Below are 57,671 nucleotides of genomic sequence, written 5' to 3'. Positions count from 1 at the left end.
CCAGGTCTTGGTCATGGGGCCAGTACCGTTATTTAACTGGATGCCATTCCAGTTGGCGACCGGTATTACCTTATTAAGCCTGTTTGTACTGAGTTTGGGTGTTTATGGCCTTCTGGTTCCGATGCAGCGTAAGCTGCGTGAAGTGAGCTATGCCTTAAACAAGATGAAGACGGGGAATATGTCATTGCGTCTTCCGGTGGATGGTAGTGATGAGATGTCTACACTGGCTTCCAGTTATAACAATATGTCAGACCATATCCAGCGCTTGATCGAAGCGCAGCGGGAGTTGATGCGTGCGGTTTCGCATGAATTGCGTACACCGGTGGCACGGATCCGTTTTGGTGTGGAAATGATGGCAGATGAAGATGACTACGAGTATCGTCTGCAACAGGTTGAGCAGATTGATAAGGATATTGAAGCGCTGAATACCTTGATTGATGAGATCATGACCTATGCCAAACTGGAACAGGGTATGCCATCGATTGAGTTTGAGCAGATTGATCTGTATGACGTGCTGAATCAGGTGATGGTGGAAACCCAAGCACTGAAAACCCATAAAATTATTGAATTACACCCAATGCCTGTGGCTGTGGTAGTCGAGGCGGAGCGTCGTTATCTGCATCGCGTGATTCAGAATCTGGTAGGGAATGCCATCCGTTATTGTGATAATAAGGTATTAATCAGCGGTGGTCTGGATCAGGACGGCCAAGCCTATGTGTGTGTGGAAGATGATGGTCCCGGAATTCCGGAAGTAGATCGTGCCCGTATTTTTGAAGCCTTCGCCCGTTTGGATGATAGCCGCACCCGAGCTTCAGGTGGTTATGGCTTGGGTCTATCCATTGTCAGCCGGATTGCCTACTGGTTTGGTGGTTCCATTCAGGTGGATCAAAGTCCAACCTTGGGCGGTGCGCGTTTTATCATGACCTGGCCGGCACAGCGTTATGTGAAAAAGAATAAACGCAAGTTGCTGGAAAAAAAGACTGAGGAAAGCAGTGATCATTCAGTTTAATACGATGTAAATAATGTATTGCCCATAAAAAACGATGCTGATGCATCGTTTTTTATAAGTAGTAATTTACTCTTGGATGGTGGCATCTGGTTCAATGAGTGGCTTTCCATCTCTTAAGCTTTGTAATGCTTCAGGGTTGCAATCGATCAGCAGTTGGGCATTTTTCACATCGACGTTATAGTGCTGAATCAATTTCTGGTCGCCTGATAGGGTTTCGACTTTATATTCATCAGCGATATTCATAATCCCATCCAGATTGACGCTGACAGACGCAAAATCATCCTGAAATAGTGCATTAATCTCATTTAATTCAAAAACAAGCTGGCTGGTGTTCTGGTTTTTCTGGACGTAATTTTGGATATGTCGAACGATTAATTGAGCATATAAAAAATAATTTGGTTTATGGGCATAATGCAGAGACATGCAGGGACTCCTTTATTGTTACTTTATAAAGTCATTGGGAACTAAGAAATACAAATAACATATTCTGAATCAGTCTGTTGAGTGTGTTGCAAAAAGACACAAATGCTTGTTTAACATTACGATAGAGCAGATGAACGTTAAATAGATGTTAAACCTGCATATTCAGCTAAAGAGCCTGTAAGAGAGTTAAAGCTTGGTCGGGATTTTGGAACCCTGTAATAAGTTTTAATCAGATTGGACTTGGATTTGGTTGATAAAAGGACTATATCTAAACAAATGGCTAGGAGTGCTGCAAATCGGAATGCGAGTGGTTTTGCATCCCCTTTTATAGAAAAATAAATAAAAATTTAAAATTTTATTCAATAAAACGATAAAAGCGGGTTCTGGGTGATGAAAGTGAAATTAAATGCTGAAATGCTTAAAAAATCATCCCAAAGACTAAGGCTTATAAACTAGCAAGTGAAATCATAAATCAGGTACAATTGGCGGGATTAATTTTGTGTATGGTGTATTTGAAGGCCAATACATACATTCTTTGTTAACAAATAGGCCTGCCAGGAGTTATCCCCGCATGAGTGCTATTACTCCATACGAATGGGCAATTATTGCCTTCGTGATCGGCGTTACATTTTTATGCGTCTTTATGCTGACTGTCCCGTTACTCCTTGGGGGTAAATCATGGGGCCGTGCCAAGCAGGAGCAGTTTGAGTCAGGTGTAGTTAGTGCAGGTGGAGCTCGTATCCGCTTGTCTGCAAAATTCTATTTAGTTGCAATATTCTTCGTAGTGTTTGATTTGGAAGCACTTTATCTATATGCATGGGCAGTTTCTGTTCGTGAAGTGGGTTGGATTGGTTTTGCAACTGCAGCTATCTTTATTTTAGTTTTACTTGTTGGTTTGATTTACGAATTATCGACAGGCGCACTCAATTGGGCACCTTCGGACAGACGTAAGGCAGCAGGAATTAAAGCTAAGATTGGTTCGCCAAATATGGATCTTGCAGAAATTACGCGTTTCAACTCGGTTGAAGAATTGGTGATGGATCCTACGGGTCAAATCCCGGCTCAATCATCTGGTTTTGTGAAAAAATCACAAGCTCAATTATCTGATAAGGAGTAATACGGGATGAAATATACATTAACCCGTGCGAATCCGAATGCTGATCAATATCCACTTCAGGAACGCATTGTTGTAGAAGATCCGTTGCTAGAAGAAGAAGTGAATAAAAATGTATTCATGACTCGCTTAGAGGATGTAGTACATACAGCAGTCAACTGGGGGCGTAAAAACTCAGTTTGGCCATTTAACTTTGGTACATCTTGCTGCTACGTAGAGTATGCGACGACTTTAACAGGCGTACATGACCTGTCACGTTTCGGTGCAGAGGTTATTCGTGCTTCACCGCGTCAGGCCGATTTGATGATCGTTGCCGGTACCTGCTTCGTAAAAATGGCACCAGTAATTCAACGTTTGTATGAACAAATGCTTGAGCCGAAATGGGTTATTTCTATGGGTGCATGTGCCAACTCAGGTGGTATGTACGACATCTATTCGGTTGTACAAGGTGTGGATAAAATCATCCCTGTGGATGTGTATGTTCCAGGCTGCCCACCACGTCCTGAAGCTTTAATTCAGGCATTGATGCTGTTGCAAGACCAGATTCAACTAGAGCGACGTCCGCTTTCTGCGGTAATCGGTGATGATCTTAAGCCAGTGTATAAGCCAAAGATGATGCCGGAACGTGACCGTAAGAAAGACCAGCGTGTTGCTGTGAAAAACTTACGCTCTATGGATGAAATTAAATAATTTAAACGACAGGTTTTTTTGTTGTGCACCCGCTATGGGTGTAGTTGTCGTTTAGGTTGACTGAATTTGTATTAAATAGGAAGCCAAGCCAATGGCTGAAACTGACATTGCTATGCCAGAATCAACGCCTGTTGATTCACGCCCAGCATTTGCGATCATTGAAGAGCTCAAAACCAAATTTGGTGAGAACTTCTTTGTGCAAACGACTTTCGAGGATTTTCCGACAGTCTGGGTTGAGCGCGCACGTGTACAAGAAGTTTTAATGTTCTTGCGTACAGTGTCACGTCCTTACGTGATGTTGTTCGACCTGTCAGCGGTAGATGAGCGTCTGCGTACGCACCGCGACGGTTTACCTGCGTCTGACTTCACCGTGTTCTATCACCTGTTGTCGCTCGAGCGTAATACTGACATTCGTATTAAAGTTGCCTTAGCAGAAAGCGATTTGAATCTTCCAACGGCAACCAATATCTGGCCAAATGCCAACTGGTACGAACGTGAAGCTTACGATATGTTCGGGATCAATTTCGAAGGGCATCCAATGCTCCGTCGTATCTTGTTGCCAACCTATTGGGAAGGTCATCCGCTACGTAAAGAATATTCTGCGCGTGCGACTGAATATACGCCGTATCTGCAAGATAAAGCCAAACAGGACTACGAACAGGAACATCTTCGTTTCGTTCCTGAAGATTGGGGTATGAAGCGCGGCAATGCTGACGAAGACTTCATGTTCCTGAACCTGGGTCCGAACCATCCATCTGCGCATGGTGCTTTCCGTGTGATCTTGCAGCTGGACGGTGAAGAAGTTAAAGACTGTGTGCCTGACATCGGTTATCACCACCGTGGTGTGGAAAAGATGGCTGAACGTCAAACCTGGCATTCATTCATTCCATATACAGACCGTGTCGACTACCTCGGTGGCTGTGCACAGAACATGCCTTATGTGATGGGCGTGGAACAAATGGCGGGTATTACTGTACCTGACCGTGCCCAGTGTATCCGTGTCATGTTGTCGGAGTTGTTCCGTATCAATAACCACTTGCTGTTTATTGGTACCGCGATTCAGGATGCCGGCGGTATGACGCCAGTGTTCTACATGTTCGCCGACCGTCAGAAAGTCTACGATATCGTAGAAGCGATTACGGGTTATCGTATGCACCCGGCATGGTTCCGTATTGGCGGTACTGCCCACGACCTGCCAAATGGTTGGGACAAGCTGGTTCGAGATTTACTTGACTGGATGCCAAAACGTATGAATGAATACTACAAGGCTGCTTTACGCAACTCGGTATTTATGGGGCGTACCCAGGGTGTGGCGCAATACGATGCGAAATCGGCATTGGCTTGGGGTGTAACGGGTACAGGTCTGCGTGCTACAGGTATTGATTTCGACGTTCGTAAATACCGTCCATATAGCGGCTATGAAAACTACGACTTCGAAGTGCCTTTAGAGTACGAAGGCGATGCCTATGCACGTGTTATGGTGCATTTCCGTGAAATCGAAGAATCACTGAAAATTGTCAAGCAATGCTTAGACAACATGCCGTCTGGTGCATATAAAGCAGACCATCCACTGGCTGTTCCACCACCAAAAGACAAGACATTACAAGATATTGAAACCTTGATTACGCACTTCCTGAGCGTGTCTTGGGGTCCTGTAATGCCGGCAGGTGAAGCATCTGTGATGGCAGAAGTGGTAAAAGGCGCGTCGAACTACTACTTGACTTCAGACAAGTCAACCATGAGTTACCGTACCCGTATCCGTACACCAACCTTCACGCATTTACAGCAAATGCCTTCTGTGATTAACGGCAGCCTAATGTCTGACTTAATCATTTATTTAGCGACCATTGACGTCGTAATGGCTGACGTGGATCGCTAAGGGGTAAACGCATTATGATGATTTTGACTGATAAAAAGCCACGTGTGAATGTTGAAGGAATTTTGACTGCGGACGAAATTCACGATATTGAACATCACATGGGGCACTATCCATACCCACGTGCAGCGTGTCTGGATGCGCTGAAGTGTGTACAACGCCGTAATGGCTGGGTAGATGATGCGCAAATGAATGCCATCGCACAAATGCTGAGCATGAGCGTTGCAGATCTGGAAGGTGTAGCGACGTTCTATAACCGTATTTACCGTCAGCCGGTCGGTCGTCACGTAATTTTGTTATGTGACTCGATTGCGTGTTTCCTGATGGGTGCGGAAACTTTGGCAGAAGCATTCCAGCGCGAATTAGGCATTCAGTTTGGTCAAACGACTGCAGATGGTCGTTTCACTTTGTTGCCAATTTGTTGTCTGGGCAACTGTGACAAAGGTCCAACCTTAATGATTGATGAAGACACGCACGGTCTGGTTGAAGTGACTTCGGTGAAACAGCTGTTGGAGAAGTATGTATGAATACTGAACCAAAACCAATTTATGGTGACGGTAACCCGGAAACTCATCCGCTTACCTGGCGTTTAAGCAAGCAGGCCAACGTTCGTAATGCTGATGATTACGAAGCGCTGGAAGGTTATGCAGGCTTTAAAAAAGCCCTGTCTATGTCGCCTAAAGATGTATTGGAAGTGGTTAAGGCAGCGACTGTAAAAGGTCGTGGTGGTGCAGGCTTCCCGGCAGGCATCAAATGGTCATTGATGGCGCCAAATGACAACTCGGGTCCACGTTACCTGATTTGTAATGCCGATGAGATGGAACCAGGTACCTTCAAAGACCGTTTGCTGATGGAAGATCTTCCTCATCAATTGATCGAAGGTATGCTGATTGCAGGCTATACGCTGGAAGCGACCCATGGTTATATCTTTATCCGTGGCGAGTACATCGAAGCTGCAAAATACTTAAATGAAGCACTTGAGCAAGTTCGTGCCAAAGGCTACTTAGGGGACAACATCCTCGGTACTGGCTGGAACTTCGAGTTGCATGTGCATACCGGTGCGGGCCGTTATATCTGTGGTGAAGAAACTGCATTGATTAACTCGCTTGAGGGCCGCCGTGCCAACCCGCGTACTAAACCGCCATTTCCACAGGTTGCAGGTGCTTGGGGTCGTCCTACGATTGTCAACAACGTAGAGACCTACAATAACTTGCCAGCTATTATGCTGCGCGGTCCTGAATGGTATATCAACCTGTCTGCGGGTAAGTCGAAAGATCCGGGCACCAAGATTTATGGTGCATCAGGTAAGGTGAAATTCCCGGGTTTATGGGAACTGCCATTTGGTACAACAGCGCGTGAAGTGATTGAAGAACACGCTGGTGGTATGCGCGACGGTTTGAAACTGAAAGCATGGTTACCAGGCGGTGCATCAACTGACTTCCTGGCTGCCGAGCATATTGATCTTCCTATGGATGCGGAAAGCATCATGAAAGCAGGTTCACGTTTAGGTACCTGTCTGCTCATGGTGGTTGATGAAACCCAGTGTATGGTTTCAGCGACACGTAACCTCGAAGAATTCTTTGCACGTGAATCATGTGGTTTCTGTACACCTTGTCGTGATGGCTTGCCTTGGGCTGTGAAAGCACTAAAAGCACTCGAAGATGGCACAGGTAAGAAAGAAGATATCGATCACTTACAAGAACTGACTCGTAAGCTTTGGATTGGTAAAACTTTCTGTGCGCATGCTCCTGGTGCAATGGAGCCGCTTATGGGTGCACTCAAACATTTCCGTGGTGAATTTGAAGCGAAGGTCATCAATGCCGCCGCTCAAGTTAGCTCCGTAGAACAAGCTTAAGGAATTCGACTATGGCTACAATTCATGTCGATGGCAAATCGTATGAAGTCAACGGCTCGGAAAACTTGCTACAAGCATGTTTGAGTCTTGGCATTGATATCCCATACTTTTGTTGGCATCCATCCTTAGGTTCTGTCGGCTCTTGCCGTCAATGTGCCGTGACCCAGTACGCGAATCCAGAAGATACGCGTGGTCGTTTGGTCATGTCATGTATGACACCTGCAGCAGACAATACCTACATCTCGATTGAAGACAAAGAAGCCAAGGATTTCCGCGCTTCGATTGTTGAATTCTTGATGACCAACCACCCGCACGACTGTCCCGTCTGTGAAGAGGGTGGTCACTGTCATTTACAAGATATGACTGTAATGACACAGCATGACCGTCGTCGCTACCGTTTCACCAAACGTACGCATTACAACCAGGAACTTGGTTCGTTTATTGCGCACGAGATGAACCGTTGTATTGCATGCTACCGTTGTGTGCGTTACTACAAAGACTACGCAGGTGGTACCGACTTTGGCGTGTATGCCAACGCATCACGCGTGTACTTCGGTCGTCCAGAATCAGGCACCTTAGAGTCTGAATTCTCGGGTAACCTGACTGAAGTGTGTCCGACTGGTGTATTCACAGATAAGACTCACTCTGAACGCTACAACCGTAAGTGGGACATGCAGTATGCACCAAGCGTATGCCAGGGCTGTTCTTCAGGCTGTAACATCTCTCCGGGTGAACGTTATGGCGAACTTCGTCGTGTAGAAAACCGTTTTAACGGTGAAGTGAACCAATACTTCCTATGCGACAAAGGCCGTTTCGGTACTGGTTATGTGAACCGTGCAGACCGTCCACGTCAGCCACAATTCCGTAATGGTGCTACTGTTGAAACTGTTTCAGTTGATGCAGCACTCGATACGGTTATTGCAAATATCCAAGGCAAAAAAGTACTGGGTATTGGTTCGCCGCGAGCGTCTCTTGAATCGAACTACGCACTTCTTGAGCTGGTTGGTCAAGATCGCTTCTCAACCGGTCTGTCTCAAAAAGAGCACAACCTGGTTGAACTGGCTGCTTCTATCATGCAAACCGAGGGTGTATACAACCCTAACATGCGTGAAATTGAGAGCTATGATGCGGTACTGATTCTGGGTGAAGACCTGACTCAAACTGCACCTCGTATGGCTTTATCTGTTCGCCAGGCTGCGAAAAATAAAGGCAAAGAGATGGCAGCAGAGCGCCGTACCCAAGAATGGTTAGCTGAACCGGTACAACGTATTGCGCAAGATGCCAAATCTCCGATTTACATTCTGGCTGCGACTCAAACCCGTTTGTCTGATGTTGCTGAAGGGGAAGTGGTTGCGTCTCCAAACGACATCGCGCGTTTAGGTTTTGCGATTGCGGCAGGCGTGAAAGGTGAGAGCATTCTTGGTTTAGACGATGACGCGAAAGCATTTGCACAAACGATTGCAGACACTTTAAAAGCTGCCAAGAAACCACTGATCATTTCGGGTACAAGCCTGCAAGATCCTGCCATTATGGAAGCTGCGGCACAAGTTGCACAGAATCTGGGTAATGCCGGTTTGACCTTGACGGTTCCTGAAGTGAACTCGATGGGTATGGCAATCTTTGGTGGTCAAAGCCTGGAGCAAGCATTTGCACAAGATTACGATACTGTCATCGTAGTTGAAAATGACCTTTACCGTCGTCTTCCTGCTGCACAGGTCGATGCTGCACTTGCAGGTAAAGAAGTGATCGTACTGGATCACTCTGAAACTGAAACAGTGAAAAAAGCCGACATTGTGCTTTCTGCTGCAAGCTTCGCGGAAGGTGATGGTACGGTTGTATCGCAAGAAGGCCGTGCACAACGTTTCTACCAAGTGTATGACCCAAGCTACTACAATCCTGAGCTGGCGATTAAAGAATCTTGGCGCTGGTTACACGCTCTGGAAACAGGCGTGAAAGGCAAAGCGATTTCTTGGACTTTGCTGGATGACGTGATCGAGTCAGTGGCAAAAAACATTCCAGCGCTGGAAGGCATTCTGGATGTTGCACCTGATGCGGGCTTCCGTGTACATGGTCTGAAAGTGGCACGTGAACCACGTCGTTACTCAGGCCGTACTTCGATGCGTGCGCCATTGTCTGTCCACGAGCCGAAACAGCCAACCGATATCGATTCTGCATTAACATTCTCTATGGAAGGTTATGTGGGTAATGAAACACCATCTCCACTGATTCCATTTGCCTGGTCTGCAGGCTGGAACTCTCCACAAGCTTGGAACAAGTACCAGAATGAAGTGGGTGGTCACTTGAAAGGTGGTGATTCAGGTGTTCGTCTATTCGACCGTTTACCAAAACGTCCAGCGCGCAGTTTTGTTGCACCGGCACCTGTTTTGGTGAATGCTGAGAGCTTCCGTTTGGTACCAATGCACCATATCTTTGGTTCAGGTGAATTCACCGTAAAAACACCAGCGATGGAAACCCGTATTCCTGAACCGGTATTTGCAGTAGGTGAACAGGATGCTGCTCGCTTGAATGTTCAAGATGGTCAGCGGATTACAGTTAAAGCAGGTGAAACGTCGATTGTTCTTCCTGTACAAGTAATCGAATACTTACCAACAGGTTATATTGGTTACCCAATCGGTCTTGCACCGACGGTATCTCTTGCAGAGCCTGTTTCAGTCGCGGTAGGAGCGTAATTCATGGAACAAGAATTAATCCGTCAAACGCCGCTGTGGGCTGAAAACTGGCCAATCGCCTATTCAGTCATTCAAGCGATCGTGATCTTGCTGGTTGTGGTACTGATCGCTGCGTTGATGTCTTTTATTGAACGTCGTTTACTCGGCTTGTGGCAAGACCGTTACGGTCCGAACCGTGTTGGTCCGGGCGGTATGTTCCAGATTGTTGCCGACATGCTGAAAATCATGTTCAAGGAAGACTGGACCCCCAAATTTGCTGACAAATTGACTTTCCGGATGGCGCCAGCAGTTGCGATGGCAACTGCGGTGCTGTCGTTCATGGTTATTCCTGTTTCACCGTATTTGGGTGTTGCAGACATGAACATCGGCCTGTTGTTCTTTATGGCAATGGCAGGGATTGCAGTCTATGCAGTCCTGTTCGGTGGCTGGTCATCCAACAACAAATATGCCTTACTGGGCGGTTTGCGTTCTGCAGCTCAAACTATTTCGTACGAAGTGTTCCTAGGTATCTCACTCATGGGTGTGGTGGCAATTGCCGGCTCATTCAACATGCGTGAAATCGTTGAAGCACAAAAAGACGTCTGGTTTGTGATTCCTCAGTTCCTTGGCTTCCTGATTTTTGTGGTTGCGGGTGTGGCGGTAACGCATCGTCATCCATTTGACCAACCAGAAGCGGAACAGGAACTGGCGGAAGGTTACCATGTCGAATATGGCGGTATGAAATGGGGGATGTTCTTCGTTGCGGAATACGTTAACGTGGTACTGATCTCTGCATTGATCGTGACTCTATTCTTTGGTGGCTGGCTTGCGCCATTCAACCTTGATATTCCGTTCCTTCCAGCAGCATTCTGGTTCATTATCAAAACAGCTTTCTTTGTAATGATGTTTGTACTGGCGCGTGGTTCATTAATGCGTCCACGTTATGACCAGGTAATGAACTTTGGTTGGAAAATTTGCTTGCCATTAGCTCTAGTTAACCTGTTGGTAACTGGCGCGGTTATCTTGTGGTAAGGGCAGGGAGAACAAAATGTTTAAATTTCTAGCCGGGTTTGGATCGATTGTTCGTTCGCTTTGGATGGTGTTCAGCCATGCAACGCGTAAACGTGACACTATTCTTTACCCAGAAGTACCAGCCGAAGAAATCGTGCCACCACGTTTTCGTGGTCGTATCGTATTGACACGCGACCCTGATGGCGAAGAACGCTGCGTGGCATGTAACCTGTGTGCGGTTGCCTGTCCGGTAGGCTGTATTTCATTACAAAAAGCAGAACGTGAAGACGGTCGTTGGTATCCGGAATTTTTCCGTATCAACTTCTCGCGCTGTATTTTCTGCGGTATGTGTGAAGAAGCGTGTCCAACCACTGCAATTCAAATGACGCCTGACTTCGAGCTTGGCGAATATGTTCGTCAGGACTTGGTTTATGAAAAAGAACACCTGCTGATTTCTGGTCCTGGTAAATATCCTGACTATAACTTCTACCGTGTAGCCGGTATGGCAATTGCAGGCAAGGACAAAGGTCAGGCACAGCGTGAAAGTGCACCTGTTGATGTACGGAGTCTATTACCATGATGTGGCCATTTTATTTAATGGCCCTTGTGGCCATTGTCTCTACGGTTCGCGTGGTCACTAACGCGAATCCGGTACATGCTTTATTAAGCCTGATCGTATCCCTGCTTGCAGTCGCAGGCATGTTCCTGATTGTCGGTGCGCCTTTTGCGGGTGCACTGGAAGTCATCGTTTATGCGGGCGCGATCATGGTATTGTTCGTATTCGTCGTAATGATGCTGAACCTGGGTGAGCAGACTGTTGAACAAGAACGTAAATGGTTGACTTCATCAGCCTGGGCTTATCCTGCGTTGATGAGCTTCCTGATCGGTCTGGTGCTGGTGTGGGTATTAAGTTCTGACTACACGCAAGCTTCACTGGTGATGGGTACAGAAATGGTGGGCCCGAAAGCAGTGGGTCAAGCACTCTTTACGCAGTACTTGTTGTTGGTTGAAGTTGCCGCGATGTTATTGCTTGCTGCATTAGTAGCTGCATTCCATTTAGGTAAACGTGAACCAGATGCAGAAGAGGAAAAAGAATAATGGGCAACATCCCTTTAGAGCATGGTTTGATCGTTGCATCTATTCTCTTTGCACTGGGTTTTTACGGTGTAATGGTGCGACGCAACCTACTATTTATTTTAATGAGCCTTGAAATCATGATGAATGCTGCTGCTCTGGCGTTCGTCTTGGCAGGCAGTGCATGGGCACAGCCAGACGGTCAGATCATGTTTATCCTGATTTTGACACTTGCTGCGGCAGAGGCTTGTATTGGTCTTGCGATCGTCCTTCAGTTCTATCATCGCTTCCATCACCTGGATGTGGATGCTGCTAGTGAGATGCGCGGATGAGTTATTTATATCTAACAATTTTATTTCCGCTCATTGGTTTTGTCCTGTTAGCGGCGGGGCGCAACAAGCTTCCGGAATCTGTTGCAGCCATTATTGGTGTTGGTGCCGTCGGTTTATCTGCGCTGTTCGCATTGATTGCAGGTATGGACTTTGTTAACAATGGTTCAACTGCAGTAGTACAACATCTCTGGACCTGGTTCAGTGTTGGTGGTTTTGCACCGGGCATCAGCTTGCAACTGGATGGTCTATCTTTATTGATGCTGGGTATGGTGACAGGTGTGGGTTTCTTGATTCACATCTTTGCATCATGGTACATGCGCGGTGAAGAAGACTTTGCACGTTTCTTCTCTTACTTCAACCTGTTCGTTGCTAGCATGTTGTTGCTGGTATTGGGTGACAACCTGGCGTTGTTATTCCTGGGTTGGGAAGGCGTAGGTCTGTGTTCATACCTGCTGATCGGTTATTATTACCAGAACCCGGCAAACGGTCTGGCGGCAATCAAGGCATTTACCGTGACCCGTATCGGTGACGTATTCCTGCTGATTGCCATGTTCCTGATCTTCCAACAATTTGGTACCTTGAACATTCAGTACATCGTTGAAAATGCAGCGACTGTAATGACCCAAAGTTCATCTTTGACCATCTGGACAGCATTGTTATTGTTCTTGGGTGCGGCGGGTAAATCTGCACAGATCCCGTTACAAACATGGTTAGCCGATGCGATGGCAGGTCCGACACCTGTTTCTGCATTGATCCATGCTGCGACCATGGTAACCGCAGGTGTTTACCTGTGCTGCCGTATGTTCGCAGTATTTGAACTTGCACCAGAAGTGATGGTATTTATTTCGATCACAGGTGCGGTGACATTGCTTGTAGCTGGTTTTGCTGCACTGGTTCAAACCGACATCAAACGTATTCTGGCTTACTCAACTATGAGTCAGCTGGGTTATATGTTTATGGCTGTAGGTGCTGAAGCGTATCAGGCAGGCCTATTCCACATGCTGACACACGCATTCTTCAAGGCACTCTTGTTCTTGTCGTCTGGTGCGGTGATTCTGGCTTACCATCACGAACAAAACATCTTCAAGATGGGCGGTCTGTTCTACAAGAACAAATTCCTGTTTGCATGTTTCGCGATTGGTGGCGGTGCATTGGCAGCGATCCCATTCCTGACCATTGGTTTCTTCTCAAAAGACGCGATTCTTGCTGCAGTCTGGACGCAAAGTCATGTTGCCGGTTTGCCGGTATATAACACGCTGTACTGGGTTGGTGTTGCAGGTGCATTCTTAACGTCTATTTATACATTCCGCTTAATCTGGGTTGTATTCTTCGGCAAAGAAAACACGCCTTATCACGAAATCAAAGGTGCAACATACTGGGCGCCATTGGCGATTCTTGCTGTACTTTCTACAGGTCTTGCGATCGTTCTGAAAGCACCGGTAATGAGCATTCTTGATGCTGCACGCATTCCAGCCTTTATTATTCCTGAAGCGCTTGAAGCAGGTGCACATGGTGCTGAATACATCGCAATCGCTGTTGCTTTGACAGGACTGGTAGTCGGTGTAGTACTGTTCGCTTTTGCTTACAGTGCAGTAAAACGTTTTGCAGCTACTTCTGTGGGTGCTGGTCTGGTCAATATCTGCCGTAATGCATTAGGTTTCGATACGCTTTATGACATCATTTTCGTGAAGCCATACTTATTGTTCGCGAAGATCTTTGGTCGTGATCCGATTGATGGCCTGTGGCTGGTACTTCCTGCACTTGTTAAAGGTGGTAACAGCTTTACAAGTTCACGTCAAACCGGTTTAGTGCGTGAATATGCATCTAGTATGGGGCTCGGTGTCGTTGTCCTACTGATGATCTTGATCGTGATTCAGGTTGTGGGGAAATAAAATGGAAGCTCCAAACAATATTATTTTGCCGGCTCTGATCCTCATTCCGTTCATTGCAGGTTTCATATGCTGGTTGGTCGATAAACTCGACCAGCACTTGCCGCGTTATATCGCGTTGATCGGTATGCTGGTGACGTTGGTCTTGACTATCGTCCTTTGGCAGACTGGTACTTATAACTATGAATTAGGCGGTGCTACACCTTCGTGGGCTGCCGAATTCAAACTGCCTTGGATTCAAACTCTGGGCATTAACATTCACCTTGCAGTGGATGGTTTATCACTTCTTATGGTTGGTTTGACTGCACTTCTAGGTGTTTTGGCAGTCGGCTGTTCATGGGGTGAGATTCAAAAGAATGTGGGTTTCTTCCACCTCAACCTGTTATGGTCTTTGGGTGGTGTAATTGGTGTATTCCTCGCGATTGACCTGTTCCTGTTCTTCTTCTTCTGGGAGATGATGCTGGTGCCAATCTACTTCCTGATTGCCCTTTGGGGTCATAAAGGGGCAGCAGGCAAGTCACGCGTATATGCAGCAACCAAGTTCTTCATCTACACGCAGGTCGCAGGTCTGGTGATGCTGATTGGTATCCTGGGTCTGGTCACAGTAGGCTACACCCTGACTGGCGAAATCCGTTTCGACTACAACTATTTATTAGGTGTGGCGAATACGCTTGATGCTCAGGCTCCAGCAGTTGCTTATGCATTCATGATCTGTTTATTCATCGGTTTTGCGGTAAAACTTCCAGTTTTCCCATTACACGGCTGGTTGCCAGATGCACATGCACAAGCACCAACAGCGGGTTCTGTCGATCTTGCAGGTATCTTGATTAAGACAGCTGCATACGGCCTGCTTCGTTTTGTGATTCCATTCTTCCCGGCAGCATCTGCACAGTTTGCAGACTTCGCGATCATCCTGGGTTTAATTGGTATCTTCTACGGTGCTTGGTGTGCTTTCCAGCAAACAGACATGAAACGCCTGTTGGCTTATACCTCTATTTCACACATGGGCTTTGTTTTACTTGCGATTTACGCAGGTAACATCCTGACCTTCCAGGGTCTGATGATCATGATGTTGGCACATGGTATTTCATCTGCTGCACTGTTCATTATGTGTGGTCAGGTATACGAGCGTGTGCATACGCGTGATATGCGTTTGATGGGTGGTATGCGTGGTCAGTTCCCGTATCTTGCATTCTTCCTGATGTTCTTCGTTGCGGCATTGGTGGGTATTCCAGGTCTAGGTAACTTCATTGGCGAGTTCCTGATCCTAATGGGTGCTTATGCACAATTCCCGGCGTTTACCATTCTTGCTGCGATCAGCTTGGTGTTTGCGGGTCTGTACGGTTTGATCCTGATTCACAAAGCCCTGTTTGGTGTACCAAGTGAAGCACAAAAGCAGCACTATACAAATCCGTTAAAAGATCTAAATGCACGTGAAACTGTATTATTGCTGATCTGTGCGTTTGGTCTACTTTGGCTTGGTCTATATCCACAAAGCTTCCTTGATATTTCAAACTCAAGCATGGCGTGGTTAGCGAATAGCTACATTCCAGTTCAAGAAGTGGTTGAAGTTACTAATCAAGTAACGACTCAACTTGAAAATGTGGAGATCCAATAAGCCATGAACTTCACAATGTCTTTTTCTGAGCTTATGCCTCTAGCACCTGTGATGATCGTGTCGTTAACTGCGATCGTCGTGATGTTGCTGACCGCAATCAAGCGTAACCATAATCTGGTGGCTACAACCACAGTGATTGGTTTAAACCTTGCTGCGATTTATATCATTTTCGTTTTGTTGGCGGGCGTATTTGCACCTGCCAATGTGATGAATCTGTTCCTCGTAGATCCGTTTACGATGCTGTACCAGTTTGTGATCCTGATTGCTGCACTTGCATGTAGCACTCTGTCACATGCCTACATCGAAACTTATAAAGATAACCGTGAAGAGCTGTATATCTTGATGCTGATATCCGTTGCGGGTGCCATGCTGATGGTAGCAAGCTCGCACTACGCATCATTCTTTATCAGCCTTGAATTGATGTCGATTCCTGTATACGGCTTGTTGGCATATACACATCAACGTTCTCAATCGCTTGAAGCAGGTGTGAAATATCTGGTGCTTTCAGCAACGGCATCTGCAATGCTGTTGATGGGTATGGCCTATGTTTATGCTTATACCGGCAGCTTAAGTTTCGTTGCAGAACCGGGCAAGCTGTTTACGGCATTCAGCCAACCGGCTGTCGTGATTGGTCTGGCATTAATTGTATTTGCTGTGGCATTTAAATTATCGCTGGCACCATTCCACAAATGGACACCAGACGTATACGCGGGTGCGCCAGCGCCAATCGCGACTTTCCTTGCGACAGTAGCGAAAGTGGCAATGATTGGTCTGTTTGTTCGTTATGCATTGTCTTCAGGCCTAATCCTGGCGGACAGCTTCGTCACTATTATTTCGATTATTGCGGTTCTGTCTATCCTTGCAGGTAACTTGCTGGCGGTTCGTCAGGTGAACTTGAAACGTATCCTGGCATACTCTTCAATTGCACACTTTGGTTATTTGCTGGTTGCCATCGTTACTTCGCGTAATACCGATTTCTTGCAGGTTCAAGGTTTTGCGACTTTTGAAAGTGTAAACGTCTACGTAATTACTTATGTATTAACCACGATCGGTGCGTTCGGTGTCGTGACTCTGATGTCTAGTCCGTATAACAATACGGATGAAGCGGGTAGTCTGGCTGAATACCGTGGTCTGTTCTGGCGCCGTCCGGTATTGACTGCTGTATTAACCGTCATGATGTTGTCTCTTGCAGGTATTCCTTTAACTGCCGGTTTTATCGGTAAATTCCTGGTGATTAAAACTGCAGTTGCAGGCGAAGCATGGTTCCTGAGTGCAATGGTTATCCTGGGCTCTGGTATCGGTTTGTATTATTATCTGCGTGTAATGGTTGTACTTTATATGACACCGCCTGAAACACCACGTCTAGATGCGGTGAATCATTGGGGTCAAAAAGTTGGCGGTATTATGGTGCTTCTTGCTGCGCTTGCGGTACTTGTGATTGGTGTCTACCCAGATCCAGTGATTGCAGTATCTAAGTATGCGTTCTTTGCAATGTCACCTGAATTACAGCAGTTCATTTTTACTCTGGTACAAAGTGGTTTTAACTAATATCTGCAAAGATTAATGTTATTACAAAAAAAGCCTCCATGATTGGGGGCTTTTTTATTTATACAAACGAATAAATGCCTTTATAATAGCGGAAATTTATCTTTAACCTTTTAGGTGTTCTCCCGTGGCAATCCATGAAATCCGTCATCCGCTCATCCGACATAAACTTGGTTTACTCCGTCGTGCAGATATCAGTACCAAGAACTTCCGTGAGTTAGCTCAAGAAGTGACGATGCTTCTGACTTATGAAGCGACCAAAGACCTGCCAATGGTTGAACACGACATTAACGGCTGGAATGGGGCTGTAACGGTTGATCGTATTGCCGGTAAAAAAATCACGGTTGTGCCGATTCTACGGGCCGGTATTGGCATGCTCGATGGTTTCCTTAACCTGATCCCAAGCGCAAAAGTATCTGTACTTGGTTTAGAGCGTGATGAAGAAACTCTGGAAGCACGTACTTACTATAAAAAACTGGTTCCAGACGTACAAAACCGTATCGCAATGATCATTGATCCAATGTTGGCGACAGGTTCTTCTCTTGTAGCGGCAATTGACGTGCTGAAAGCCAGCGGTTGTAAAGACATTCGTGTGATGGTTCTGGTGGCTGCGCCGGAAGGGATTAAACGTGTAGAAGCTGCACACCCGGATGTCATTATGTTTACTGCATCCATTGACAGCGGTTTAAATGAAAATGGTTATATCGTTCCGGGTCTTGGCGATGCTGGCGATAAAATCTTCGGTTCAGTTCAAAAAGACTAATTTTTGAATAGAATGAAAAAAGGGGCTACTACAGCCTCTTTTTTATATAATGTAGAAAAGGCATTTTCAGAATAGGACAACAGCATGAAAGATGAATTGTATCAGGGCAAAATCAAGAAGTATGATTCTGCCAAAGGTTTCGGTTTTATTGGCTGCACTGAAGGAGATGTCTTCTTCCATATTTCAGACTTCCCTGCAGCAGAAGGGGAACCAAAACGCAATGAACGCGTGAAATTTAATGTGGTTGAAAATGGCGACAAATATAAAGCGATCAAGATTGAACGTGTCGAAGACAAATCAAAGAAAGCTAAAAAATCTAAGGTTGCTGCACATAACCAGTCAATTACTTCTGCATTATTATCAAACCTTAAGCGCTAGTCTGCGATGGGTAGGGCTAAATAAAGAGGCATTCGTGCCTCTTTATTTATATAAGAATTTGTCAGTGGTAGGTTTAAAGCAGGCTTTGTAACCTAAAGCCTGCTTTTCTTTACGCAAACAATAAAATTTCCACCAAAGCTCTACAATCCTCCCTATTTCTCCTCAATTAAAATACATTTGTTGATTAATAGAGATAAATGTCATGTTTAAGGATGGAAAAATTAAAGCTTATGATTGCGAAGGTGCTTTAGGTATTCTGGAGATCACAGGAGAAGCTAAAGAATTAGGTTTTAAGCTACAGGATTTACCTTCGCCTGAAATTGAACCACAAATCGGAGAGCGACTTAAATTTAGAGTCATTGTCGACCAAGGTCAGATGAAACTGGACAATATGGTGCGCCTTGATATTAAAGTGCAGGATGAGTTTGTGCCAGATATTGTTGCCTTACAGTCCTTGGCACCAACAGTGTCTGTTCCGCTACGCAATTCAATTTTCTTTAGTCCAACATTATGGCTGGCATTGGTATCAGCTGTTGGTTTTATGATTTTTGGTGAAGTTTAAAGTTACGCTAGAGAGTGCCTATTTTCTATTTTTAACTTGGAATTTATCTATTCTTCAATTTTAACAGGCACCTTGCGGTGCTTTTTTGTTTCAGCATCAAAAAAATCAAGAAAGCTTTATAGTCTCTTTTTCATTACAATTATTAAAAATATTAAAGATAAGAGTGAATTATGTTTCAAGAGGGGAAAATTAAAACTTTTCACGAAGAGCGTGGTTTTGGTTTTATTCAGATCGAAGGGCAATCTAAAGATTTATTTTTTCATGTCGCAGACTTTCCTAATAAAAATATTCCACCAAGAATTGGGGAAAAATTAAAGTTTCTGATTGTAGAAGATAATGGAAAGTTTAAGGCAGACCATATTGCTCGACTGGATATTAAATCAAAGGTAGCTGTTGAGCAGAATGATGATCAGTATGAAGATCCTGAAATACATACTTCCCCACATTATGAAAAGGCAAAATCATCGACTACATCAAAAATAATTACACTATCAGGGCTGTTTGTTATTTTGACCCTTGCTGGTCTTGTTTATAACCAATACCAAAGCTACCAAATTCAAAAACAGCAAAAGCTGGAAGAATTGATATTAGAGCAGCAACGAATTGTCGCTGAGCAGCGAGCAGCGCAAGGCGATCTGCCAATACAAGGATTATCGGAGCAGGGCCGGAAGAACTTGGAAAATCACGGGACTGATCTACGAAGTCAAGTCAACTCCGTCAATCTGAAAACTTCAGAAATGACTTCGCCATCTGTTTCTCAATTTAAATGCGATGGTCGAGAACACTGTAGTCAGATGAGTTCTTATGAGGAAGCATTATTTTTTATTCGTAACTGCGCAAATACTAAAATGGATGGCGACGGCGATGGTATTCCATGTGAAAGTCAGTTTTAATGAGTCATAAAAAAAAGCACCTTCAGGTGCTTTTTTTATTGTTAGCTTTCACAAAAATTCATAAAGGCTTTTAGCCCTGGGCCCTGATATTTCTGGCGATGCACCAGCATGAACAGCGGACGAGTCAACGACCAGAACGGGGTATCCAGAATCACCAATTGACCTTTTTCACGTAATGGTTCAATCGCAAGTTTGGAAATACAGGACATGCCGATTCCACCTGCTACAATTTTCAAGATGGCTTCATTATGACCGAGAGTGAGACGAATGCTGGCATCCGGCACATCTTTTAAAATGGCATTGTCAAACACTTCACGGGTACCTGAACCTTCTTCACGCAAAATCCATTCCACAGATTTGAAGTCTTCAGCGGTCAGCTCACGGTTCAATTGTGCAAGGGGATGATCCGGTGCACAGCATACAGCCAGCTCATCATCACGCCAATGGATACATTGTAACTGCGGAAGATGACAGGAGCCTTCGATCAGGGCAAGATCCAGCTGGAACTGATTTACCGCTTCAATCATTTGACGGGTATTGCCAACCTGAAGCTGTAAATGGGTTTGCGGCTGAATTTTCAGGAAATCGGCCATCAGGTCAGGAATCAGATAATCTGAAATCGTCAGAGTTGCGCCTAAACGTAAATCGATACTTTGCAGCTCGCCTTTGGCGACTTGTTCAAACGATTCACAACGACCTAAAATTTCCAGGGCTTGAGGGAGAAGAAAGCGCCCTAGATCATTCAGCTGTAAGCGTTTGCCCAGACGGTCAAATAGTGGAGCACCCAGACCATCTTCCAGATCTGCTAACGCCATACTAGCCGCACTTTGTGTAAGCTTGACGGCATCGCTAGCCTTCGTTACGGTACCCTCTTGTGCCACTGCTACAAAAACAGCCAATTGGCGTAAAGTCATGCGCATGAGTAGAGCCTTAACATTTAAAAAATATTAATAAATTATGCTGCCATGCTACCATGAGCACAGTCTTTCATGCCACGTTGAAATCATGTCAATTGAAAAATTTACCCAAGAAAAAGTTTTATCTGTACATCGTTGGACCAATACATTATTTAGTTTTACGATGACGCGCCCGGCACATTTCAAGTTTACGGCCGGACAGTTTGCGCGTATTGGCCTGCAGGTGGGAGATGAACTGGTCGTTCGTGCCTATTCAGTGGTTTCATCACCTTTTGATGAAATCCTGGAGTTTTTCTCGGTAGTCGTACCCGAAGGTAAATTTACTTCCAATTTACAGCATCTCAAAGTCGGGGATGAGCTGTTTCTGGAAAAAATTTCTTATGGCTATCTGACTCTGGCACGTTATCAGTTGCCTTTACCGAAAGACCTGTGGCTAATGGGTACTGGGACGGGTCTGGCACCATTTATCTGCATGTTGCAAGACTTTGAAACCTGGAGCAAATACGAAAAGATCAATCTGGTTTATAGTGTACGCACCCGGGATGAACTTGCTTATATAGAGCGGATTCAGGAAATTGCCCAGACCTTTGGCGAAGGGCATAGCGGTTTTAAATTTATCCCGGTGATTACCCGTGAACCTGATGCACCTTTGCACGACCGTTTGCCGGTCCTGATTGCCAATGGTGAACTGGAAAAGGTAGCGGGTTTAACGTTTAATCCGGAAACGACCCATGTCATGCTTTGCGGTAATCCGGAGATGGTGAACGACACCAAAGAAGCTTTAAAGGCCCGTGGCCTAACCATGAACCGCCGTGGTGAAGGAAATATTGCAGTAGAAAATTACTGGTAAGCAAAAAGCTTAGACTCAAAGCTCCTTCTGAAAATTGAAGGAGCTTTGAGATGAAAGATGACGAATAAAGCTTAATGCAGAATCTTGTTCAGGAATTGCTGGGCACGCTCACCACGCGGTGTATTGAAGAAGTCGTCTTTACTGCAATCTTCCACAATTTTTCCCTGATCCATAAAGATCACCCGATTGGCGACTTGTCGTGCAAAGCCCATTTCATGCGTGACACACATCATGGTCATACCTTCTTGGGCCAGTCCGACCATGACATCGAGCACTTCATTAATCATCTCAGGATCAAGTGCAGAAGTCGGTTCATCAAATAACATGGCAATCGGATCCATACTCAATGCACGGGCAATCGCAACACGTTGCTGCTGTCCTCCAGAAAGTTGTGCCGGATATTTATTGGCTTGCGCACTTAGGCCGACACGATCCAAATAGGCAAGACCTTTCTGTTTGGCTTCGGCTTCAGAACGGCCCAATACCTTGATCTGGGCAATGCTCAGGTTCTCGGTAATGCTGAGATGCGGGAACAATTCAAAATGTTGGAAGACCATGCCGACGCGACTGCGTAATTTATTCAAATTGGTTTTCGGATCATTAATTTTAATCCCATCGACCAGAATATTGCCTTGCTGGATAGGTTCTAGGCCATTGACGGTTTTAATCAGGGTGGATTTTCCTGAGCCTGAAGGACCGCAGACAACGACAACTTCACCTTGCCGGATCTGCGTCGTGCAGTCAGTCAGTACTTGAAAATCTTTATACCATTTACTGACATGCTGGAGGTCAATCATGACTTTGGCTTCGTTCATACAGTTAACCTCCGCTGTAATTTTTTCACGATATACGTGGCAATCAGGCTAACGGTGAAATACACCAAGCCGGCAAAAAGAATATATTGGGTCAGTAAAGACATCAGGTCCCCCCGGACATAGCTGGTACGGAAAAAGTCCAGCAGGCCAATGGCATAGACCATGGTCGAGTCCTGAAACAGAATAATAGTCTGTTGTAATAACAGCGGTGTCATCTTGCGAAAGGCTTGAGGCAGAACAATCAGTCGCATGGACTGGCCATAACTCATCCCCAGTGCAGAGGCAGCATCGGTTTGACCCTTCGGAATGGACTGAATCCCGGCACGGACAATTTCCGAAAAATAGGCGGCTTCAAACAGCATAAAGGCGACAATACTGGATACCAGGGCTGTATCCATAGTCAGGTATTTGCCAGTCAGCCCGGTATAGATAAAGGGCACAGCAAAATAGAACCACATCAGCACCAGCAGCAGGGGAATGGAGCGAAACAGATTCACATAGCCTTTGGCAAGCCATTTCAATACCCGGATTGATGACAGCCGCATCAAAGCAAGCAAGGTACCAATCAGAATCCCGCCAACCGTGGCAAAACATACAACTTTTAAAGTGATACTGAAACCATGCCAGAGTGCTGGTGCGGAAAGCTGTAAATCCTGAAAAAATGCAGTGAACCCTTCCATTATTTCACTCCTGCAATTAGTCCAGGTACCTGAAAGCGCTTTTCCAGAAAATTCATGAAACTGATTAAGCAGACATTAATCAGGATAAAAATCAGGGTGACGTAGGTGTAAATCTCGATGGTATTCTGGGTGTATTCACTGATGGTTTTCATCTGGGAAATGATTTCTGCAACCCCGACCAATGAAGCCACCGAGGTATTCTTGACGCAGTTGGTCAGTTCAGAACTGAGCGGTGGCAAAATCAAACGGAAAGACTGCGGTAAGATCACATAGCGATATAATTGTGCAGTGCTAAAACCCATGGCATAGCCGGCATTGACCTGTCCGCTTGGAATAGCTTCAATCCCGGTACGTACCTGTTCGCAAACCCGCGCTGCGGTAAACAGCCCCAAGCCGATACTGGCAGAAATTAGTGCCGTGGTATTGGCGCCTAAATCATTGATCCACCAGTTATGAATATAGCTGGGCAGAAAGTTGGGCACCACATAAAACCAGATAAATAACTGGATCAGTAAAGGCACATTACGGAAAATGGTCACATAGGCCGTTCCAATAGCCCGAGCTGTAGGACTGGGTAAGGTCCGCATGATGCCTAAGAGGCTACCCAGCAGCATAGCAATTGACCAGGCGACAATCGCAATCACAGCCAACCAACCGATACCCGTCATGATCCAGTTCAGATAGGTGGTATCCCCAATCCCGGTCGGTTGCAATAAGACACCCCAATTCCAGCTATAATTCATCGCAACTCCAACAAAGATCCCTAAACCTATTAGGCTTAAGTAAGGTGGATAAGATTCAACGCTTATTGATCACGGTCATGCGGATTGCTGATCAAATTTTTTAACGCATCGGACATGGCATAGTTCAAGTTGATATTCTTAGGTGGGATAGGCGACTGGAACCATTTTTTATACATATTGTTGATTTCACCGGAGCTATACGTGGCTTTAATAGCATCATCCACAACCTGCTTAAACTCGGGGTCACCCTTACGCATCATACAGCCATAAATCTCATGAATCGGTGCAGTGCCAACAATGTGCCACTTCTCCGGATTTTTGGCCTTGGATTTTTCTCCGGCCAGCAGAATGTCATCCATCATGAAGGCTGCAGCACGGCCATTTTGCAGCATCAAAAAGGATTCTGCATGATCTTTGGCAGAAATAATTTCACCAATACCCAGTTCTTTTTCGTGCTGGCGGATATAACGTTCAGATGTGGTGCCGGCAGTGGTGACGACCTTTTTACCTTTAAGATCGCTAAAGTCCTTGATTCCGGAATCGGTTGCGGTTAACAGGCGGGAACCCACTTCAAAGAAGCCGACTGAGAAATCGACCTGTTGCTGACGTTCTTTGTTGTTAGTTGTCGATCCACATTCCAGATCAACCGTACCATTGGAAACCAGAGGAATCCGATTCTGGCTGGTTACCAGGTTATAACGGATTTTTAGATCAGGCATGTTCAGCTTCTGTTTGACGGCTTCGACCACTTTTAGTTGCAGATCATGCGCATAGCCGACGGGTTGATTCGGGTTGTCGGCAATATAGGAAAATGGAATCGAGGAGTCGCGATAACCTAAAACAATGGTGCCGGACTGTTTGATTTTATTGAGTGTGCCGGAAGCCTTCTCGCCGCTTTGCTGAGTATTTGGCGCCTGATTATCACTACAGGCACTCAGTCCCAAGATCAGCGGGGTGGCACACAGCAAGGTAGCCAATTGAGATTTTAATTTCATCGTGAAACTCCATTTTTCCATTATTATGATCGAGCCTATTTTTGTGCTAAGACTGTATTAAGATTATTGCTATAAAGTCTAAATGCTCGTTTATATTCATCTTAGTGGATAATTCCAGCAGGACTCAAGCTGAATTTATTGCTGAAATGTTACTGACTTAAAAAGAAAACCTGGTGGATCAGGGACAAGATGCAAATAGGGATGAGGCTGAGTTTCAAAAGACGAAAAAACAATAAGTCATAAAAAACCTCCATTGCGGAGGTTTTTTGTTTCAAGCTTAATGTACAAACATATCCATGGATTCACGGATTTCCTGAATGGCGGTTTCGACATCGGAGCTGAGCCAGGTCGGTTCAAAGAATCCTGCATAGTGCTCAATACGGTCTGCAGGCACGACCAGACGCACTGGACAGTCTTCTTCCAGTAAGCGCCACGGAATAATTGGCACTTCATTATCCAGCCATGCCGTTACATCTCGAATATCGATAATCATTGCATTGACACAGTCCGGAAAAGGCATCACGGAAAATTCCTCGGTACGACGACGGAAATATTCCAGATCCTGCCAGCGAAGCAGGAAGCTTGGCTTGCTGAATTCAATAATTCCAATCAGATGCTGATCGCGGCTGTAGTGCAGCATGCATTGATGTGTGACGTCAGTATCAAGATCAAGCGATACACTTTGTTGACGATACGCCATATAACTCGGGTGTATAAATGAAAAGGTGGATAATTATAACGCATTTCATCGCTGAAAGGCAGCGTTCCGGATGTCTTCGCTGTAGCTCCCGTAACTGGTACGACTTATGCATATTTTCAGGGAACAACGATAAAAATAACGAGGTTGCTATGTCAGAATCAAAAAGTGTGATTGATACCGGTGTGACTGAAACAGCAGTACAGGAAGATTATTTTGCCTTGCGACAGCTCAAGAAAGGTGCTGTAGGCTGGTTGCTTCTTGTTGGTCTGGGGGTCGCGTATGTGATTTCCGGTGATTTTGCCGGCTGGAATTTCGGTCTGGCACAGGCGGGCTGGGGAGGTATGTTTATTGCGACCATTGTAGTGGCATTCATGTATCTGTGTATGTGCTTGGCCATGTCTGAAATGTCCACCATGCTGCCTACCGCCGGTGGGGGATACAGTTTTGCCCGGACTGCTTTTGGTCCCTTTGGCGGCTATCTGACCGGAAGTGCCATCCTGATTGAGTATGCCATCGCTCCGGCAGCAATTGCCTGTTTTATTGGCGCCTATTGCGAGGCCTTGTTTGGTATTGGCGGCTGGATCATTTATCTGGTGAGCTATCTGGTTTTTATGGGCTTGCATCTGAAAGGTGCAGGTGAAGCACTCAAAATCATGTTTGTGATCACCGCCATTGCCGCGATTGCCTTGATGGTGTTTATCTTTGGCATGTTGCCCTATTTTGATAGTGCAAACCTGTTTGATATTGCAGTCAGTACGAAAGCAGTTGGTGCAAGCAGTTTCCTGCCATTGGGTTATCTGGGTATCTGGGCAGCAGTGCCTTATGCGATCTGGTTTTTTCTGGCAGTTGAAGGGGTGCCACTGGCAGCCGAGGAGGCCAAAGAGCCAGCCAAATCTTTGCCGCGTGGCCTGATTGGTTCCATGCTGATTCTGGCATTCTTTGCCCTGAGTATTTTGCTGCTCGGTCCTGGCGCAGCAGGTGCAGATACGCTGAAAGATTCTGGTGCACCACTGGTGGATGCCTTGGTTGCAGTGTATGGCGCCAATACCTGGATGGCAAGTTTCGTGAATTTTGTCGGGCTGGCGGGTCTGATCGCCAGTTTCTTCTCGATTATCTATGCCTATTCCCGTCAAATTTTTGCACTCTCACGTGCCGGTTATTTACCGAAAAAACTGTCCTTGACCAACAGCAATCATGCACCTTATTTGGCCATCATTATTCCGGGGATTATTGGCTTCCTGTTGTCCCTTTCGGGTGAAGGTGATCTGCTGATTCTGATGGCAGTCTTTGGTGCCACTATTTCCTATGTGCTGATGATGATGGCTTATATCAAACTTAAACTGTCCCGGCCGAATCTGGCACGTCCTTATCAGGCACCAGGTGGTATTGTCACGGCATCGATTGCTTTAGTGCTTGCAGCCATTGCAGTGGTCGCAGGCTTTCTGGTTGATCCAAAAGTCTGGTTAATGGCAGCTGCCATTTACGTGGCACTGATTCTCTATTTCCTGCTGTATAGCCGTCATCATCTAGTGGCAGGTACACCGGAAGAAGAATTTGCCCGTATCGAGGCAGCAGAAAAGGAATTGAAATAAATTATCTAGCATGGAGAACACGCTTATGCTGTATCAGATCAATGTGGCCAGTCAGTATTATGTTTTTGAGGATTTAAAAACCCTGTTGGCCAAGGCTACGCCTGAACGTTCTGGTGATCAGCTGGCAGGGATTGCGGCCACTGATGCAACCGAGCGGGTCGCTGCACAAATGTGTCTGGCAGAAGTGCCGTTACAGCAGTTTTTGCAAGAAGCAGTGGTTCCTTATGAAAAGGACGAGGTCACCCGCCTGATCATGGATGAACATGATGCTGATGCCTTTTATCCGATCTCGCATTTTACTGTTGGAGATTTTCGTAACTGGCTGCTCAGTGCAGATGCCACCACAGAAAAACTTGCTGCTTTAAAAATGGGTCTGATTCCGGAAATGGTCGCGGCAGTGAGCAAGATTATGCGCAATCAGGATCTGATTCTAGTGGCAAAAAAATGTCGTGTAATCACACGTTTTAGAAATACCATTGGTCTGAAAGGGCATCTTTCCACCCGCTTGCAGCCGAACCATCCGACTGATGATTTGATGGGAATCTCAGCTTCGATTCTGGATGGACTGATGTATGGCAATGGAGATGCGGTCATCGGAATCAACCCGGCGACAGATAATCTGCAGAATTTGACTGAGCTGCTCAAACTGCTCGATCATATTATCCAGGAATATAAGATTCCGACCCAGTCTTGTGTTTTGACCCATATCACGTCCGGCATTCAGCTGGCAAATAAAAATGTTCCGATTGATTTAATGTTCCAGTCCATTGCGGGAACCGAAAAAGCCAATACCGGTTTCGGCATCAATCTGGCGCTGTTGCAGGAAGGTTATGAGGCGACCTTAAGCCTGCAACGCGGCACCGTGGGCCAAAATGTCATGTATTTTGAAACCGGACAGGGCAGTGCCTTGTCTAGCAATGGCCATCATGGCGTGGATCAACAGACTGTGGAAGCGCGTGCCTACGCCGTGGCACGTAAGTTTAATCCCTTGCTGGTCAATACTGTAGTCGGCTTTATCGGGCCGGAATATCTGTATAACGGCAAGCAGATTATCCGGGCCGGACTGGAAGACCATTTTTGTGGCAAGCTGCTCGGTGTGCCAATGGGCTGCGATATTTGCTACACCAACCATGCCGATGCCGATCAGGATGATATGGATGTACTGCTGACCTTGCTTGCCAATGCCGGACTGAATTTTATCATGGGTATTCCCGGTTCAGATGATGTGATGCTGAATTATCAGACGACCTCCTTTCATGATGCGCTCTACATCCGGCAATTACTGGGATTAAAAGCGGCCCCCGAATTTGACCACTGGCTGGAGCAGCAGGGAATTTTGGCGCAACAGTCCAATCAGCTGCACTGGCCGACCGAGCTACCGAAGCAATTTTCACGTCTAATCCTGTCTTGAGGAAGTACTATGAAACTGATTGCCGATGTGAAATTTGAGTCCCAATTACAGGATAATCCCTGGCAGAAATTGAAAGCTTTTACTGATGCACGGATTGCCTTAGGCCGAACTGGTGGCAGCTTGCCGACTCGACCAAGTCTGGAATTTCAGCTAGCGCATGCCCAGGCCAAAGATGCCGTACTGAAGCCACTTGATGTTGAATCGTTAAAAGCGGGTTTGAGTAAAACAGGACTAGCCATTCTGGAAATTGACAGTCAGGCGGTAGAGAAAGATCTTTATCTTAAACGTCCCGATCTCGGGCGTGTGCTTTCACAACAATCCAAAACGATGTTGCAGCAATACCGGGCCGAACATCAGCAACATTGGGATGTAGCCATTGTGCTGGGAGATGGGCTGTCGGCGCGTGCTATTGAGGAAAATGCACCTTATTTTGTTCCAGCCTTGATAGACGCTTGCAAGGAGGGAGGCTGGAAGGTTGCGCCCATGGTAATTGCACAAGGCAGTCGGGTCGCTTTAGGGGATGAAGTCGCAGAAATCCTGAAAGCCAAAATGCTGGTTATGCTGATTGGTGAGCGGCCAGGCTTAAGCTCACCAGACAGTATGGGTATTTACTATACTTATAATGCTTTTAAAGGCTGTCATGATGCCTTGCGTAACTGTATTTCCAATGTGCGGCCTGCAGGTCTGGCATATCCAATTGCCATTCAGCGACTGGTGGCATTGATGCGTAAATCCTGCGAACTTAAGCTTTCAGGGGTGCAGTTGAAAGATGAACACCAAACCCCAGTCGATATGCAACATACCTCAGTAAAACGGCTATTTTAACCAAGGCATCAATGAGAGAATTCTGAGGGATTAGTGACTTACATCTCGTCACCATCTCACCATGTTTTGTCACAGAAGCCTTATTCACAGCTTGTTATTCTAAAAATCTACTTATGAATAACAAAGAGTGAGGATGGTTATGGTCGATGATTTCAATAAAAAACCACCTTTGAATCATCAGGCAGACGTGACGCAGAAAAAGCGTATCCCTGTTTATATCTTGATTTTGGTCGGTATTTTTTTACTTGCCCTACTGTTTTATATGTTTTCTGACATGAAGCCAGATGCAAGTGATGCGCCTGCTGGGCATCCAAATCCAAATGTGCAGCCTGCTACCCCAAATAATTCGACCCCAGTCGGTGAGCCTACACAAGGCACTGCTACCACGAATAATGGAACTGAAGCAACTGCAACTGATGGTACAGAAGCAACTGCAACCGCGACTGATGGGCAGGCCACCCAATAACTAAAAATACCTGAAAAGCTCTAGTGAACCACTGGGGCTTTTTTGCAATGGAGCATGATGTTTGAAGGTAGTGCCATCTACCTGGTGTAAGTCTGAAAACATCAAATCCAAATATGAATCCGGAAGAAGAAGGGGCTGATTGCTTCAGGGACATGCCCCGATTTCAGATAAATAGCTTAATAACAATGAGGGTAGAACAACATGAATGATTATATGAGAAGCCCGCGTGGTGGCTTCGATGCAATGTACTATTGGGATCAGTTTTATCCCATTCTTAGTGCAATTGCCATCTTAGTAATTGGCTGGATCATTGCGTTACTGGTTTCGGCAGCTGTTAAAAAGCTCTTGCAGAAACTGGGGACCAATACACACTTAAATACGGCGACAGGCCATCACTCTAATGTAGAAAGTATTGTTGCCCGTGTCGTATTCTGGATTATTCTGATTATTGCCGTGATTGGTGCACTGAATGTACTGAATCTTACTGGTGTCAGTGGTCCATTCAGTAATATGATCGAGCAGTTCCTGTTATTTATCCCGCAGTTACTAGGTGCAATTGCAATTGGATTCATAGGCTGGATTGTAGCCAATCTGGTCAAGATGGGATTGCAGAAGGTACTTGACCGAACGCAACTGGATGAAAAACTCAGTGCGGAAGTAGGTGTCAGTCCGATCAGCCAAAACATCAGTCAAATTGTTTACTGGTTAATCCTGTTGCTATTTTTGCCAATCGTACTCTCGATTCTAGGTCTCAACGGTCTGTTGTTACCGGTTGAAAATATGCTGACTGATGTCGTAAGTTATTTACCAAATATCTTTATTGCTGCAGTGATCATTTTTGTCGGTTATATCCTGGCTAAAATTTTACGTGGTATCGTGGAAGGACTGGTAAATAGTTTTAATTTACAACAGCATGCTGAAAAAGTAGGAATTTTTAAAAACTCGAATGTCGCCCAGGTAATTGGTACATTCATCTTCGCCGTGGTCATTATTACTGCGCTCATCGTTGCATTTGAAGCACTGGGTATCGAGGCAATTTCTCAGCCTGCTACAGCCATGCTGTATGAAATCATGAATGCCATTCCAAATATCATCGCTGCTGCGTTGATTCTGATACTGGCTTATGTGGTGTCTAAACTGGTTGCTGCTCTGGTAGTTGAAGTAATCGCCGGTACAGGTGTTGATGAAGTTCCTGCCAAACTGGACCTCCAGCGCTTTTTAGGAACGACTAAACTTTCAAGTGTAGTCGGTTACCTGATCGTTTTCTTCACCATGCTATTTGCAGTGTCCGAAGCAGCGAATCGCCTTGGCTTTGAACAGATCAGTGGCCTGATTGCGATGTTCATCTACTTTGGTGCCAACATCCTGCTAGGTGCGGTAATTCTGGTTATCGGTTTCTGGTTGGCCAATATCGTCGCCAATATCGTACAGCGCGGCGAATACAAGAGTTCACACTGGTTAGGGAATCTGGTTCGTGTTCTGATCATGGGTCTGGTTGTAGCAATGGGTCTGCGTGCCATGGGTATTGCCGATTCAATTGTTAACCTGGCATTCGGTTTAACTCTAGGTGCTGTAGCAGTGGCATTTGCCTTGGCATTTGGTCTGGGCGGCCGTCAACCTGCTGAGCGTGTACTTACAGATCTGATTGATAAAGCCAAACGAGAAGCTAAACATCCAAATCCGGTCAAAGACAAAGCTGAAAACAGTATATTCTCTGGCTTAGGTGGCAAAAACCGTACTACCGGAACAGGTACTAATGATTCTTCAATCACAACTCCAGGAGCAGGTATCGTGCCAAATCAAGACTCAGATAATACCCCTATAGATGACGATTTATCTCATACGACACCAGCAATCCTTACGACTGCACCACAGGATGATGAGTCTTTGGGGATTGATCCAGTCTCGGACGAGGATCAAGCTGTACCGGATTCAGTAAAAGTCGATCCGACTCATCCGCCAGCCAATAATCCATTTGGTTCAACCGGAGAAAAAGAGCCGAATGTTGATATTGACCGTTCTACCCAAAACAAAGATGACCTGAAATAACCTGTTATTTCTAAGAGAAATCGACCACGCTTATGTGGTCGATTTTTTTCAGTCCTAAGGAAAATTGCATGAATACCAAGAAACCCAACAAGGTCCTGGCGCCTTTAGTCATCGCAGGAATTACCATTGGTTTTTTTACTGCTGCCTACCGATTTATTTTTGTGAAGAGCAAACAGGACGAACAGTCTGAGCAAGAGCTGGAAAAGGAACTTCCTGAAACTGATGAATTTAACTAAAAGTGAAATCCAGCTTCGTACTTAAAAATAGAATATGGTCTTTAAAATATATATAATATTCAAGTGAATACTAAAATGATTTTGGTATTCTTCTTGCATTAAAAATATAAGGACAAGGAGATCAACAATATGTGGAAAGCACTACAGCATACATTCATTGCATCTACAGCAGATGAACTGCCATTACATCTGCGAGAAGCAACGCGAAAAATGCAGCTTGCGATTAACCGTTTAGAAAGTACGGCCAATCTCAACCTGTTTAAAACAGATTATCTGGAATGAATAAAGTATTAATCCAGATCATCTATTGATTAAACATATTCCGATGCGGCATGCGCAGATGACCATGCCCATTGGAAGTTATAGCCACCTAAATGTCCGGTGACATCCAGAACTTCACCAATAAAATACAAGCCTTTCTGCTTTTTACTTTCCATGGTTTTTGAGGATATTTCAGTGGTATCTACACCACCCAAAGTCACTTCAGCAGTCCGGTAACCTTCAGTTCCGGAGGGTTTCACTTCAAAACCATGCAGACGCGCCGTAATCTGTTCCAGCTTATCATCACTGATGTTACCGATTGAAGTTTCTGCAACATCCACCCAGATCAAATTCTGCAATTCCAGAACCACACTTTTCGGTAAATATTCATTCAGTAGCGTACGTAGCACGACTTTCGGCTGGCTTTGTTTTTTGGATTTGAAAAAATCCAACAGATCAACACTTGGAAGGAAATCTACCTTAAAACTCTGACCAACATCCCAATAGTTGGAAAGCTGCAGGGAACTTGGTCCACTTAAGCCGCGATGGGTAAATAGCAGCGCTTCGGTAAAACTATTAAGCTCATTAGAAAGCGTTGCTTCTACCGCATTACCACTCAAACGCGTGGTAACTTCTTTAAATCCATCAGAGAAAGTAAAGGGGACCAGTCCGGCACGGGTTGGATAGACATGATGTCCAAACTGTTTTGCGATTTCATAGCCAATTCCTGAACCGCCTAAAGTAGGAATCGATAAACCGCCAGATGCCACCACGACCGACTCAACTTCAAAATACCCCAAAGACGTTGCAACCTGGAAACCTTGATCATCTACCGCATTGACTGCTTTGACTTCACAACTGGTTTTAATTTCGACCAGACCGGTTTTATCGCATTCTGCCAATAGCATTGACAGGATATCTTTGGCACCATTTAAGGTAAACAACTGTCCATGTTTGCGTTCCTCATATTCGATGCCATATTCGCACACTAGTCCAATAAAATCCCAGTTGGTATAGCGAGTCAGGGCTGAAATGACAAAATGCGGGTTGTGTGAAATGTAATTTTCAGGTTCGACATACAGATTCGTAAAATTACATTTTCCGCCACCTGACATCAGGATTTTTTTGCCTACTTTATTGGCTTTTTCTACCACTACGACTCTACGCCCACGTTGCGCAGCCATATACGCTGTCATTAAACCTGAGGCACCGGCGCCTATGACGAGAACATCATATTGCTTGGAAGACATCACACACTCATGGGAGAACAAAAGGAGAGCATTATAGACAATTTTATTTCAGCTTTCTCTATTCCAGAAAAAACAGTCCCTGGATTGCAGATGTGCACCCGATTTTAAACATAAAATATTTGAAAGCTGCTTAAAACTCATGCATAGTTTTTTTACCAACTCCATAAAAAGCATAATAAGAAGGAAAAAGCGAATGGCAAGTGCAGATGATTTAAAACAATATAATCTGATTACTTATATCCTGTATATTTTAGGATTTATTATTGGTGTTACACCATTTATCGCGATTGTGATGAATTATATCAAGCGTGATGAAATGCGCGGAACCTGGCTGGAAAGTCATGTCGATTGGCAGATTAAAACCTTCTGGATCAGTTTGCTAGGCTATATCATCGGAGGCTTGTTGACCATGATTCTGATTGGTTTCCTGATCGTGTTTGTAGTCTTTATCTGGCATATTTACCGCTTGGTCAAAGGGTTAATTGCCTTGAATAATAATCAGCCGGTTCAGGCCTGACTCGGAGCAAAGGGAACATTACGGCCTTGCAGACCACCGCTATGAATCACCAGCAGTCTTGATCCAATCGGAAAATAATTTTTATCGATCAAATCTAAAATCCCCATCAGCATTTTGGCGGTATAGACCTGCTCCAGTGGAATTGAAAACCGGGATTCAAAGTTCTGAATAAACAGCATCAGTTCTGGTGAGGTTTTAGCATAACCCCCACAACAGTAGTCATCGAGAATATTCCAGTTGGTTTTGCTGGTGAGTCGGGCGACTTCATCTTTTAAGAATGAACCTTTGAGTGCTGAAAATCCCAAAACCTGCTGATGGGCCTGACTGGCTTCAATCAAACCTGTAATCGTTCCGCCAGTTCCTGCCGCACAGCAAATGACATCAAATTGAGTATCATCTTCTTTTAGAATTTCCTGACAACCTTGAATGGCCAATGCATTGGTTCCACCTTCAGGAATGACAAAATGCCTAGGAAATTTTTGTCCCAATTCCAATAAATAATCAGCCTCATGCTTACGTCGATATTGTTCACGACTGACAAAATGCAGTTGCATCCCGAATTTTTGGGCGGTGGCTAATGTTGGATTCAATGGTCGATCAGCCAGTTCTTCCCCTCGAATAATTCCGACAGATTTAAAGCCAAAGTGCTGCGCAGAAAATGCAGTTGCCGCAATATGATTGGAGTAAGCGCCTCCAAAACTCAGGATATGCTGATAACCTTGTCTTTGCGCTTCAAGAAAATTATATTTTAATTTAAAGAACTTATTTCCCGAGATCTGGGGATGCACCAGATCCAGACGCCGTATGGTCACAGAAATATCTCTAATAAAAATCTGTTGATCGGGGATATTTTGAGCAATCGTTTCAAACATAAAAATCAAGACAGTAGGTTGTTTTACCCGTATGACGAAGGTAATAAAAGAATTAGAGGCTTAGGATAGGTTATTTCTTATAGCTAGACATCGGTTTTGATGCAGAATGTCACAAATATTTTGCTGATTATTTGAGCAGGAATGTTAATCTAGAAATAGGAACTCCCTTGAGGAGGGTAGAATAATGAAAATATTATCCTATGCTGTTCTAGCCGGTGTACTGCTTGGTTTATCGGGCTGTGATGATGCGATGAATAAGCCTAAAACCGAAAGCCGCACAATGATCATCGGTGGTGTGCCTGTCCATGATCGGGATTATAAGATGATAGACTCCTCGGTGACCGCACGAGATCAACTGAAACAATAAGATGACCTCATGAAATATTAAGAGATTTGTGTAGAAATATTAAAGCAAAATTAATTATTTTTACTTAAAATAACGCATTCATTTTTAAGCTGGGATAGTCACGTGGAATCATTCTGGATTTTAGGTTCTATTGCTTTCGCCCTGATGTTAGGTGCGATGAGTCCAGGGCCGACTTCTATATATGTGGCAAAAAATTCAATTGCGATTTCACGTAAGCATGGCTTATTCACCGCTTTAGGTACGGGGACTGGGGCTGCCATTTTTGGTCTGTTGGCAGTGCTGGGCTTACAGGCATTTTTACTGGCTGTACCTTCCGCCTATCTGGCCTTAAAAATTTGTGGTGGTTTATATCTGCTCTGGCTGGCTTTTAAAATTATTAGACATGCCAAAGATCCGATTGAGGCAGATGCTGCCATTACCAAGCAGATGTCGTTACGCCGTGCGTTTACCACCGGTTTGATTACACAATTGTCCAATCCCAAAATTGCCATTGTATTAGCCAGTATTTTTACTGCGCTATTACCTAAAGAGATTCCAACCCATTTTTATTTTGTTTTACCCATCTTGTGTTTTTTTATTGATGCAGGCTGGTGTTCTCTGGTGGCAGTGGCATTGTCTGCAGAAAAGCCGCGTCGTGTTTATTTGAAATTTAAGGCCATCTTTGACCGCGCAGCAGGAGCAGTGATGACCGTATTAGGTTTGAAGCTGATTTTTGGGATGAAGTAATTATTTCTTATAAGTTCAGCTTATAGATATAAAAAAAGCCCCTATTGTTGGGGCTATTTTAATTTGGTCGTTAAAAAATATTATCGTCGGAGTTGGCAGAAATCCGGTGAATAGACAAGTCTGCACCCATAAATTCATCTTCCTGACTCAGACGAATACCGATGCAAAATTTAAGCAAACCATAAACCAAGAAGCCACCTGCCAAAGCAGTAATAATCGCCAGAGCTGTACCAAATAGTTGTGAAAGAATAGAAACACCTCCGATGCCGCCTAGCCATTGCTGACCGAAAATACCAACTGCAAGACCCCCAAAAGCACCACATACCCCATGCAAAGGCCAGACTCCTAATACGTCATCGATCTTGAGTTTATTTTGGGTATAGGTAAAGAGTTTCACAAAAATTATGCCGGCACTGATGCCGATGAAAAGAGCACCAAGCGGATGTACCACATCAGAGCCTGCACAGATCGCTACTAGTCCGGCCAATGGTCCATTATGCAGAAAGCCCGGGTCATCTTTACCTGCTATTTTGGCAGCAATAGTTCCCCCTACCATTGCCATTAAGGAATTAATCGCAACCAGTCCGGAAATAGCATCGAGGCGTTGTGCGCTCATGACATTAAAACCAAACCAGCCGACAATCAGAATCCATGAACCCAAGGCCAAAAAAGGAATTGAAGAGGGCGGATGTGCAGTAATCCGGCCATCATTTTTATAGCGGCCATGACGTGCACCGAGCAGAATTACTGCAGCCAATGCGATCCAGCCGCCCATGGCATGCACCACCACTGAACCTGCAAAATCATGAAAGCTGGCACCGAATGTATGAGCCAACCAGTCCTGAAAGCCTAAATTACCATTCCAGATCATGCCCTCAAAAAATGGATAGATCAGTGCAACCAGAAATAATGTCGCTAAAGCTTGAGCACGCATGTTGGCACGTTCTGCAATTCCTCCTGAAATGATCGCTGGAATGGCAGCAGCAAAGGTGAGCAGGAAGAAACAGTGCATCAGGTTATAGCCATGATCGGCTGCCAGCGTATGGGCATCGTGGAAGAAATGCTGACCATAGGCAATATAGTAACCCACTAAAAAATAAGCGATGGCGGAGATGGCAAAGTCAGTTAAAATTTTACTTAAGGCATTCACCTGATTCTTATGCCGAACTGTCCCTAGTTCTAAAAAAGCAAATCCTGCATGCATGGCAAGCACTAGAACTGCACCCAGAAGAAGAAATAATAAGTCTACATTTTGCATTGTGCGTTCCAATTTAGTGCGTAGAATCACAAAAAAAACCCAGTATATAGAGGCAAACTGATTCGAAAAGAGGCAGGAACAAGGGAAATTTTGATGAAGAATTTCTTGAAATTGATAAGACTCGATATAAAGCACAATACAATTTTTGTGCACCAAACTAAGCCATGGCAAAAATTCATAAAGTTGAAATTTATATTATATTTTTAGATGTTTATATTTATCGTAAGAAAAACGGTGCTAAAAAAGCGTGCTAAAGGTGCACATGAAAAGTGAAAGATTTTAAGAAAAAATTTAAAAATAAATGAAACCCTAGAAAATTAGGGTTTCATGTTTAGATCAAATTATTGAAGTATTCAATTAATCTTTAAAATGTACCGGAATCCACTGATAGCTTTTACTGTCCGTAGAATAGATATGACCAATGCCCGGGAAAGGTAAATGTGGTGCTGCAATGGTCTGGCCCTGTTTTGCATATTCAGCAAAATACTTTAAACGGGTATCTACTGCTTTTTTGGGATCTATATCAAAATCTACCGCAGTCTGTGGACGGTCAAACTGAATACTGTGCGAATGCACGATGTCCCCAATAAACACCATTTCCTGACCTTGTGATTTTAAGCTAAAACCAAAATGTCCCGGTGTATGTCCAGCCGAACTGACTACATTGAAATTCTGAATCTTGTCGCCAACTTTGAAGGTTTTTAGCTGATTCTTGCTTTGGTAGGGAGCAATGGCATTTTTAATTTTATCGACTGTGTTAGTAAAGCTTGCTCGTCTTTGCTGCGGCAAACTTTCTACGCTTTTCGGATTCATCCAGAAATCCATTTCAGGTTGGGAAATATAGATGGTCGCATTTGGAAAATTTGCCACGCCATTATTGCTAATGCCACAGACATGATCAGCATGTAAATGGGTTAATAAAATTGCCCCGACCTGTTCAGGACGATAACCTGCTGCTTTCAGATTGGTTAGAACCGAACCAAAATTGGGACCGTTACAGCTAGAGGCACCGCTATCTACCAACACAAGTGTTGAGCCGGTATTGACCAGAAAAGCATTTACAGAAGTTTGAATGCCTTTAGCCTGATCGATATAGTATTTTTTTAAAATCTGATCCGCCTGGACTGGCGGAATATCCTTAAATAAAGCTTTGGGCAGATAATTTGTGCCATCCAGCAGGGCGGTGATCTGTAAATTTCCAAATGGATATTGATAATAACCGGCCACCTGTTTCTGTTGAGCAGGAGATACAGGTTCAGCAGCTTGACTGTGGATACTCACCCCTAAAACAGACAATGAAAATAGAGAGGTGAAGAGGGAAGTTTTTAAAATATTCATGACAATTCTTATGTTGTGGAGTTTGTTCTATGTATTAGCATGTAAACTACGGAAAAAGAATATAAAAACATTTACTTTTTTTTAAAGAGAGATAACGAATTGAACATCTGTACTAAGCATTAAGTTGAAAACTGTATATTGATTTTTTTCTAAAAATAAAATGTCTTTATTTTAAAATATTTTTATAAATAAATTACTTAGATAAGTTTCACTTTTTTAAAAAAGCCCGTTAACATGAGATATCACGAACAGCTTTGGGTATCAATATGAGTTTTTGGAAAAGAAAAAACAATGCCAGCTTTGTATTTTTTATCATTACCTTGTATGGGCTGATTGGTTTCGGACTAGGGTATGTCATCTGGGAATTTATCCTGCAAGGCTAAGTAAACCCAGCAATAAAAAAGCCTCTAGAGATAGGGGCTTTTTTTATGTATTGATTAAGTCTTAAAGCATAGATGGATTTAAATAGTTTGTATCATCAAGTAGTGCAGTGATTTGGTGGTGGTAACCAGCAACTTATTTTTCTTAGGGGATTGATTCGATTTCTTGAGCTTAGGGTAAAGCTATAAATAAGCTAAGCGTTAATGCAGTTATGACGTTTTCTTGATTGAATATTTCATCGTTATTTTATCTATTACAAAGATGTATCTTTTTTAGCATGTTTCTGAGGGAGGCTTATAGGCAATAAATAAAAAATTCTCAATTTAATAATAGAGCGTATACATGAATTTTTTGAGACTTAGCTTATCAGGACTTTACTCAGTGTTTTTATAATTATTTTATAGAAAAAATACCTGCTATTACCAAGGTTTACTCAGTTATATAGGTGTATTTGTTGATTATAAAAGAAGAATAAAGTTAATTATTTGAATGCATGCTAATTATAAAAACAATATTGTTAATTTGTTTATTATGTGGAGATATTGTTTATTTATTGTTAATATTGTTTTTGAATTAATAAAAATTTCTTTAAGTCAAAAGGATTAGTATTTTGAAAAAAACAGCACTCGTTTGTTCTTTAACCTGCTTAGCTTTAACAGCGTGTTCAACAACTGAGACTTCAAAAACAATACAAGCCCCACAAGTAACGGCCGCAACTGCACAAGTAAAGTATACGGGCGCTAAAACTGCAGTTTCTATTGGAAAATTTGATAACCGGTCAAGTTATATGCGCGGGATTTTTTCTGACAATGTAGATCGTCTGGGGGGACAAGCAAAAACAATTTTAGAAACCCATTTGCAGCAAACGGGTTATTTCTCTGTTTTAAATCGTGATAATTTATCTGAATTGCAACAAGAAGCAGGATTTGGAAAATCAACGCAATCAATTAAAGGCGCACGTTTTGTATTAACAGGAGATGTTTCTGAATTTGGTCGTAAAGAAGTAGGTGATCATCAATTATTTGGTGTATTAGGTCGTGGTAAAACGCAAATTGCTTATGCAAAAGTTAATCTTAACGTAGTTGATGTGAAAACTGCAGAAGTGGTTCATTCAGTACAAGGTGCAGGTGAGTATGCGTTAAGTGAGCGTGAAGTACTTGGTTTTGGTTCAACCGCCTCTTATGACTCAACATTAAACGGTAAGGTTTTAGATTTAGCTGTACGTGAAGCAGTGAATAATCTTGTGCTTGATTTACAGACTGGTAAATGGTCGAGCAAGTAATAGGATTATTCCATGAAAAAGATATTTTTATTACTTGGTGCTGTGATGTCACTAAGCTTGGTTGGTTGTGCAAGTGGTCCTCAATCTTTATATAGTTGGGGTACATATCCACAACAAACTTATTTGTTGTTAAGTGTTCCTGAAAAAACTTCTCCTCAAGAGCAGATTGCTAAACTGGAAAAAGATATAGAAAAGGCTAAAGCTAAAAATGCGGCTGTGCCACCAGGTTTATATGCACATTTAGGGCTATTAAATTTAAATCTTAATAATGGTCCGCGAGCAGTAGAGTATTTTGAGTTAGAGCGCCAAGTTTATCCAGAATCAACTGTATTGATGGATCGTTTACTGAAAAAAATGACAGGTCAAACTACTGTTGCAGTAGCGAAAAAATGAAACAGTTAAAACGTTTATTCGCTTTAAGTACAGTAACATTGTTATTTGCAGGGTGTGCGGTTGCACCTAAAAATACCCGTGATTTAAGCAGCTATACCACGCATATGCCAAAGTCTATTTTGGTGATGCCACCTGTGAATGAATCTCCTGATACACGTGCAACTTATAGTTATTGGTCAACAGTAACTGTTCCTGTTGCAGAAGCAGGTTATTACGTTTTCCCTATTAGCGTTGTCGACACAATGTTTAAGGAAAATGGTGTTTATAACGGTTCTGATGCTCAAACAGTAAGTGCCCAAAAGCTACAAGAAATTTTTGGCGCTGATGCCGCTCTATATGTGAAAGTAAAAGAGTATGGTTCGAAGTATCAAGTGATTCAAACGGTAGCTACGGTAGCTGTAGAAGCTAAATTGGTCGATTTAAAAACTGGTCAGCTTCTTTGGGAAGGTTCAGAAAAGCAGATCCTTGCTAACAGTAATAATAATGCTGGTTTAGTTGGGATGCTGGTTGGTGCTTTGGTGGATCAAATCTCGAATCATTTAAGTGATAAGGCGTATGTACTATCAGGTACGGTAAGTCAATTGTTGTATTCGCCACGGTTAAATCAGCAAAAAGGTTTGTTATATGGACCAAGATCTCCGAATTTTTCACAGAATTCGATAAGTCCTCAGCAGTAAAAAATCCCCTCAATTGAGGGGATTTTTATATTTAGGTCTAAATCTTAAGAAACCTTATCACCCGGTTTAGCACCAGATTCAGGTGAAATCACCCAAACCCCTTCGCCATTACCGGCAGCTAAAACCATACCATTTGAAATACCAAAACGCATCTTACGTGGCGCAAGGTTAGCCACCATCACCACCAATTTGCCTTTCAGGTCTTCAGGTTGGTAAAACTCACGAATACCACTGAACACGTTACGTGGTTCAGCTTCACCAACGTTTAAAGTGAGTTGAAGCAGTTTGTCAGAACCTTCAACCATTGCAGCTTCAAGAACTTCAGCCACACGCAGGTCAACTTTCATAAAGTCTTCGATGCCAATAATTTCAGCTTCGCCAACTTTAGGCTCAGGTTTTTTCTCAGCCTTCTTCTCTTTTTTCTTTTCTACTTTTGGTGCTTCAGCAGGAGCCGCTAAAGAATCTTTAGATGCATCCACCATAGCAGCAACAGCTTTTGGATCTACACGTTGCATCAACGGCTGGAACAAGGCAATTTCATGACCCACTAGAATTGTTTCACGAGAAGCAAAATCGAAGCTTTCAAGTTGCAAGAAATCTTGAACCTGTTGAGCCAGTGTCGGCAATACAGGTGCTAAATACACTGCCAATTGACGGAACAGGTTAATACCCACAGAACATACGTCATGTACTTGTTGTTCTTCGCCTTCAATCTTCGCAAGTACCCAAGGCTTTTTCTCATCAATATACTGGTTGGCTTTGTCCGCAAGTGCCATGATTTCACGAATCGCTGCCGAGAACTCACGGTCTTCGTATGCTTTTGCAATAGAATCACCCGCATCAATAAAGCTTTGAACCAGTTGAGGCTCTGCACATGTTGCACTTAATTTGTTATCAAATTTGGTATTGATGAATTTTGCACAGCGGCTGGCAATGTTGACTACTTTACCAACCAGGTCGGAGTTCACTTTTTGTACAAAGTCATCCAGGTTCAAGTCCGAATCTTCAACTTTGTCTGAAAGTTTCGACGCGAAGTAATAACGTAGATATTCAGGGTTTAAATGCTCTAAATATGTTTCAGCTTTAATGAAGGTACCACGAGATTTAGACATCTTCTGACCGTTGACTGTCAGGAAGCCATTTACGAATAAGCCTGATGGCGTACGGTAATTTGCACCTTCCAGCATTGCCGGCCAGAACAGGGCGTGGAAATACACGATGTCTTTACCAATGAAGTGATAGACCTCATTTTCAGAATCTTTTTTCCAGAAGTCGTCAAAGCTTAAATCAGGACGTTTAGTCTTGATGTAATTTTCAAAACTCGACATATAGCCAATTGGCGCATCGACCCACACATAGAAGTATTTGTTTGGCGCATCAGGAATTTCAAAACCAAAGTAAGGCGCATCACGCGAGATATCCCAGTCGTTTAAACCATTATCAAACCATTCGTCCAGTTTGTTGGCAATCGATACCGGCAGGCGACCTTCGTCACGGGTCCATTTTTGCAGGTATTCACCAAAATTTGGCAATTTAAAGAAGTAATGGTCTGATGATTTCTCAACAGGTGTTGCGCCACTTAAAGTCGATTTTGGATTCAGTAGTTCAGTTGCGTTATAAGTCGTACCACACACTTCACATGAATCGCCATATTGATCTTCAGCCTTACATTTCGGACAGGTACCTTTAATGAACCGGTCTGACAGAAACATGCCTTTTTCAGGATCAAATAACTGCGTTACAGGACGCACAGCAATATTGCCAGCTTCACGGTTTTTGATATAGATTTCTGAAGCACGGGCGCGGTTGGTATCACTATGCGTAGAATCATAATGATCGAAATGCACACCGAAACCGTCAAAATCACGGATATGTTCTTTTTGCACATTGGCAATTTGTGCTTCAGGTGAAATGCCATTCGCTTCGGCACGCAGCATGATCGCTGTACCATGAGCATCATCCGCACAGACATAAGTCACGTCATGACCCATCGCGCGCATGGCACGTACCCAAATATCTGCTTGGATATAGCCAAGTAAGTGACCCATATGAATCGGGCCATTGGCGTAAGGAAGGGCATTGGTGACTAAAATTTTACGCACGGATTCACTCTCTCATTCGTATTTTATGCAATGGGCGATAATTTTACATGAGATGGAGAAGACTTGCATAAGGCTTTTGGTGAATTCTTTTTCAATAACAAAGTTGCATCGAGATGAAATGCTACTTTATGGCAAAATTATCGGGGATAATAGCTCATCCGCTATTTGCTTGAGTGCTTGACCATGTATGACGATTACGACGACTATGAAGACGATCAACCCGTCACGCGGATTAAATCGAATATCAAACAACAGACTTTAGGCAAACGCATTCTTGAAGATGCTCAAAGCTATTTAGAACAAATCTCGCAAGGCGAACATACATTTTTAATCGAAACCTTGCGTGATCTGGCACAGCAAGATGAATACTTTAATGTGTGGGCAGATCAGCTCGATCAACCTGTCGGTTCAAAAGTCGCCAATGATGCCTTGAACCTGATGCACTTCTGGCAACAGAGGCATCGTCATGAAGATGTCCAAACCTTTCATTTATTTGATGTCATCAATAGCGAAGACTTTCAAAAAGAGCTGCTCACGGCTTTTGATGCGATGCAGATAGATGAAGCCCATAAAGCCTTACGCCGTCCAGTGATCATTGAAGCCTTTAAAATGTATAAATTGGGCTGTTATGCAGGTTGTGTGCCTTTGCTCTATGCACAGCTTGAAGGCTTATTGACCGATGTGCTGATTCAACAAGGCTACTTAAAACAAAATGGAACCAAGTTTGTTGATGTCTATAAAATTGTTCCCGGTTTAAAAGGCAATGAAATTAAGAGTCTGTGGCATAAATCGAAAATTGCCACGGAAATGAATCCATACTTTGCCGAACTGGCAGCCTATAAGATGGATTCAAGCTCGAATGTGACCGCAAGTCGTCATAACATTTTGCATGGCACAGATGTGGCACATTTCACCCAAGCGCGTAGTTTTATCCTGTTTATCTGGCTGTTCTCGGTATTAAGTTTTATGAGTACCGTGCGTGCTTAAGCTAAGATCTCTGGTTACCAGTAGTTTTAATCATCCTGTAAAGGTTTAATGTAGATTAACACCAAGCATCCTTTAGCTTTAACAATCAGGCTATAACAGTATTTGAATGGGCGAGCTACAGGAAATGCGATGTCAGAATGACAGAAAAATGTTTTAGCAGAAGTGTAAAGAATGAAGATGAACAGAATGTTCAAAACACAAATCACGATTTTTTGCGGCTGGCAGTGATTAAAGTTTGAGATCGTGAGGTTTGTGCTATCTGATGCAATGATCAGCAACAACATGTACAGGCTTTGTTGCAGTTTGCTTAATTCAGCTACTTCATTGCATGCTTTGTGCTAAAAAATTGTCTGATAATTTATTTATGACACCTTAGGAGGGTACTCATGACTCAGAATAACCAGACAAGTACTTCAAAGCAGAACCAAGATAAAGAACAACATGCACGTGAAATGAATGATCAGGTTTCAAAAGAGCAAAAGCAGAACGAGATCGATAAACAGCATAATCAGGAACACAAGAATGGACAAAATGCCCAGACCAATGCCGAGGAGAAGTCTGATACTCAGCATAGCAGCAAAAATGTAAATACTGAGCAAAAAGACAGTTCTAAAGAGAATGAGTCAGATCAAAAAACTGAAAGTTTCAAAATGGATGACTTAAAAGCCAAAGCAATTGCAATTGGTGAGGAGCTTTTGCAAAAAGGTGAAAAGCTTCTGAATGAGCTAAAACATGGCAAATCTGACAGCCAGAAAAATGGTGAGCAAGAGACAGATCACGCGAAAAAGGCCAAAGCCGATCATAAATCTCAAGACAAATCATCGGATAAGTCAGATAAACAGAATTCTAAAGATGATCAGAACGATCAGCAGGCCGGTATGGCAAATTTGAAAGACGAAGCCATGCATAAGTTTGAAGATACTAAACAAAAAATCACGGAATTAGTAAGTGAAGCTTCTGTTAAATTCGCCGAGCTGAAACAGATGGCGACGGATACCATGAACAAGATGAAGGATACTCAAGCTAAAGACAATGATGCTGATCAGCAGAAAGACGCGAAAGATACAGATTCAGCAAATAATTCCGAATCCAAAAAAGATGAATCAAAACAGGATCAGGATAAAAACACCAAGGAACAACAGGGCAAGTCTGAAAACAGTAAAAATCATAAGTAATTTATGATCATAGAGCCACTTTAATCACAGCAGGTTAGAGTGGCTTAAAATATAGAAACCTAATATAAAAAATAATGTTCACATCAAAAATAATATGTCTTCATTTACTTCTTTCTCATTCATTTTTCATTATTTATATATGCCAAGATTTCATGAAACATTTTATAAAACCAAGTGAAATAGTTGGAAATTGAACATATCTGTTTCATCTTCTCCAATACAGTGCTTAACCTTCGCCTAAAACCCCGTTAAACTACGCCATTCAGATGTCGATCTACATTTTTGGAGTAACCTATGTCGTGGCTTTCTTCGCTTAAATCGGTTTTTTCGCCTTCCAAGGAGGTGAACGAAGAAGCTGTGCAGAACGTACTGCAAAACTATATTTTGCCAAATTCCAGCAATGCCTTGAAAGATCGCATTACACAGGTCAATGTACAGGGTGAGATTCTGCAAATTACCCTGAATACCTATCCAGAAGAAAAAGAACAACTGCAACAGATTCATGATGAGCTGGCAGAAGCTTTGCAAAAATGTGGTATTCAAGAGTTAAATATGCATGTGATTCAGCAAAAAACCGGGCCTAAAAGTAAAAATTCGGGTGATTGCGGCCATAACCATGCTGCAGGAGAAAGCTGTTCAAGCCAACCTGCAGCACCAGTAAAACCAGATCTTCCTCCTGTGGTGGATGCTTCGGCTCAACCTGAAAAGGCAGAAGATGCTGATCCGAATAATCCACCGATTCAAAAAGCTGCACCACAACAGCGTGATGTCCCGAAACATCCTCGTATTCAGAATGTGATTCTGGTGTCATCTGGCAAAGGTGGGGTGGGTAAATCGACTACTACTGTCAATCTGGCCTTGGCTCTAAAGCAAATGGGCCTGCGGGTAGGTGTACTAGATGCCGATATTTATGGTCCAAGTATTCCGACCATGCTCGGCAATGCCGGTAAAACACCGATGATCGAAGCAGAGCAGTTTGTACCTCTTGATGCCTATGGAATGGCAGTGTTATCGATTGGACATTTAACCGGTGATCACAATACACCGGTTGCTTGGCGTGGTCCAAAAGCTACGGGAGCATTAATGCAGCTCTTTAATCAGACTCTATGGCCAGATCTGGATGTATTGATGATCGACATGCCGCCTGGCACGGGCGATATCCAGTTGACCTTAGCACAGCGTATTCCGGTGACGGGTGCTGTAATTGTGACAACACCACAAAACGTGGCCTTGCTGGATGCGACCAAAGGCATTGAGCTGTTTAACCGTGTACAGATTCCAGTCATGGGCGTGATTGAAAACATGTCGACCCATATCTGCTCAAATTGTGGTTTTGAGGAACAGATTTTTGGTACAGGTGGTGGCGATAAACTGTCTGAGCAATATCAAATTCCATTACTGGGCCGCTTACCTCTGGACGCTAAAATTCGTGAAAATGCCGATGCAGGGAAACCTTCCGTGATTGCAGGGGACGAGGCAGCAGATAGCTATATGTTAATTGCAGAGAAAATCGCAGCACAGTTACCAAAAGCGGAAAAAGATCATAGCCGGATATTTTAATTAAAAGACAGAAAATTAAAATCATTAAGCCTTAACTAAAAGTTAGGGCTTTTTTATTATTCATTTTTAAAATAGCTCGATTTAAATGATTGAAATTGACTGAAATGACTGTCTGGTTTTTACTCTAAATTATTATATAGATATTTGAATTTATTGAATAAAAATAGATTTTGGTTGGGTTTATATCTTCTCTTACAATTATTTTTTTGCAGCTTTGACTTAACTATTCTATGCTACGCGGATTAGAGCGAGGTCAAACTATGATTTCATGGTTTTTTATTGGTTTAGTGGCAACCATTCTTTTAACACCAGGCCCAACCAATACCTTATTGGCATCTTCAGGCATTCAGGTCGGATTTAAAAAAACATTTCGTTTAATTCCTGCTGAAGCCTTTGGTTATCTGATTGCTATCAGTTTTTGGGGTATTCTGATCGGGAAAATTTCCGTTCATCTTCCGCTGTTACCGACCATTCTCAAACTTTTTAGTGCTGGCTATATTCTGTTCCTTGCTGTGAAATTATGGCGGACTGCAGAGCTGAGTGAAAATTTTGATAAGGTCTCAATTCGCGCACGTGAATTGTTTTTAGCAACCTTACTTAATCCCAAGGCACTTTTGTTTGCCTCAGCCATTTTTCCTGTGATTGTCTGGAAAAGCAGCCAACATTATGTGGCTCATATGCTCGTTTTCTTGCTTTTACTGATCCCGATTGCATTCTTCTGGACTTTTTTAGGCTCAATCCTAGCCAGAAAAAATAGCCGCTGGCTCAATCAGAAAAACCTGCAGAAAACGGCTTCGCTGGTGCTAATGAGCTTTTCTATTCCTTTAAGTTATTCTGCACTTTTAAGTTTATAAGCTGATCTCGATCAGCAATTTTTGGGCAACATGAGCTCTCAGACTTTCACTTATTTTCATTAGTGGCAATTTCAGTTAAAGTACGTCGCAATAACTTGTTCTTAAGATTTTTGGATTATATCAATGGCAATTAAGTCTGATCGTTGGATTCGCGAAATGAGCGAAAAACACGGCATGATTGAACCGTATGCAGAAAACCAGGTACGTTTGGATGAAAATGGTCAAAAGCTGATTTCGTATGGCGTATCCAGCTACGGCTATGACGTGCGTTGTGCACGTGAATTTAAAGTATTCACCAATGTGCATTCTGCAATTGTCGATCCGAAGAACTTTGATGAACGCAGCTTTATTGATATCGAGTCGGATGTTTGTATCATTCCGCCGAACTCGTTTGCTTTGGCGCGTACCATCGAATATTTCCGCATTCCCCGTAATGTTTTGACCGTGTGCTTGGGCAAATCTACTTATGCGCGTTGTGGCATCATTGTCAACGTGACGCCGCTTGAGCCAGAGTGGGAAGGACACGTAACTTTAGAGTTTTCAAATACTACCAATCTTCCTGCGCGTATTTATGCAGGTGAGGGTGTAGCGCAGATGCTGTTTTTTGAATCTGATGAAGTCTGTGAAACCTCATATAAAGATCGTGGCGGTAAATATCAAGGTCAGACAGGTGTTACTTTACCAAAGACCTAATTGCTTTAAGCTATTGAATGACGGGACTTTATGTCCCGTTTATTTTTTTGAGATTTTCATTCATCGGAAACTGCTATTTTTCGCCTAATTGGCTTTGGCATCTGTGTTAAAAATCAGCATAATGGATTCCGCATAACCATAAAAAAAGACGCGGCTGGGAAGCTGAAGTATAAAGGTGCGGAGCATCAGATAAAAAGGAAAGAGCGAGATGACTCAGATCAAAGCTATATTAAAATTTCGCAAAAGTTATTTGGCGATGACCATCGGTTTCAGCCTGTTGCCTTCTGCACATGCGATGCAGGAATTATCAGACTCTTCTCTTTCTGACACCACTGGTGAGGGTGTTGCACTGGTACTTGATGATTTTAAAATGGTGTTTCAGGGACCCAAAGATCTTTCTGATGGTTCCAGTTACGCGAGAGGAATTCAAAATCCGGGGCAGGCTGATACCGGTTTTATTCGGATTATTCCAACCGGCGAAAACTATAACCAACTTGGTCAGCGTGCTTACGATAAAATTTATAAAACCTCTTATGACAGCAATGTTCTCCAAGGCAAAATCGATAGAGGGTATAACACCTTATATACTTCTACCTATAATTCCACTTATGACACGAATTATAGAAGTTTATACAGCACTTATACTCAGCCTATTCCTGATAAATTAACTGCTGAAAGAACCAAATTACAATCTGAAATTCCTGACCGTTATTTTAATTCAGATACAATTATTCAACGCTATTTTAATGAGCGACATAATTACTATCGAGCGGGTACTAATGGGGGATTTCTGGGTGGTGATGATGATGCAAAAGTTATAAATGATGGTACAACCATTTATAAAACACGTCCTGTTAGTGAGGATCCCACAGGGGTTTTGAAATATGCTGCAAAAGCCCTGGAATATGCCACTACAAATACCTATGAAATGATTCAGTTACTGTATGGTGGTCGTGCGGGTGAAGCAAATACAAATTTAACCAATTCTACTTTTTATAAAAGTTTGAATAGTTTCACGCGTAATAATACTATTGGGGCAGAAATTACTACTTTAGTACAGCGACTTAGCGATGCATCATATGCAGCAGCAACTATCCGCGCTAAATTTGAAGCAGGACAACTTGCAGAAGCAGAGGCTAAAAGACTAACAGAAGAACTTTATACAAGCATCCTTAGAGATGCGAGAACAGCTGCTTTGCTAGAGGCGAAAAATACTCCCGTCAGTTCCCTAAGAACCAAAGCAGATGTATTTATTTATGGTCTGGCATTATCAAAAAGTGATGGTTCTCTAAGCACGCGATATAGTAATCAGGGTTTTAGTTGGGGATCGGCAGATAATCCCTGGTTATTCCGGGCAGGAACTGAGAATGTCAAACAGTTTAAGGATGCTGCTAAAGATGTAGGTTATATTGCTTTGGAAGCCCCATTAAGCCCCATCGCAGGCGTCGAAAGTGATAATAATATCAAGCTGGGCTTCTGGAGTGATATTTTTGCTCGCGCGCTTGACTCCTCTAATCTGGTAGATCCTATAACAGGTGGGCCAACATCAGGGCTTGATACGGATTACCGATTAAGAACCCAATTTGTTGCCAATGGTTTGAGTTTCAATGGCTCGCAAGTTCGTTTATTTCAAACCCTGGAATCTGATAATAAGGATTACAGCCAAACCTTAGGTATGACAAGTATAATCCGGCTAAATACTAATGACCGGCCAGAAACGCTCAGCAGTAGCGATGCTAATCTTAACAGTAAAGGTATTCGTCTCAGTACTGCAGCAAAAACCAATGCACTTGATGGTGATGGACCGACTCCGGCTTTGAACGGCAGTGTTGCTCCGATATTTCATGATTCTGAAGGTTTATATCTCTATAGTCCTAATATTAACTTGGTGCTCGGTAATATGTACCAGCCTTTTGTAGTCGGTTCAGAAGGTAATAATATTATTTTAGAAGTGACACGTATTCCTAAAATTCCTGCTATCTATAATCAAATCTATCAGAATTATGGAGGCGGACTGGGAACCACCGATCTAAAGGGTTCAACCTGTAATGTCTATAGTTGTGGTACACCAATTAAAAATAATGCTGCAGATACTAGCGCACTTTATCAGGGGCGCAATGCGACTCACAGTAGCATCTCGATAGGGACTACAGAGCGTGTCCCGGGGACCAATATGCTGCGAGCCAAGGATGGTGTGAATTCAACAGGAATCGTATTTAAAAATACTGATGGTGTAAGTAAGAATTTTGGATCTGCTGTCATTGATGGTGTCCTGATTCAGCATCTGAAAATTAAAACAACTGGTCTATAAAGGAGTATAAAATGTCCAAATTAACCATATTCTGTACATTATTGTGTACTTCTATGATCAGTTTTGCCGGATTGGAAACCCTTGATCAGCAAGAGTTAACCGATACAGTGGGGCAGGGTGGAGCTGACCTTAGCTGGACTTTATCCTTGAACCATATCTATGCAACAGATTTAAGTAAGGCTCAAATTTCCCGGCTTAACGGAAGTGGTAATCCGCTCGAAGTATTTTATGTTCTAGATCCCACCGCTTGTGGAGCAACAAAACAATTTTGCCGTCTGGCAATAGCGCCAAATAACCATGTTGATGCCAATGGAAATAAGAAGTGGTTAGTCTTTAAAGGCATTCAAGGCACAATTCAGATTGATAAGTTTTCAATTGATGGTACAACCATTATTAATCACCGTAATGAACCACAGACGGCGATGCAAATAACCTTTTATGATAACAAGCCTTTAAAAATCAGGAACTTGGGTTTTAATACGGTTTCGATTGAAACGGGCACAGGTGCTGGCGCCTTAGAAGGTTATGCCAATACAGGTGTTTATAGTACCTATACTGGCCGTATTTATAATGCTGATGGAACTTATACAACCGCGCCCCAAGATGTTCCTTCGTTTGATAAAGGGGCTGAAAAAGGATTTATGGGGTTGAACGTGCATGGAAATCTGCATATGTCAGGCAATTTGAAAATATTTGGTTATAACTGTACAGGTGGAGCACAAAGCCGTTGTTAGTAACAACGCCAAGTACAGCATAAGGATATAGAAATGAAAAAAACAACAATAAAGTTGAAGTTGCTGACGGTATGCATGTGTCTTATACAACAAAGTTATGCACTTGAAATTATCGAAGAGCAGGAATTGAGTGAGGTGACTGGACAAGACGGTATGGTCATTACCCATGAAATTTCTAAAGCCACTATTGCCCAAGTGAATTGGTACGATCCAAACTTAAACCCCAGTACTAAAATGGGTTTAGGTTTACATAATTTTGAAATTACTGGAAAAAATAATAAACCAATTATTAGTCAACTTGAAATAGATGTAGGTGCCACACAACAGGGAGCTGGTCTCCGGCTTGCAGCAAGTATTTCCCCATTTCAAGCCACTGCAGATTTAAAGTTGGTAAAGGTAGCCTGTACCACTAATCCATGTAGCCAATCTGCGAATAGTATTCGGACTGCTGGGGAACAATCTAATCAAAGCTTAGGTGTATTGGGGATGAGTACTTCTACACCGCTGAGTGTTCTATTACAAACCAGTGCAGGTTTATTTAATAAGGACTCAATTGCCAGTATCGATTTTCAGCTTAAAAATGCCACGATTAGTCATAAATTAGGTGAAAATAGCTTAATTCTAAATGACTTTAATTTTAATTTCGCGGGTCAGGGATATATGTATATTGACCCGGCTGAAGGTGTGGTGCTCACTACGAGAAACGGTAATCAAGATCATTATGTGGATCTTAAGCGTGCTGAAGATACAACTGATCTCGTGGCCGGTCGGGTTAATCCGACCAATCCTGGGGTCAATATAGACTTGCGTTATAACACGCCAAATAACGAACGTAAAAATATTATGCGTTTAGGTGCTTCGGGTGCTGTGACCAATGCAAGGTTATCCATGAATGCTGATCAAACCCAGATCGGTACTTTTGATGTGAGTAATAAAGTAAATGGGGTACTGGAGCGTCAGGACAAAACTGCCACAGGATACAGTAGCCTGGTTGGGGAAGGCGGGTTGAACCTGGGATTATCTGCGGATTTTACTGGTGCTAATAGTACCGGACGTCCAGCCACTATGGCCCCAACAACATTTGAGATTGGGCATACTGGTAAGGGAAGTCATGCTGTGCAATTTTCTAATATCAGACCATTGACTACACGTAATGCTGACGGAACCTTACATGGTAAAAATGCTTATATCGACTTTGGCAATTTATATATAAATACCATTACTGCAAAAAGTCTCGATTTTATAATCAATGAAAATATGCAAAAGACGCTAGGCAGTAGTAGTAATGTGCTTAAACAAATACTCAGTACTACCGCGAATGGAGAAGATTTTGCCTTTATCGCCGTGCGTGGAATGGATTTTCAATCCATTGCTGCGAAAGCACGCTTTATATCAGATAACTCTTTGGCGGAAATTGGTGGGGACGGAGGTTCTTGGGGAATCGGTATTCCTATCTATAATTTGAATGCCAATGTTGCCTTGTCGGGAACGACTTATGGAGCAGATAATAAGCAGGCAATTGCTTATAACATGATGGTATCTACAGAAGGTTACGGAATTGATAAAAAAACCGGTTTGCCAAGCACAACCTCAATTATATTGATTGATGGCAAGAATGGCGATCATGGTGAGGCAGTTAACTATTATGCTGGTTTTAGGAATATCGATGCCCTGATCAAGTCGGAAGGTATTATTGGCTATGAAGATGAAGGTATTTATATTCGTGCCGATAAACTGCTGATAGGGGCTAAAGCTGAGCTTGCGATTGGTCAATTACCAGGCTCTAAATACAATTGTACCAATGCATCGGTCGCTAAGTGCGGGGGCTATGTGCCGTACAATAATTTTTCTAAACGTGATGATGTTTTGACCAATATTGCTTTTAAACTCGATGGAAATGGCGAGCTCCTCATCATTCCAGGAGTGGATCCGACCAGCGATTCACCAGATACTAATTTTTTATCTTTTGATGCAAACTTTAAATTCAGACCCCTTACTGCAGAAGAAAATGCAGACAAAAATAATCTGGGGAGCTATTTTAGTATCGTCAATGAAGATATGGATTCAACCGGCGCATTAAAAACTTCTTCAATTAACTTTAACCGGATGGAAGGTCATTTGGGTGTTAAAGGAAAAATCCGTGTCAGTGCCGATACAGTAACTTTAGATAATCAGGTCAAACTGAATTATACAAATAATATTGCGACACCATTTAAAAGCAATTTTGCAATGGCCACCAATGGCAATATGCAAAACATAGCAAATATTGCGCTGACTGGCGGGACGATTCGTAGCACGATGGGTATTACGCCACGCTAATAAGAATATAAGGACATTAAAATGAAAAAAATACTTTTAAATAGTCTGGTTGTAGCAATGTGTGCGATTACACAACAAAGTTTTGCAATGACCAGCCTAAATGATGAAGAGTTGTCTACGGTAGAGGGTCAGGCACTTCTTTCGATGGAAGTACAAAAAGGTTTTAAACAAATAGATAATCTTGGTAATAACTATGATCAGTCCAATATTTCTTTCTATAAATTAGGTTTAGAAGCCGAGATGGAGATCAATACCAATATTAAAAAGCTACAACTGGGTTGCGGTGGCGTGAATGGGGCGACAGGCTGTGATATTGATATTGATAATATCGCATTAAGTGGTCTGCCCGCGAATTCGAACTATACCGCCGATGATCGCGCAAGTAGTTCAGCATTGATCACCAATCCATTTCTTCAATTTGCGATTAAAAATCCAAATCAGGCATCTACTCGTGAAGTCCTGGGCTTTCGTCTAAGCGCCGAAAAAATTCAGGGTCTTTTGACTTTGGGTGCTGAAAATAGCAATACGCCCAATGGGATTAACAGTTTTAGTGGTTATATGAAGACTAAAGCAGCATCAGGTGTAGCAAACACAGCTTCTCGGGTTATGGACTATGCATCTACGGGCCAATATATTGAAGGTACTGTGAGGGGTAAATTAGGGAATTTAACCTTGCCTCTTGATTTGCATTATAAATCAAATGATTATTCCTTCACTTTGCAGGAATCAACAGCCCCATTTGCTATTCCTTCTACTATTGTTTCAGGAACACGTATGAAGGAAATTGTCTTGAAAGGAACAGGCACAGTGGAGCGTATAGATTTCAGTGGTCCATTAAAAGCGCAGTTGTTAAATGGTGCTCTGACCCTAGATAAGCAAATTACGGGCTATTTAACAGGTCTCAAGACTGATATTACAGTAAATCAAAATCTTGGCTTAATCCATGCTCTATATTTAAATAACCCGGCATCCTTATCATTACAATCACAAAAAATTCTTTGGCCAGGTGCAGCAGTCGCTGCGAATCAAGGATGGTGGCTGGCAATGGAGGATGAGGTAGATTTAGGCAGTATCTCTCCCTCAGATAAAGTACAAATTACAAATGAGGTTTTACAACAAACGATTGCAGGAATTAACCATGACTTGACTAATAATGTCCGAATTTGTGGAGGCATTATCAGTGGTTGTATTGTTGGCGGTTCACTGGATGTAAGTGAAATTAAAAATCCGACTTTAATTGATTTCCCTCTAAACAATTTAAAATTACAAGGTCAAGATTTTAAGCCGAACTGCTTTGGTGGTCATAAATTCTGTTGAGACTGAGATAACCATAAAAAATCCCGTATGAAGCGGGATTTTTTATGGTAAGAAGGAATTACTTTGCGATTTTCGCTAATAACTCTTCTTTAGAAATATTTACAGATTCAGTATCACGACGGCCTTTATACTCAAACGTACCCGCATCCAGACCTTTTTCACCAATTACAATACGGTGTGGAATACCGGTAATTTCAAGATCGGAGAACTTTACGCCTGGGCGTTCATCCCGGTCATCAAGAATGACGTCATAACCCGCAGCAGTCAATTCTGCATACAGTGCTTCAGCTGCTTCCATGGTACGTGGTGACTTATGCGCATTCATTGGCACAATCGCAACTTCAAAAGGCGCAATCGCTTCAGGCCAGATAATACCTTTCTCATCGAAGTTTTGCTCGATTGCAGAAGCTACCACACGTGTCACACCAATCCCGTAGCAGCCCATGGTTACAGTAAATGGTTTGCCATCTTTACCAAGAACTTTACAGCCCAAAGCCTCAGAATATTTCTGACCTAACTGGAAGATGTGACCCACTTCAATACCACGTTTGATCTGAAGTGTACCTTTGCCATCTGGAGAAGGGTCGCCTTCAACCACGTTACGCAGATCATAAGCTTCAGTGAACTGTGCATCACGTTCCCAGTTTACGCCAGTTGCGTGTTGATCTGCTTGGTTTGCACCAGCAACAAAATCAGACAATACAGATGCTGCACGATCCACAATGACAGTTAAACCTTTTTCTACCAGACCTTGAGGACCAACGAAACCAGCAGTTAGACCTAAAGCCTGAATTTGCTCTTCGGTTGCAAAAGTCAGTGGCGCTGCAATCAAAGGATGTTTTTCAGCTTTAATTTCATTCAGTTCATGATCGCCACGAAGGAACAGCGCAACCACGGGTGCATCTTGACCTTCTTCAGCCGCAACACCTTGTACAAGCAACGCTTTTACTGAATGGGCAGGATCTGTACCTAAGAAAGCAGATACATCAGCAATGGTTTTCTGATTTGGCGTATCTACCAGTTTGAGTTCTTGTGTGGGTGCTGCACGTTCACCGACAAGCACCGCTTCAGCCATTTCAATGTTGGCGGCATAGTCAGATTCAGTCGAAAACGCGATATCATCTTCACCACTTGAAGCCAGGACGTGGAATTCATGTGAACCTGAACCGCCAATCGAGCCAGTGTCCGCTTGTACTGGACGGAAATCTAAACCTAAGCGGGTAAAGATTTTGCAGTAGGCTTCGTACATTTTGTCGTAAGTTTCTTGCAAAGATTCCTGATCAGCGTGGAAAGAATAGGCATCTTTCATGATGAATTCACGTGAACGCATCACACCAAAACGCGGACGGATTTCATCACGGAACTTGGTTTGTACCTGGTAGAAATTGGCAGGCAATTGCTTGTAACTTTTCAACTCGTTACGTGCAAGATCAGTAATGACCTCTTCATGTGTCGGGCCAAGCACGAAATCATTGTTATGACGGTCTTTGAAACGCAGCAGTTCAGGGCCATACTGTACATAACGCCCAGACTCTTCCCAAAGTGATGCCGGTTGAGTTACAGGCATCAATACTTCAAGAGAACCGGCATTGTTCATTTCTTCGCGAACGATCGCTGCAACTTTATTTAATACGCGAACGCCCATCGGCAACCAGGTGTATAAACCTGAAGCCAACTTACGAATCATACCGGCACGAAGCATGAGCTGATGCGAAATAACTTCAGCGTCGTTCGGGGTTTCTCTCAAAGTTGCAAATAAAAAGCGACTCGCGCGCATGGAAACTGTCCTAAAAAATTAAGCGTTAAAGCAGGGATTATACAATAAAAAATGAGGTGAGCATTTGGGAATGTCACCTCATTGTGTTGCATTAAATTATGCCATGATTTTACGTGCCTGACGCAGCATAAAATTCTTAAAGTCATCCAGATAGGTAAAGATCACCGGGACCACCACCAAAGTCAGCAGGGTAGAGGTAATCACGCCACCAATCACGGCGTGTGCCATGGGTGCACTTTGCTCCCCCCCTTCGCCTAGTCCCAAGGCCAGCGGAACCATCCCCATCACCATGGCACTGGTGGTCATCAGAATAGGACGCAGACGGGTTTTACCTGCTTCAATAATCGCATCATAACGGTCTTCACCGCGGTCCATGGCTTTCTTGATAAAGTCGATTAGCAGAATGGCATTCTTGGTCACCAGTCCCATCAGCATGATGATCCCGATAATTGAAAACAGGTTCATGGTCGAATTAAACAGGAACAAGGCCAGAAATACCCCAATGAGCGACAATGGCAATGAAGCCATAATTGCCGCGGG

The 57,671-nt window shown here is 43.3% G+C and carries 56 protein-coding genes (2 of these 56 only partly in view); 42 read left to right on the top strand and 14 right to left on the bottom strand.

Going from position 1 to position 57,671, the window contains the following annotated elements; translation table 11 throughout:
* Nucleotides 1-1,009 carry the 3' portion of a sensor histidine kinase BfmS gene (gene bfmS, locus AY605_RS11210; protein ID WP_064096466.1) on the top strand. Its footprint begins 665 nt before the window's first position, so 1,009 of the gene's 1,674 nt are visible here — the last part of the coding sequence; the start codon falls outside the window, past its left edge; the stop codon is at nt 1,007-1,009.
* Between the two features lie 66 nt (nt 1,010-1,075).
* On the opposite strand, the gene AY605_RS11205 is transcribed toward bfmS, so the two are convergent.
* Entirely contained in the window at nt 1,076-1,432 is a 357-nt protein-coding gene (locus AY605_RS11205) for a hypothetical protein (protein ID WP_064096465.1), read from the bottom strand.
* Between the two features lie 571 nt (nt 1,433-2,003).
* Between AY605_RS11205 and AY605_RS11200 the strand changes: the two genes are divergently transcribed.
* The 17 genes from AY605_RS11200 to AY605_RS11120 all read left to right on the top strand — a co-directional run bounded on the left by AY605_RS11200 (nt 2,004) and on the right by AY605_RS11120 (nt 19,701).
* Nucleotides 2,004-2,549, top strand: a complete 546-nt coding sequence (locus AY605_RS11200) for an NADH-quinone oxidoreductase subunit A (RefSeq protein WP_064096464.1) — start codon at nt 2,004-2,006, stop codon at nt 2,547-2,549.
* Between the two features lie 6 nt (nt 2,550-2,555).
* Entirely contained in the window at nt 2,556-3,236 is a 681-nt protein-coding gene (locus AY605_RS11195) for a NuoB/complex I 20 kDa subunit family protein (RefSeq protein WP_064096463.1), read from the top strand.
* A gap of 91 nt (nt 3,237-3,327) precedes the next feature.
* A complete protein-coding gene (nuoC, locus tag AY605_RS11190) occupies nt 3,328-5,115 on the top strand; it encodes an NADH-quinone oxidoreductase subunit C/D (RefSeq protein ID WP_064096462.1) in 1,788 nt (595 codons plus the stop codon).
* A gap of 14 nt (nt 5,116-5,129) precedes the next feature.
* Nucleotides 5,130-5,639 (top strand): NADH-quinone oxidoreductase subunit NuoE, encoded by a 510-nt coding sequence (gene nuoE / locus AY605_RS11185; RefSeq protein WP_004280775.1) that lies wholly within the window; start codon nt 5,130-5,132, stop codon nt 5,637-5,639.
* Complete coding sequence (nuoF, locus tag AY605_RS11180; protein ID WP_064096461.1) at nt 5,636-6,967, top strand: NADH-quinone oxidoreductase subunit NuoF; 1,332 nt, start codon at nt 5,636-5,638, stop codon at nt 6,965-6,967. Before nuoE ends, nuoF begins: the two co-directional genes overlap by 4 nt.
* An 11-nt stretch (nt 6,968-6,978) precedes the next feature.
* Complete coding sequence (gene nuoG, locus AY605_RS11175; protein ID WP_064096460.1) at nt 6,979-9,657, top strand: NADH-quinone oxidoreductase subunit NuoG; 2,679 nt, start codon at nt 6,979-6,981, stop codon at nt 9,655-9,657.
* Between the two features lie 3 nt (nt 9,658-9,660).
* Nucleotides 9,661-10,668 carry an NADH-quinone oxidoreductase subunit NuoH gene (gene nuoH / locus AY605_RS11170; protein WP_064096459.1) on the top strand — a complete coding sequence of 336 codons (1,008 nt, stop codon included), beginning with the start codon at nt 9,661-9,663 and terminating at the stop codon, nt 10,666-10,668.
* 16 nt (nt 10,669-10,684) lie between these two features.
* Nucleotides 10,685-11,227, top strand: coding sequence for an NADH-quinone oxidoreductase subunit NuoI (gene nuoI, locus AY605_RS11165; RefSeq protein ID WP_064096458.1), 543 nt, complete (start codon nt 10,685-10,687; stop codon nt 11,225-11,227).
* Complete coding sequence (gene nuoJ / locus AY605_RS11160; RefSeq protein WP_171254965.1) at nt 11,227-11,745, top strand: NADH-quinone oxidoreductase subunit J; 519 nt, start codon at nt 11,227-11,229, stop codon at nt 11,743-11,745. Before nuoI ends, nuoJ begins: the two co-directional genes overlap by 1 nt.
* Nucleotides 11,745-12,053, top strand: coding sequence for an NADH-quinone oxidoreductase subunit NuoK (gene nuoK / locus AY605_RS11155; RefSeq protein WP_004280769.1), 309 nt, complete (start codon nt 11,745-11,747; stop codon nt 12,051-12,053). The genes nuoJ and nuoK overlap by 1 nt, the downstream gene beginning before the upstream one ends.
* Nucleotides 12,050-13,945 (top strand): NADH-quinone oxidoreductase subunit L, encoded by a 1,896-nt coding sequence (gene nuoL, locus AY605_RS11150; protein WP_064096456.1) that lies wholly within the window; start codon nt 12,050-12,052, stop codon nt 13,943-13,945. Before nuoK ends, nuoL begins: the two co-directional genes overlap by 4 nt.
* A gap of 1 nt (nt 13,946) precedes the next feature.
* Nucleotides 13,947-15,560, top strand: a complete 1,614-nt coding sequence (nuoM, locus tag AY605_RS11145) for an NADH-quinone oxidoreductase subunit M (RefSeq protein WP_064096455.1) — start codon at nt 13,947-13,949, stop codon at nt 15,558-15,560.
* Nucleotides 15,561-15,563: 3 nt separating this feature from the next.
* Nucleotides 15,564-17,108, top strand: coding sequence for an NADH-quinone oxidoreductase subunit NuoN (gene nuoN, locus AY605_RS11140; protein ID WP_064096454.1), 1,545 nt, complete (start codon nt 15,564-15,566; stop codon nt 17,106-17,108).
* Nucleotides 17,109-17,232: 124 nt separating this feature from the next.
* Nucleotides 17,233-17,868, top strand: a complete 636-nt coding sequence (gene upp, locus AY605_RS11135; RefSeq protein ID WP_064096453.1) for a uracil phosphoribosyltransferase — start codon at nt 17,233-17,235, stop codon at nt 17,866-17,868.
* Between the two features lie 84 nt (nt 17,869-17,952).
* The gene (locus AY605_RS11130; RefSeq protein ID WP_064096452.1) at nt 17,953-18,246 is read left to right on the top strand and encodes a cold-shock protein; all 294 of its coding nucleotides are present in this window, start codon (nt 17,953-17,955) and stop codon (nt 18,244-18,246) included.
* Nucleotides 18,247-18,448: 202 nt separating this feature from the next.
* Nucleotides 18,449-18,808 carry a hypothetical protein gene (locus tag AY605_RS11125; protein ID WP_064096451.1) on the top strand — a complete coding sequence of 120 codons (360 nt, stop codon included), beginning with the start codon at nt 18,449-18,451 and terminating at the stop codon, nt 18,806-18,808.
* 170 nt (nt 18,809-18,978) lie between these two features.
* Nucleotides 18,979-19,701 carry a cold shock domain-containing protein gene (locus AY605_RS11120; protein WP_064096450.1) on the top strand — a complete coding sequence of 241 codons (723 nt, stop codon included), beginning with the start codon at nt 18,979-18,981 and terminating at the stop codon, nt 19,699-19,701.
* A gap of 41 nt (nt 19,702-19,742) precedes the next feature.
* Here AY605_RS11120 and gigC read toward each other — a convergent pair whose 3' ends face one another.
* Nucleotides 19,743-20,621, bottom strand: a complete 879-nt coding sequence (gene gigC, locus AY605_RS11115) for a LysR family transcriptional regulator GigC (protein ID WP_064096449.1) — start codon at nt 20,619-20,621, stop codon at nt 19,743-19,745.
* An 85-nt stretch (nt 20,622-20,706) separates the two neighbouring features.
* Between gigC and AY605_RS11110 the strand changes: the two genes are divergently transcribed.
* A complete protein-coding gene (locus tag AY605_RS11110) occupies nt 20,707-21,468 on the top strand; it encodes a ferredoxin--NADP reductase (RefSeq protein ID WP_064096448.1) in 762 nt (253 codons plus the stop codon).
* 71 nt (nt 21,469-21,539) lie between these two features.
* Here the strand turns inward: AY605_RS11110 and AY605_RS11105 are convergent, their stop codons facing one another.
* The 5 genes from AY605_RS11105 to AY605_RS11085 form a co-directional block, all read right to left on the bottom strand.
* Nucleotides 21,540-22,265, bottom strand: coding sequence for an amino acid ABC transporter ATP-binding protein (locus AY605_RS11105; protein WP_171254964.1), 726 nt, complete (start codon nt 22,263-22,265; stop codon nt 21,540-21,542).
* 14 nt (nt 22,266-22,279) lie between these two features.
* Nucleotides 22,280-22,963 carry an ABC transporter permease subunit gene (locus AY605_RS11100; RefSeq protein ID WP_064096446.1) on the bottom strand — a complete coding sequence of 228 codons (684 nt, stop codon included), beginning with the start codon at nt 22,961-22,963 and terminating at the stop codon, nt 22,280-22,282.
* Nucleotides 22,963-23,706: an amino acid ABC transporter permease gene (locus AY605_RS11095; RefSeq protein WP_064096445.1), complete on the bottom strand. Its 744-nt coding sequence runs from the start codon at nt 23,704-23,706 to the stop codon at nt 22,963-22,965. The genes AY605_RS11100 and AY605_RS11095 overlap by 1 nt, the downstream gene beginning before the upstream one ends.
* A 62-nt stretch (nt 23,707-23,768) precedes the next feature.
* Nucleotides 23,769-24,701, bottom strand: coding sequence for a transporter substrate-binding domain-containing protein (locus AY605_RS11090; RefSeq protein WP_064096444.1), 933 nt, complete (start codon nt 24,699-24,701; stop codon nt 23,769-23,771).
* A gap of 277 nt (nt 24,702-24,978) precedes the next feature.
* A complete protein-coding gene (locus AY605_RS11085) occupies nt 24,979-25,401 on the bottom strand; it encodes a hypothetical protein (protein ID WP_064096443.1) in 423 nt (140 codons plus the stop codon).
* Between the two features lie 149 nt (nt 25,402-25,550).
* Between AY605_RS11085 and eat the strand changes: the two genes are divergently transcribed.
* The 7 genes from eat to AY605_RS15115 all read left to right on the top strand — a co-directional run bounded on the left by eat (nt 25,551) and on the right by AY605_RS15115 (nt 32,262).
* A complete protein-coding gene (gene eat, locus AY605_RS11080; protein WP_064096442.1) occupies nt 25,551-26,993 on the top strand; it encodes an ethanolamine permease in 1,443 nt (480 codons plus the stop codon).
* Between the two features lie 25 nt (nt 26,994-27,018).
* A complete protein-coding gene (locus AY605_RS11075; protein WP_064096441.1) occupies nt 27,019-28,404 on the top strand; it encodes an ethanolamine ammonia-lyase subunit EutB in 1,386 nt (461 codons plus the stop codon).
* A 9-nt stretch (nt 28,405-28,413) separates the two neighbouring features.
* The gene (gene eutC / locus AY605_RS11070; protein WP_064096440.1) at nt 28,414-29,229 is read left to right on the top strand and encodes an ethanolamine ammonia-lyase subunit EutC; all 816 of its coding nucleotides are present in this window, start codon (nt 28,414-28,416) and stop codon (nt 29,227-29,229) included.
* Between the two features lie 139 nt (nt 29,230-29,368).
* Complete coding sequence (locus AY605_RS11065) at nt 29,369-29,695, top strand: hypothetical protein (RefSeq protein WP_064096439.1); 327 nt, start codon at nt 29,369-29,371, stop codon at nt 29,693-29,695.
* A gap of 201 nt (nt 29,696-29,896) precedes the next feature.
* Nucleotides 29,897-31,744, top strand: coding sequence for a mechanosensitive ion channel (locus AY605_RS11060; protein ID WP_064096438.1), 1,848 nt, complete (start codon nt 29,897-29,899; stop codon nt 31,742-31,744).
* A gap of 68 nt (nt 31,745-31,812) precedes the next feature.
* Nucleotides 31,813-31,980 carry a hypothetical protein gene (locus AY605_RS15120; RefSeq protein ID WP_171254957.1) on the top strand — a complete coding sequence of 56 codons (168 nt, stop codon included), beginning with the start codon at nt 31,813-31,815 and terminating at the stop codon, nt 31,978-31,980.
* Nucleotides 31,981-32,109: 129 nt separating this feature from the next.
* Complete coding sequence (locus AY605_RS15115) at nt 32,110-32,262, top strand: hypothetical protein (RefSeq protein WP_171254956.1); 153 nt, start codon at nt 32,110-32,112, stop codon at nt 32,260-32,262.
* Nucleotides 32,263-32,291: 29 nt separating this feature from the next.
* On the opposite strand, the gene AY605_RS11055 is transcribed toward AY605_RS15115, so the two are convergent.
* Complete coding sequence (locus AY605_RS11055; protein WP_064096437.1) at nt 32,292-33,491, bottom strand: NAD(P)/FAD-dependent oxidoreductase; 1,200 nt, start codon at nt 33,489-33,491, stop codon at nt 32,292-32,294.
* 193 nt (nt 33,492-33,684) lie between these two features.
* Here AY605_RS11055 and AY605_RS11050 point away from each other — a divergent pair, with 193 nt between their 5' ends.
* A complete protein-coding gene (locus AY605_RS11050) occupies nt 33,685-34,008 on the top strand; it encodes a DUF4870 family protein (RefSeq protein WP_064096436.1) in 324 nt (107 codons plus the stop codon).
* Here AY605_RS11050 and AY605_RS11045 read toward each other — a convergent pair.
* The gene (locus tag AY605_RS11045; RefSeq protein WP_064096435.1) at nt 33,999-34,880 is read right to left on the bottom strand and encodes a 1-aminocyclopropane-1-carboxylate deaminase/D-cysteine desulfhydrase; all 882 of its coding nucleotides are present in this window, start codon (nt 34,878-34,880) and stop codon (nt 33,999-34,001) included. The genes AY605_RS11050 and AY605_RS11045 overlap by 10 nt on opposite strands.
* Before the next feature lie 184 nt (nt 34,881-35,064).
* On the opposite strand from AY605_RS11045, the gene AY605_RS11040 reads away from it, so the two are divergent.
* Nucleotides 35,065-35,247: an NF038215 family lipoprotein gene (locus tag AY605_RS11040; protein ID WP_064096434.1), complete on the top strand. Its 183-nt coding sequence runs from the start codon at nt 35,065-35,067 to the stop codon at nt 35,245-35,247.
* A 102-nt stretch (nt 35,248-35,349) separates the two neighbouring features.
* Nucleotides 35,350-35,973 (top strand): LysE family translocator, encoded by a 624-nt coding sequence (locus AY605_RS11035; RefSeq protein WP_064096433.1) that lies wholly within the window; start codon nt 35,350-35,352, stop codon nt 35,971-35,973.
* 70 nt (nt 35,974-36,043) lie between these two features.
* Here the strand turns inward: AY605_RS11035 and AY605_RS11030 are convergent, their stop codons facing one another.
* Both AY605_RS11030 and AY605_RS11025 read right to left on the bottom strand, forming a co-directional pair.
* Entirely contained in the window at nt 36,044-37,231 is a 1,188-nt protein-coding gene (locus AY605_RS11030) for an ammonium transporter (protein ID WP_064096432.1), read from the bottom strand.
* Nucleotides 37,232-37,588: 357 nt separating this feature from the next.
* Nucleotides 37,589-38,569, bottom strand: a complete 981-nt coding sequence (locus AY605_RS11025; RefSeq protein WP_064096431.1) for an MBL fold metallo-hydrolase — start codon at nt 38,567-38,569, stop codon at nt 37,589-37,591.
* A 266-nt stretch (nt 38,570-38,835) separates the two neighbouring features.
* On the opposite strand from AY605_RS11025, the gene AY605_RS15415 reads away from it, so the two are divergent.
* From AY605_RS15415 to AY605_RS11010, 4 genes are all read left to right on the top strand, one after another.
* On the top strand, nt 38,836-38,952 hold the full coding sequence (locus AY605_RS15415; RefSeq protein ID WP_404793566.1) for a hypothetical protein: 117 nt from the start codon (nt 38,836-38,838) through the stop codon (nt 38,950-38,952).
* A gap of 608 nt (nt 38,953-39,560) precedes the next feature.
* On the top strand, nt 39,561-40,232 hold the full coding sequence (locus AY605_RS11020; protein ID WP_064096430.1) for a CsgG/HfaB family protein: 672 nt from the start codon (nt 39,561-39,563) through the stop codon (nt 40,230-40,232).
* A 12-nt stretch (nt 40,233-40,244) separates the two neighbouring features.
* Nucleotides 40,245-40,625, top strand: a complete 381-nt coding sequence (locus AY605_RS11015; RefSeq protein ID WP_064096429.1) for a DUF4810 domain-containing protein — start codon at nt 40,245-40,247, stop codon at nt 40,623-40,625.
* Nucleotides 40,622-41,302 carry a DUF799 domain-containing protein gene (locus AY605_RS11010; RefSeq protein ID WP_064096428.1) on the top strand — a complete coding sequence of 227 codons (681 nt, stop codon included), beginning with the start codon at nt 40,622-40,624 and terminating at the stop codon, nt 41,300-41,302. The genes AY605_RS11015 and AY605_RS11010 overlap by 4 nt, the downstream gene beginning before the upstream one ends.
* Nucleotides 41,303-41,346: 44 nt before the next feature.
* Here the strand turns inward: AY605_RS11010 and metG are convergent, their stop codons facing one another.
* Nucleotides 41,347-43,404: a methionine--tRNA ligase gene (metG, locus tag AY605_RS11005; protein ID WP_064096427.1), complete on the bottom strand. Its 2,058-nt coding sequence runs from the start codon at nt 43,402-43,404 to the stop codon at nt 41,347-41,349.
* A 183-nt stretch (nt 43,405-43,587) separates the two neighbouring features.
* On the opposite strand from metG, the gene AY605_RS11000 reads away from it, so the two are divergent.
* From AY605_RS11000 to AY605_RS10960, 9 genes are all read left to right on the top strand, one after another.
* Nucleotides 43,588-44,391, top strand: a complete 804-nt coding sequence (locus AY605_RS11000; RefSeq protein WP_064096426.1) for a hypothetical protein — start codon at nt 43,588-43,590, stop codon at nt 44,389-44,391.
* A 386-nt stretch (nt 44,392-44,777) separates the two neighbouring features.
* Nucleotides 44,778-45,566: a hypothetical protein gene (locus tag AY605_RS10995; RefSeq protein WP_064096425.1), complete on the top strand. Its 789-nt coding sequence runs from the start codon at nt 44,778-44,780 to the stop codon at nt 45,564-45,566.
* A gap of 294 nt (nt 45,567-45,860) precedes the next feature.
* Nucleotides 45,861-47,126 (top strand): iron-sulfur cluster carrier protein ApbC, encoded by a 1,266-nt coding sequence (gene apbC / locus AY605_RS10990; RefSeq protein ID WP_064096424.1) that lies wholly within the window; start codon nt 45,861-45,863, stop codon nt 47,124-47,126.
* A gap of 260 nt (nt 47,127-47,386) precedes the next feature.
* Complete coding sequence (locus AY605_RS10985) at nt 47,387-47,980, top strand: LysE family translocator (protein WP_064096423.1); 594 nt, start codon at nt 47,387-47,389, stop codon at nt 47,978-47,980.
* Nucleotides 47,981-48,103: 123 nt separating this feature from the next.
* Complete coding sequence (gene dcd, locus AY605_RS10980) at nt 48,104-48,673, top strand: dCTP deaminase (protein WP_004280726.1); 570 nt, start codon at nt 48,104-48,106, stop codon at nt 48,671-48,673.
* Between the two features lie 208 nt (nt 48,674-48,881).
* The gene (locus AY605_RS10975) at nt 48,882-50,984 is read left to right on the top strand and encodes a hypothetical protein (protein WP_064096422.1); all 2,103 of its coding nucleotides are present in this window, start codon (nt 48,882-48,884) and stop codon (nt 50,982-50,984) included.
* A gap of 11 nt (nt 50,985-50,995) precedes the next feature.
* Entirely contained in the window at nt 50,996-51,718 is a 723-nt protein-coding gene (locus AY605_RS10970; RefSeq protein WP_064096421.1) for a hypothetical protein, read from the top strand.
* Nucleotides 51,719-51,751: 33 nt separating this feature from the next.
* Nucleotides 51,752-54,037 (top strand): hypothetical protein, encoded by a 2,286-nt coding sequence (locus AY605_RS10965; RefSeq protein WP_064096420.1) that lies wholly within the window; start codon nt 51,752-51,754, stop codon nt 54,035-54,037.
* A gap of 21 nt (nt 54,038-54,058) precedes the next feature.
* Nucleotides 54,059-55,354: a hypothetical protein gene (locus AY605_RS10960; protein ID WP_064096419.1), complete on the top strand. Its 1,296-nt coding sequence runs from the start codon at nt 54,059-54,061 to the stop codon at nt 55,352-55,354.
* Between the two features lie 58 nt (nt 55,355-55,412).
* Here the strand turns inward: AY605_RS10960 and AY605_RS10955 are convergent, their stop codons facing one another.
* The gene (locus AY605_RS10955; RefSeq protein WP_064096418.1) at nt 55,413-57,131 is read right to left on the bottom strand and encodes a proline--tRNA ligase; all 1,719 of its coding nucleotides are present in this window, start codon (nt 57,129-57,131) and stop codon (nt 55,413-55,415) included.
* A gap of 96 nt (nt 57,132-57,227) precedes the next feature.
* Nucleotides 57,228-57,671, bottom strand: the final stretch of a protein-coding gene (locus AY605_RS10950; RefSeq protein ID WP_064096417.1) for an efflux RND transporter permease subunit. The gene runs 2,664 nt beyond the window's last position; only the last 444 of its 3,108 coding nucleotides appear in the window; its start codon lies beyond the right edge, outside the window; its stop codon occupies nt 57,228-57,230.

It is taken from the genome of Acinetobacter sp. SFD (assembly GCF_001647575.1).
In the GTDB taxonomy this organism is placed as follows: Bacteria; Pseudomonadota; Gammaproteobacteria; order Pseudomonadales; family Moraxellaceae; genus Acinetobacter; species Acinetobacter pecorum.
This window is presented reverse-complemented; position numbering and strand designations above follow the sequence as displayed.

Excerpts from the sequence above, each read along its gene's own strand:
- AY605_RS10960 (WP_064096419.1), top strand. The coding sequence starts at position 54,059 with ATGAAAAAAATACTTTTAAATAGTCTGGTTGTAGCAATGTGTGCGATT.
- nuoJ (WP_171254965.1), top strand. The coding sequence starts at position 11,227 with ATGTGGCCATTTTATTTAATGGCCCTTGTGGCCATTGTCTCTACGGTT.
- AY605_RS11090 (WP_064096444.1), bottom strand. The coding sequence starts at position 24,701 with ATGAAATTAAAATCTCAATTGGCTACCTTGCTGTGTGCCACCCCGCTG.
- AY605_RS10985 (WP_064096423.1), top strand. The coding sequence starts at position 47,387 with ATGATTTCATGGTTTTTTATTGGTTTAGTGGCAACCATTCTTTTAACA.
- AY605_RS11085 (WP_064096443.1), bottom strand. The coding sequence starts at position 25,401 with ATGGCGTATCGTCAACAAAGTGTATCGCTTGATCTTGATACTGACGTC.
- AY605_RS15415 (WP_404793566.1), top strand. The coding sequence starts at position 38,836 with ATGAGTTTTTGGAAAAGAAAAAACAATGCCAGCTTTGTATTTTTTATC.
- nuoM (WP_064096455.1), top strand. The coding sequence starts at position 13,947 with ATGGAAGCTCCAAACAATATTATTTTGCCGGCTCTGATCCTCATTCCG.
- AY605_RS11095 (WP_064096445.1), bottom strand. The coding sequence starts at position 23,706 with ATGAATTATAGCTGGAATTGGGGTGTCTTATTGCAACCGACCGGGATT.
- AY605_RS11195 (WP_064096463.1), top strand. The coding sequence starts at position 2,556 with ATGAAATATACATTAACCCGTGCGAATCCGAATGCTGATCAATATCCA.
- gigC (WP_064096449.1), bottom strand. The coding sequence starts at position 20,621 with ATGCGCATGACTTTACGCCAATTGGCTGTTTTTGTAGCAGTGGCACAA.
- nuoC (WP_064096462.1), top strand. The coding sequence starts at position 3,328 with ATGGCTGAAACTGACATTGCTATGCCAGAATCAACGCCTGTTGATTCA.
- AY605_RS10995 (WP_064096425.1), top strand. The coding sequence starts at position 44,778 with ATGACTCAGAATAACCAGACAAGTACTTCAAAGCAGAACCAAGATAAA.
- AY605_RS15120 (WP_171254957.1), top strand. The coding sequence starts at position 31,813 with ATGAATACCAAGAAACCCAACAAGGTCCTGGCGCCTTTAGTCATCGCA.
- AY605_RS11120 (WP_064096450.1), top strand. The coding sequence starts at position 18,979 with ATGTTTCAAGAGGGGAAAATTAAAACTTTTCACGAAGAGCGTGGTTTT.
- nuoL (WP_064096456.1), top strand. The coding sequence starts at position 12,050 with ATGAGTTATTTATATCTAACAATTTTATTTCCGCTCATTGGTTTTGTC.
- AY605_RS10965 (WP_064096420.1), top strand. The coding sequence starts at position 51,752 with ATGAAAAAAACAACAATAAAGTTGAAGTTGCTGACGGTATGCATGTGT.
- dcd (WP_004280726.1), top strand. The coding sequence starts at position 48,104 with ATGGCAATTAAGTCTGATCGTTGGATTCGCGAAATGAGCGAAAAACAC.
- AY605_RS11000 (WP_064096426.1), top strand. The coding sequence starts at position 43,588 with ATGTATGACGATTACGACGACTATGAAGACGATCAACCCGTCACGCGG.
- AY605_RS11045 (WP_064096435.1), bottom strand. The coding sequence starts at position 34,880 with ATGTTTGAAACGATTGCTCAAAATATCCCCGATCAACAGATTTTTATT.
- AY605_RS11205 (WP_064096465.1), bottom strand. The coding sequence starts at position 1,432 with ATGTCTCTGCATTATGCCCATAAACCAAATTATTTTTTATATGCTCAA.
- AY605_RS11105 (WP_171254964.1), bottom strand. The coding sequence starts at position 22,265 with ATGATTGACCTCCAGCATGTCAGTAAATGGTATAAAGATTTTCAAGTA.
- eutC (WP_064096440.1), top strand. The coding sequence starts at position 28,414 with ATGAAACTGATTGCCGATGTGAAATTTGAGTCCCAATTACAGGATAAT.
- AY605_RS11055 (WP_064096437.1), bottom strand. The coding sequence starts at position 33,491 with ATGTCTTCCAAGCAATATGATGTTCTCGTCATAGGCGCCGGTGCCTCA.
- AY605_RS11100 (WP_064096446.1), bottom strand. The coding sequence starts at position 22,963 with ATGGAAGGGTTCACTGCATTTTTTCAGGATTTACAGCTTTCCGCACCA.
- AY605_RS11130 (WP_064096452.1), top strand. The coding sequence starts at position 17,953 with ATGAAAGATGAATTGTATCAGGGCAAAATCAAGAAGTATGATTCTGCC.
- AY605_RS10970 (WP_064096421.1), top strand. The coding sequence starts at position 50,996 with ATGTCCAAATTAACCATATTCTGTACATTATTGTGTACTTCTATGATC.
- nuoK (WP_004280769.1), top strand. The coding sequence starts at position 11,745 with ATGGGCAACATCCCTTTAGAGCATGGTTTGATCGTTGCATCTATTCTC.
- AY605_RS11050 (WP_064096436.1), top strand. The coding sequence starts at position 33,685 with ATGGCAAGTGCAGATGATTTAAAACAATATAATCTGATTACTTATATC.
- AY605_RS11075 (WP_064096441.1), top strand. The coding sequence starts at position 27,019 with ATGCTGTATCAGATCAATGTGGCCAGTCAGTATTATGTTTTTGAGGAT.
- nuoI (WP_064096458.1), top strand. The coding sequence starts at position 10,685 with ATGTTTAAATTTCTAGCCGGGTTTGGATCGATTGTTCGTTCGCTTTGG.
- AY605_RS11010 (WP_064096428.1), top strand. The coding sequence starts at position 40,622 with ATGAAACAGTTAAAACGTTTATTCGCTTTAAGTACAGTAACATTGTTA.
- apbC (WP_064096424.1), top strand. The coding sequence starts at position 45,861 with ATGTCGTGGCTTTCTTCGCTTAAATCGGTTTTTTCGCCTTCCAAGGAG.
- AY605_RS15115 (WP_171254956.1), top strand. The coding sequence starts at position 32,110 with ATGTGGAAAGCACTACAGCATACATTCATTGCATCTACAGCAGATGAA.
- eat (WP_064096442.1), top strand. The coding sequence starts at position 25,551 with ATGTCAGAATCAAAAAGTGTGATTGATACCGGTGTGACTGAAACAGCA.
- AY605_RS11200 (WP_064096464.1), top strand. The coding sequence starts at position 2,004 with ATGAGTGCTATTACTCCATACGAATGGGCAATTATTGCCTTCGTGATC.
- AY605_RS11040 (WP_064096434.1), top strand. The coding sequence starts at position 35,065 with ATGAAAATATTATCCTATGCTGTTCTAGCCGGTGTACTGCTTGGTTTA.
- AY605_RS11060 (WP_064096438.1), top strand. The coding sequence starts at position 29,897 with ATGAATGATTATATGAGAAGCCCGCGTGGTGGCTTCGATGCAATGTAC.
- AY605_RS10975 (WP_064096422.1), top strand. The coding sequence starts at position 48,882 with ATGACTCAGATCAAAGCTATATTAAAATTTCGCAAAAGTTATTTGGCG.
- AY605_RS10955 (WP_064096418.1), bottom strand. The coding sequence starts at position 57,131 with ATGCGCGCGAGTCGCTTTTTATTTGCAACTTTGAGAGAAACCCCGAAC.
- nuoN (WP_064096454.1), top strand. The coding sequence starts at position 15,564 with ATGAACTTCACAATGTCTTTTTCTGAGCTTATGCCTCTAGCACCTGTG.
- nuoH (WP_064096459.1), top strand. The coding sequence starts at position 9,661 with ATGGAACAAGAATTAATCCGTCAAACGCCGCTGTGGGCTGAAAACTGG.
- AY605_RS11025 (WP_064096431.1), bottom strand. The coding sequence starts at position 38,569 with ATGAATATTTTAAAAACTTCCCTCTTCACCTCTCTATTTTCATTGTCT.
- nuoE (WP_004280775.1), top strand. The coding sequence starts at position 5,130 with ATGATGATTTTGACTGATAAAAAGCCACGTGTGAATGTTGAAGGAATT.
- AY605_RS11110 (WP_064096448.1), top strand. The coding sequence starts at position 20,707 with ATGTCAATTGAAAAATTTACCCAAGAAAAAGTTTTATCTGTACATCGT.
- AY605_RS11015 (WP_064096429.1), top strand. The coding sequence starts at position 40,245 with ATGAAAAAGATATTTTTATTACTTGGTGCTGTGATGTCACTAAGCTTG.
- AY605_RS11065 (WP_064096439.1), top strand. The coding sequence starts at position 29,369 with ATGGTCGATGATTTCAATAAAAAACCACCTTTGAATCATCAGGCAGAC.
- nuoG (WP_064096460.1), top strand. The coding sequence starts at position 6,979 with ATGGCTACAATTCATGTCGATGGCAAATCGTATGAAGTCAACGGCTCG.
- AY605_RS11125 (WP_064096451.1), top strand. The coding sequence starts at position 18,449 with ATGTTTAAGGATGGAAAAATTAAAGCTTATGATTGCGAAGGTGCTTTA.
- AY605_RS11030 (WP_064096432.1), bottom strand. The coding sequence starts at position 37,231 with ATGCAAAATGTAGACTTATTATTTCTTCTTCTGGGTGCAGTTCTAGTG.
- nuoF (WP_064096461.1), top strand. The coding sequence starts at position 5,636 with ATGAATACTGAACCAAAACCAATTTATGGTGACGGTAACCCGGAAACT.